General features: G+C 69.7%; 55 protein-coding genes and 2 tRNA genes (1 of these 57 running past the window's edge). 38 read left to right on the forward strand and 19 right to left on the reverse strand.

Annotated features, from left to right (window positions below):
* Positions 1–40: 40 nt before the first annotated feature.
* From hemW to NS283_RS03980, 13 genes are all read left to right on the forward strand, one after another.
* On the forward strand, positions 41–1,258 hold the full coding sequence (hemW, locus tag NS283_RS03920; protein WP_058595583.1) for a radical SAM family heme chaperone HemW: 1,218 nt from the start codon (positions 41–43) through the stop codon (positions 1,256–1,258).
* Positions 1,259–1,373: 115 nt separating this feature from the next.
* On the forward strand, positions 1,374–2,414 hold the full coding sequence (hrcA, locus tag NS283_RS03925; RefSeq protein WP_058595584.1) for a heat-inducible transcriptional repressor HrcA: 1,041 nt from the start codon (positions 1,374–1,376) through the stop codon (positions 2,412–2,414).
* A 75-nt stretch (positions 2,415–2,489) separates the two neighbouring features.
* On the forward strand, positions 2,490–3,611 hold the full coding sequence (gene dnaJ, locus NS283_RS03930; protein WP_058595585.1) for a molecular chaperone DnaJ: 1,122 nt from the start codon (positions 2,490–2,492) through the stop codon (positions 3,609–3,611).
* A 2-nt stretch (positions 3,612–3,613) separates the two neighbouring features.
* Complete coding sequence (locus tag NS283_RS03935; RefSeq protein ID WP_058595586.1) at positions 3,614–4,348, forward strand: 16S rRNA (uracil(1498)-N(3))-methyltransferase; 735 nt, start codon at positions 3,614–3,616, stop codon at positions 4,346–4,348.
* Between the two features lie 57 nt (positions 4,349–4,405).
* Positions 4,406–4,753, forward strand: coding sequence for an HIT domain-containing protein (locus NS283_RS03940; protein ID WP_058595587.1), 348 nt, complete (start codon positions 4,406–4,408; stop codon positions 4,751–4,753).
* A gap of 49 nt (positions 4,754–4,802) precedes the next feature.
* Positions 4,803–5,828 carry a PhoH family protein gene (locus tag NS283_RS03945; protein WP_241492185.1) on the forward strand — a complete coding sequence of 342 codons (1,026 nt, stop codon included), beginning with the start codon at positions 4,803–4,805 and terminating at the stop codon, positions 5,826–5,828.
* Complete coding sequence (ybeY, locus tag NS283_RS03950; protein WP_058595589.1) at positions 5,825–6,292, forward strand: rRNA maturation RNase YbeY; 468 nt, start codon at positions 5,825–5,827, stop codon at positions 6,290–6,292. Before NS283_RS03945 ends, ybeY begins: the two co-directional genes overlap by 4 nt.
* Entirely contained in the window at positions 6,289–7,593 is a 1,305-nt protein-coding gene (locus NS283_RS03955) for a hemolysin family protein (RefSeq protein WP_058595590.1), read from the forward strand. Before ybeY ends, NS283_RS03955 begins: the two co-directional genes overlap by 4 nt.
* On the forward strand, positions 7,590–8,483 hold the full coding sequence (gene era / locus NS283_RS03960; protein WP_058595591.1) for a GTPase Era: 894 nt from the start codon (positions 7,590–7,592) through the stop codon (positions 8,481–8,483). The genes NS283_RS03955 and era overlap by 4 nt, the downstream gene beginning before the upstream one ends.
* 32 nt (positions 8,484–8,515) lie before the next feature.
* Positions 8,516–9,463, forward strand: a complete 948-nt coding sequence (locus NS283_RS03965) for a quinone oxidoreductase family protein (protein WP_058595715.1) — start codon at positions 8,516–8,518, stop codon at positions 9,461–9,463.
* Positions 9,460–10,047 carry a GNAT family N-acetyltransferase gene (locus NS283_RS03970; protein ID WP_206542537.1) on the forward strand — a complete coding sequence of 196 codons (588 nt, stop codon included), beginning with the start codon at positions 9,460–9,462 and terminating at the stop codon, positions 10,045–10,047. The genes NS283_RS03965 and NS283_RS03970 overlap by 4 nt, the downstream gene beginning before the upstream one ends.
* A 170-nt stretch (positions 10,048–10,217) precedes the next feature.
* Complete coding sequence (gene leuA, locus NS283_RS03975; RefSeq protein WP_058595592.1) at positions 10,218–11,978, forward strand: 2-isopropylmalate synthase; 1,761 nt, start codon at positions 10,218–10,220, stop codon at positions 11,976–11,978.
* Positions 11,979–12,001: 23 nt separating this feature from the next.
* Entirely contained in the window at positions 12,002–12,790 is a 789-nt protein-coding gene (locus tag NS283_RS03980; protein ID WP_058595593.1) for a methyltransferase domain-containing protein, read from the forward strand.
* Positions 12,791–12,807: 17 nt separating this feature from the next.
* Here NS283_RS03980 and NS283_RS03985 read toward each other — a convergent pair whose 3' ends face one another.
* Positions 12,808–13,521, reverse strand: coding sequence for an SDR family NAD(P)-dependent oxidoreductase (locus tag NS283_RS03985; protein ID WP_058595594.1), 714 nt, complete (start codon positions 13,519–13,521; stop codon positions 12,808–12,810).
* Positions 13,522–13,589: 68 nt separating this feature from the next.
* On the opposite strand from NS283_RS03985, the gene NS283_RS03990 reads away from it, so the two are divergent.
* A complete protein-coding gene (locus NS283_RS03990) occupies positions 13,590–14,126 on the forward strand; it encodes a TetR/AcrR family transcriptional regulator (RefSeq protein ID WP_058595595.1) in 537 nt (178 codons plus the stop codon).
* Positions 14,127–14,141: 15 nt separating this feature from the next.
* Entirely contained in the window at positions 14,142–14,927 is a 786-nt protein-coding gene (locus NS283_RS03995) for an MOSC domain-containing protein (RefSeq protein ID WP_058595596.1), read from the forward strand.
* 13 nt (positions 14,928–14,940) lie between these two features.
* On the opposite strand, the gene NS283_RS04000 is transcribed toward NS283_RS03995, so the two are convergent.
* Both NS283_RS04000 and NS283_RS04005 read right to left on the reverse strand, forming a co-directional pair.
* On the reverse strand, positions 14,941–15,645 hold the full coding sequence (locus NS283_RS04000) for a trimeric intracellular cation channel family protein (RefSeq protein WP_153003276.1): 705 nt from the start codon (positions 15,643–15,645) through the stop codon (positions 14,941–14,943).
* Positions 15,646–15,754: 109 nt separating this feature from the next.
* Complete coding sequence (locus NS283_RS04005) at positions 15,755–16,036, reverse strand: pyrophosphorylase (protein WP_081317249.1); 282 nt, start codon at positions 16,034–16,036, stop codon at positions 15,755–15,757.
* A gap of 269 nt (positions 16,037–16,305) precedes the next feature.
* On the opposite strand from NS283_RS04005, the gene NS283_RS19320 reads away from it, so the two are divergent.
* The 15 genes from NS283_RS19320 (at position 16,306) to NS283_RS04080 (ending at position 34,065) form a co-directional block, all read left to right on the forward strand.
* Positions 16,306–21,720: a DUF6531 domain-containing protein gene (locus NS283_RS19320; protein WP_058595599.1), complete on the forward strand. Its 5,415-nt coding sequence runs from the start codon at positions 16,306–16,308 to the stop codon at positions 21,718–21,720.
* Positions 21,705–22,004, forward strand: a complete 300-nt coding sequence (locus NS283_RS04015) for a DUF6966 domain-containing protein (protein ID WP_058595600.1) — start codon at positions 21,705–21,707, stop codon at positions 22,002–22,004. Before NS283_RS19320 ends, NS283_RS04015 begins: the two co-directional genes overlap by 16 nt.
* A 275-nt stretch (positions 22,005–22,279) precedes the next feature.
* Complete coding sequence (locus NS283_RS18600) at positions 22,280–23,146, forward strand: hypothetical protein (protein ID WP_058595601.1); 867 nt, start codon at positions 22,280–22,282, stop codon at positions 23,144–23,146.
* 5 nt (positions 23,147–23,151) lie between these two features.
* Positions 23,152–23,532, forward strand: a complete 381-nt coding sequence (locus NS283_RS04025) for a hypothetical protein (RefSeq protein WP_153003277.1) — start codon at positions 23,152–23,154, stop codon at positions 23,530–23,532.
* Between the two features lie 47 nt (positions 23,533–23,579).
* Positions 23,580–24,308 (forward strand): DNA repair protein RecO, encoded by a 729-nt coding sequence (gene recO / locus NS283_RS04030; RefSeq protein WP_058595603.1) that lies wholly within the window; start codon positions 23,580–23,582, stop codon positions 24,306–24,308.
* Positions 24,305–25,111 carry an isoprenyl transferase gene (locus NS283_RS04035; RefSeq protein ID WP_058595604.1) on the forward strand — a complete coding sequence of 269 codons (807 nt, stop codon included), beginning with the start codon at positions 24,305–24,307 and terminating at the stop codon, positions 25,109–25,111. Before recO ends, NS283_RS04035 begins: the two co-directional genes overlap by 4 nt.
* A 46-nt stretch (positions 25,112–25,157) precedes the next feature.
* Complete coding sequence (locus NS283_RS04040; RefSeq protein ID WP_058595605.1) at positions 25,158–25,841, forward strand: DsbA family oxidoreductase; 684 nt, start codon at positions 25,158–25,160, stop codon at positions 25,839–25,841.
* Positions 25,842–25,922: 81 nt separating this feature from the next.
* Positions 25,923–27,089, forward strand: a complete 1,167-nt coding sequence (dusB, locus tag NS283_RS04045) for a tRNA dihydrouridine synthase DusB (RefSeq protein WP_058595606.1) — start codon at positions 25,923–25,925, stop codon at positions 27,087–27,089.
* Position 27,090: 1 nt separating this feature from the next.
* Positions 27,091–28,413, forward strand: a complete 1,323-nt coding sequence (locus NS283_RS04050; RefSeq protein ID WP_241492182.1) for a deoxyguanosinetriphosphate triphosphohydrolase — start codon at positions 27,091–27,093, stop codon at positions 28,411–28,413.
* Complete coding sequence (gene dnaG, locus NS283_RS04055) at positions 28,413–30,251, forward strand: DNA primase (RefSeq protein WP_058595608.1); 1,839 nt, start codon at positions 28,413–28,415, stop codon at positions 30,249–30,251. Before NS283_RS04050 ends, dnaG begins: the two co-directional genes overlap by 1 nt.
* 89 nt (positions 30,252–30,340) lie before the next feature.
* Positions 30,341–31,114 (forward strand): ATP-binding cassette domain-containing protein, encoded by a 774-nt coding sequence (locus NS283_RS04060; protein ID WP_058595609.1) that lies wholly within the window; start codon positions 30,341–30,343, stop codon positions 31,112–31,114.
* A gap of 62 nt (positions 31,115–31,176) precedes the next feature.
* A tRNA-Asn gene (locus tag NS283_RS04065) sits at positions 31,177–31,249 on the forward strand.
* 128 nt (positions 31,250–31,377) lie between these two features.
* Complete coding sequence (gene glsA / locus NS283_RS04070) at positions 31,378–32,316, forward strand: glutaminase A (RefSeq protein WP_058595610.1); 939 nt, start codon at positions 31,378–31,380, stop codon at positions 32,314–32,316.
* Between the two features lie 70 nt (positions 32,317–32,386).
* Positions 32,387–32,761, forward strand: a complete 375-nt coding sequence (locus NS283_RS04075) for a hypothetical protein (RefSeq protein ID WP_058595611.1) — start codon at positions 32,387–32,389, stop codon at positions 32,759–32,761.
* Complete coding sequence (locus NS283_RS04080; RefSeq protein WP_058595612.1) at positions 32,761–34,065, forward strand: glutathionylspermidine synthase family protein; 1,305 nt, start codon at positions 32,761–32,763, stop codon at positions 34,063–34,065. The genes NS283_RS04075 and NS283_RS04080 overlap by 1 nt, the downstream gene beginning before the upstream one ends.
* A 36-nt stretch (positions 34,066–34,101) precedes the next feature.
* Here NS283_RS04080 and def read toward each other — a convergent pair whose 3' ends face one another.
* Positions 34,102–34,668, reverse strand: coding sequence for a peptide deformylase (gene def / locus NS283_RS04085; RefSeq protein ID WP_081317250.1), 567 nt, complete (start codon positions 34,666–34,668; stop codon positions 34,102–34,104).
* 41 nt (positions 34,669–34,709) lie between these two features.
* Here def and NS283_RS04090 point away from each other — a divergent pair, with 41 nt between their 5' ends.
* Positions 34,710–35,672 carry a DMT family transporter gene (locus NS283_RS04090; RefSeq protein WP_241492183.1) on the forward strand — a complete coding sequence of 321 codons (963 nt, stop codon included), beginning with the start codon at positions 34,710–34,712 and terminating at the stop codon, positions 35,670–35,672.
* Between the two features lie 96 nt (positions 35,673–35,768).
* A tRNA-Ile gene (locus tag NS283_RS04095) sits at positions 35,769–35,845 on the forward strand.
* Between the two features lie 122 nt (positions 35,846–35,967).
* On the opposite strand, the gene NS283_RS04100 is transcribed toward NS283_RS04095, so the two are convergent.
* Both NS283_RS04100 and NS283_RS04105 read right to left on the reverse strand, forming a co-directional pair.
* Entirely contained in the window at positions 35,968–37,011 is a 1,044-nt protein-coding gene (locus tag NS283_RS04100) for a methionine synthase (protein WP_058595613.1), read from the reverse strand.
* Positions 37,008–37,988 (reverse strand): putative oxygenase MesX, encoded by a 981-nt coding sequence (locus NS283_RS04105; protein ID WP_058595614.1) that lies wholly within the window; start codon positions 37,986–37,988, stop codon positions 37,008–37,010. The genes NS283_RS04100 and NS283_RS04105 overlap by 4 nt, the downstream gene beginning before the upstream one ends.
* Before the next feature lie 103 nt (positions 37,989–38,091).
* Between NS283_RS04105 and NS283_RS04110 the strand changes: the two genes are divergently transcribed.
* Positions 38,092–39,042: a LysR family transcriptional regulator gene (locus NS283_RS04110; protein WP_058595615.1), complete on the forward strand. Its 951-nt coding sequence runs from the start codon at positions 38,092–38,094 to the stop codon at positions 39,040–39,042.
* A gap of 30 nt (positions 39,043–39,072) precedes the next feature.
* Complete coding sequence (locus NS283_RS04115) at positions 39,073–40,029, forward strand: methyltransferase family protein (protein WP_058595616.1); 957 nt, start codon at positions 39,073–39,075, stop codon at positions 40,027–40,029.
* Positions 40,030–40,050: 21 nt separating this feature from the next.
* Here the strand turns inward: NS283_RS04115 and NS283_RS04120 are convergent, their stop codons facing one another.
* From NS283_RS04120 to NS283_RS04140, 5 genes are all read right to left on the reverse strand, one after another.
* Positions 40,051–41,073, reverse strand: a complete 1,023-nt coding sequence (locus tag NS283_RS04120; protein WP_058595617.1) for a CNNM domain-containing protein — start codon at positions 41,071–41,073, stop codon at positions 40,051–40,053.
* Complete coding sequence (locus NS283_RS04125; protein ID WP_058595618.1) at positions 41,070–42,473, reverse strand: hemolysin family protein; 1,404 nt, start codon at positions 42,471–42,473, stop codon at positions 41,070–41,072. The genes NS283_RS04120 and NS283_RS04125 overlap by 4 nt, the downstream gene beginning before the upstream one ends.
* Before the next feature lie 210 nt (positions 42,474–42,683).
* Entirely contained in the window at positions 42,684–43,379 is a 696-nt protein-coding gene (locus NS283_RS04130; RefSeq protein WP_058595619.1) for a hypothetical protein, read from the reverse strand.
* A complete protein-coding gene (locus NS283_RS04135; RefSeq protein WP_058595620.1) occupies positions 43,376–44,299 on the reverse strand; it encodes an ABC transporter ATP-binding protein in 924 nt (307 codons plus the stop codon). Before NS283_RS04135 ends, NS283_RS04130 begins: the two co-directional genes overlap by 4 nt.
* On the reverse strand, positions 44,296–44,697 hold the full coding sequence (locus NS283_RS04140) for a GntR family transcriptional regulator (protein ID WP_058595719.1): 402 nt from the start codon (positions 44,695–44,697) through the stop codon (positions 44,296–44,298). The genes NS283_RS04135 and NS283_RS04140 overlap by 4 nt, the downstream gene beginning before the upstream one ends.
* A gap of 183 nt (positions 44,698–44,880) precedes the next feature.
* Between NS283_RS04140 and NS283_RS04145 the strand changes: the two genes are divergently transcribed.
* Positions 44,881–45,207 carry a DUF7882 family protein gene (locus NS283_RS04145; RefSeq protein ID WP_058595621.1) on the forward strand — a complete coding sequence of 109 codons (327 nt, stop codon included), beginning with the start codon at positions 44,881–44,883 and terminating at the stop codon, positions 45,205–45,207.
* Positions 45,208–45,270: 63 nt separating this feature from the next.
* Here the strand turns inward: NS283_RS04145 and NS283_RS04150 are convergent, their stop codons facing one another.
* Both NS283_RS04150 and NS283_RS04155 read right to left on the reverse strand, forming a co-directional pair.
* Entirely contained in the window at positions 45,271–46,698 is a 1,428-nt protein-coding gene (locus NS283_RS04150; RefSeq protein WP_241492184.1) for a sensor histidine kinase, read from the reverse strand.
* Positions 46,695–47,369 (reverse strand): response regulator transcription factor, encoded by a 675-nt coding sequence (locus NS283_RS04155; protein ID WP_058595623.1) that lies wholly within the window; start codon positions 47,367–47,369, stop codon positions 46,695–46,697. The genes NS283_RS04150 and NS283_RS04155 overlap by 4 nt, the downstream gene beginning before the upstream one ends.
* A gap of 144 nt (positions 47,370–47,513) precedes the next feature.
* On the opposite strand from NS283_RS04155, the gene NS283_RS04160 reads away from it, so the two are divergent.
* The 3 genes from NS283_RS04160 to NS283_RS04170 all read left to right on the forward strand — a co-directional run bounded on the left by NS283_RS04160 (position 47,514) and on the right by NS283_RS04170 (position 49,682).
* Positions 47,514–48,008, forward strand: coding sequence for a hypothetical protein (locus tag NS283_RS04160; RefSeq protein WP_058595624.1), 495 nt, complete (start codon positions 47,514–47,516; stop codon positions 48,006–48,008).
* Positions 48,009–48,085: 77 nt separating this feature from the next.
* Positions 48,086–49,036: a hypothetical protein gene (locus NS283_RS04165; RefSeq protein ID WP_058595625.1), complete on the forward strand. Its 951-nt coding sequence runs from the start codon at positions 48,086–48,088 to the stop codon at positions 49,034–49,036.
* Positions 49,037–49,178: 142 nt separating this feature from the next.
* Positions 49,179–49,682 (forward strand): DUF3145 domain-containing protein, encoded by a 504-nt coding sequence (locus NS283_RS04170; protein WP_058595626.1) that lies wholly within the window; start codon positions 49,179–49,181, stop codon positions 49,680–49,682.
* Positions 49,683–49,823: 141 nt separating this feature from the next.
* Here NS283_RS04170 and NS283_RS04175 read toward each other — a convergent pair whose 3' ends face one another.
* The 6 genes from NS283_RS04175 to aceE all read right to left on the reverse strand — a co-directional run.
* Entirely contained in the window at positions 49,824–51,062 is a 1,239-nt protein-coding gene (locus tag NS283_RS04175; protein ID WP_058595627.1) for a beta-ketoacyl-[acyl-carrier-protein] synthase family protein, read from the reverse strand.
* A 68-nt stretch (positions 51,063–51,130) separates the two neighbouring features.
* Positions 51,131–51,379, reverse strand: coding sequence for an acyl carrier protein (locus NS283_RS04180; RefSeq protein ID WP_013586517.1), 249 nt, complete (start codon positions 51,377–51,379; stop codon positions 51,131–51,133).
* A 69-nt stretch (positions 51,380–51,448) separates the two neighbouring features.
* Positions 51,449–52,453 carry a beta-ketoacyl-ACP synthase III gene (locus NS283_RS04185; RefSeq protein WP_058595628.1) on the reverse strand — a complete coding sequence of 335 codons (1,005 nt, stop codon included), beginning with the start codon at positions 52,451–52,453 and terminating at the stop codon, positions 51,449–51,451.
* On the reverse strand, positions 52,450–53,373 hold the full coding sequence (locus NS283_RS04190; RefSeq protein ID WP_058595629.1) for an ACP S-malonyltransferase: 924 nt from the start codon (positions 53,371–53,373) through the stop codon (positions 52,450–52,452). Before NS283_RS04190 ends, NS283_RS04185 begins: the two co-directional genes overlap by 4 nt.
* 82 nt (positions 53,374–53,455) lie before the next feature.
* The gene (locus tag NS283_RS04195; protein ID WP_058595720.1) at positions 53,456–54,691 is read right to left on the reverse strand and encodes a PucR family transcriptional regulator; all 1,236 of its coding nucleotides are present in this window, start codon (positions 54,689–54,691) and stop codon (positions 53,456–53,458) included.
* 64 nt (positions 54,692–54,755) lie between these two features.
* Positions 54,756–57,206, reverse strand: partial view of a pyruvate dehydrogenase (acetyl-transferring), homodimeric type gene (aceE, locus tag NS283_RS04200; protein ID WP_058595630.1) — the 3' portion only. The gene runs 276 nt beyond the window's last position; 2,451 of the gene's 2,727 nt are visible here — the last part of the coding sequence; its start codon lies beyond the right edge, outside the window — the gene reads right to left on this strand; its stop codon occupies positions 54,756–54,758.

Genomic DNA, 57,206 nt, shown 5'->3' on the forward strand with positions numbered 1-57,206 from the left:
CGCAGTACCTGCGCGCGATCTCTCCCCTGCACACGTCCTGATGGGCGGGCCCCTTCCCCTCCGAGACCCCGCCCCCGCCGACGGGCGATTGCCCGATGACCTGACGATCGACCCCGCGACGGACTTCGGCGTGTACCTGCACGTGCCGTTCTGCCGCGTGCGCTGCGGATACTGCGACTTCAACACCTACACCGCGAGCGAGCTCCGCGGAGCGCGGCAAGACGACTTCGCCGACACGCTCGCGTCCGAAGTGCGCCTCGCGGGCAGGGTGATGGATGCCGCAGGCCCGCGCCGCATGGCATCCACGGTGTTCTTCGGCGGAGGCACGCCGACGCTGCTCCCGCCCGGCGACCTCGCGCGGATGCTCGACGCGGTACGCACGGAGTTCGGCATCGCCGACAGCGCCGAGATCACCGTGGAGGCCAACCCCGACACAGTCGACGATGCCGTGATGGAGACGCTGGCGGCCGCCGGGGTGACCCGCGTCTCGGTCGGGATGCAGTCCGCTCGTCCGCACGTCCTGGCCGCCCTCGACCGGACGCACGACCCGGCGAACGTGGCGACCGCGGTGGCCGCCGCGCGCCGAGCCGGCCTCGACGTCTCGCTCGACCTCATCTACGGCGCACCGGGCGAGTCGCTCGACGATTGGCGTGCGTCGCTCGAGGCGGCCTCGGCCCTCGACCCCGACCACATCTCGGCGTACGCCCTCATCGTCGAAGACGGCACGAAGCTCGCGCGACAGATCCGCTCCGGCGCGGTCGCCATGCCGGATGACGACTTGCAGGCCGACATGTACGAGCTCGCCGACGAGTCGCTCTCCGACGCCGGGTACGACTGGTACGAGGTGTCGAACTGGTCGCGGGGCGTGGCCCACCGTTCGCGGCACAACCTCGCCTACTGGCGGGGCACCGACTGGTGGGGCTTCGGCCCCGGCGCCCACAGCCACGTGGCGGGACTCCGCTGGTGGAACGTCAAGCATCCTGCCGCGTACGCGCAGCGTCTGGCCGCCGACGAGTCGCCTGCCGCTGCGCGAGAGCGGCCCGATGAAACGGCTCGACGTCTCGAGTCGGTGCTGCTGCGCAGCCGCATCCGCGAGGGTCTGGCGGTGTCGGAGCTGCACGGCGAGGGCCGTAAGGCCGTGGCCTCCCTCATCGCCGACGGGCTCGTCGAGGGTCCGGATGCCGTGCGCGGGCGCATCGTCCTGACCCGGCGCGGGCGCCTCCTCGCGGATGCCGTCGTGCGGGCCCTGACCGTCTGACTCCACCCGCAGCCGGGCCGAGTCCACGGCATCCGCGAGCCCCCGGCGACGACGCGCGCCGATCCCGTAGAATTGGCACTCACGACTTCGGAGTGCCAAACGGGAGGAGCAGCTCATGGTGTCGGAACGCGGCCTTCAGGTGCTCCGTGCGATCGTGCAGGACTACGTCGACACGCGCGAGCCGGTGGGCAGCAAGGCCATCGTCGATCGTCACGCGTTCGGGGTGTCGGCCGCGACCATCCGCAACGACATGGCGCTGCTCGAAGACGAAGAGCTCATCGTCGCGCCGCACACCTCCTCGGGCCGCGTCCCCACGGACAAGGGGTATCGGGTCTTCGTCGATCACCTCGCCGAGCTGCGTCCCCTCTCGAGCGCGCAGCGCAGCGCCATCACCTCGTTCCTCGACCAGGCGGGCGACCTCGACGACCTGCTCGCACGGACGGTGCGCGCACTGACGCAGTTGACCGGTCAGGTCGCGATCGTGCAGTACCCGTCGTTCGCGCGGGCGAACGTCACTCATGTCGAGCTCGTCGCGCTCGGCGGGCCGCGCGTGCTCGTCATCCTCGTCACCGACACCGGGCGCGTCTCGCAGCGGATCGCGCTCGTCCCGGCCGAACCCGGCGAGCCCGAGATCGTGCAGTTGCGCGCGCGGGTGGGTGCCGTGCTGGTCGGGCGGAGCGTCGCCGACAGCGTCCAGCGAGTGGCCGACGCCCTCGCCGACGGACCGCGCCCGGGCGTCGCCATCGACGCGATCGCCGACGCGGTGCTGCGCGTGGTGGGCGAAGAGCTCGAGGAGTTCCGTCAGGATCGTCTCGTGATGGCGGGAGCGGCGACCCTCGCCAAGCGCGAGCAGGACTTCCGCGGCAGCATCTACCCGCTGCTCGAGGCCATCGAGGAGCAGGTGACGCTCCTGCGCCTCATGAGCGAGATGGTCGCGGACGACAAGGGCCTCTCGGCCAGCATCGGCCGCGAGAACGAGCCGTTCGGTCTCATCGAGGCGTCCGTCCTCGCGAGCCGGTACGACGGCTCCGCCGGCGGCGCGCGGGTGGGTCTGCTCGGCCCCACCCGCATGGACTACTCCTCCAACCTCGCGGCGGTCCGCGCCGTCGCGCACTATCTGACCCGGATGCTCGAAGACGACGACAGTTCCCGCTGACGACGAGCGCGACGAACACCCCGCGACGAGCACCCCACCGAGAACGATCCCGCGCAAGCGGGCAGGAAGGCGACTGTGGCTGACCACTACGAGGTCCTGGGCGTCGAGCGCGACGCCAGCCCCGAAGACATCAAGAAGGCGTACCGACGCCTGGCGCGCCAACTGCACCCCGACGTGAACCCCGGAGAAGACGCGTCCGAGCGCTTCAAGCTCGTCACCCACGCGTACGACGTGCTCAGCGACCCCGAGCAGCGCCGTCGCTACGACATGGGCGGCGACCAGAACCCCTTCGGCGGCGGGGGAGCGGGCGGCTTCGGCGGTTTCAGCGACATCTTCGAGACCTTCTTCGGCGGAGCGCAGGGCGGCGGAGGTCGCGGACCGCGCCCCCGGTCGCGTCGCGAACGCGGCCAGGACGCCCTCGTGCGCGTGACCCTGAGCCTGGGCGACGTCGTGTTCGGTGTGCACCGCGACCTCGAGGTCGACACCGCCGTACTGTGCGAGACGTGCCAGGGCGCCTGCACGGCACCGGGCACGAGCGAGGTCACGTGCGACATCTGCCACGGGTCCGGACACGTGCAGCGCACCGTCCGGAGCCTCCTCGGCAACGTCGTCACCAGCCAGCCCTGCAACGTCTGCCAGGGTCACGGCACGACGATCCCGTACCCGTGCAACACCTGCCAGGGCCAGGGACGCGTGCGCGCGCGGCGCACCGTGTCGGTCGACATCCCGGCCGGCGTCGAGTCGGGGCTGCGCCTGCAGCTCCCGGGCTCGGGCGAGGTCGGCCCCGCGGGCGGCCCCAACGGCGACCTGTACATCGAGGTCACCGTCGAGGCGCACGAGTCGTTCAGCCGTGAGGGCGACGACCTTCTGGCGACGCTCGAGGTCTCGATGCCGGACGCCATCCTCGGCACGACCACGACGATCGAGTCGCTCGACGGGACCGTCGACCTCGAGGTGCGGCCCGGCGTCCAGTCCGGCGACGTGCTGACGATCAAGAACCGCGGCATCACGCCGCTCCGGGGAAGCCAGCGCGGCGACCTCAAGGTCGGTGTGCAGGTGGTCACCCCGACGCGCCTCGATCACAAGGAGCGCGCCCTCATCGAGGAGTTCGCGAAGCGGACGAGGGCTCCGAAGCCCCGCCTCGCCGAGCACCAGCAGGGTATGTTCGCGAAGTTCCGCGACCGTTTCCGGCACTGACCGTGGCTCTGCATTTCGTCACCGACGAAGCGGCATCCGCTCAGCCCGGTGACATCGTCGAACTCACCGGCTCTGAGGCACACCACGCGGCCTCGGTGCGTCGGGTGCGCGTCGATGAGGCCGTGACACTCGGCGACGGGCGGGGCGCGTGGCTTGAGGGCCTGGTGATCGCCGCGTCGCCGAAGCAGGTCGACGTCCGGGTCACCGGCCGCGACGACGTGCCCGCCGCGACGCCGCGCTTCGTCCTCGTCCAGGCCCTCGCCAAGGGCGACCGCGACGAGCTCGCCGTCCAGGCGGCCACCGAGCTCGGCGTCGATGCCATCGTGCCGTGGCAGGCGACACGGAGCGTGTCACGCTGGGATGCCAAGGCCGACAAGGGTCTCGCGCGATGGCGCACGATCGTGCGCGAGGCGGCGAAGCAGGCGCACCGCGCGTGGATCCCCGAGGTCGAGGGGGTCGCGCGCACGGCCGATCTGGTGGAACGCGCCGCGACGGCGCGAGTGCTGGTGCTCGAGCCGTCGGCATCCGATCGCCTCACTGCCGTCGCCACGGAGGCGTCCGACGGTCGCGACGTCGTGCTCGTGGTCGGCCCCGAGGGTGGGATCGCCCCCGATGAGCTCTCCGCGCTCGCGGACGCCGGCGCACGGCTCGTCCGCCTCGGCGACACGGTGCTGCGTACGTCGACGGCCGGCGCCGCGGCGATCTCGGTGCTGTCCGCGGCGCACGGCCGCTGGTGAGCAGCCGTCTCGCGCAACCCGCCTCGCGTGTCGGAGGCCGTCGATAGACTGGATGCCATGAGCGAACCCTCCGTTTTCACGCGCATCCTGCAGGGCGAGATCCCGGCCGAGATCGTGGCCGAGACGGAGAACGTCTTCGCGATCCGCGACATCGCCCCGCAGGCACCGGTGCATCTGCTCGTCATTCCGAAGACCGCGGAATACCGCAACGTGGTCGAGCTGGCGGCGGGCGACCCCGACCTGTTGACCGAAGTCATCGGGCTGGCCAACACGGTGGCCGCCGAGCACGCCGACGGCGATTTCCGTCTCATCTTCAACACCGGCGAGGGCGCCGGTCAGACCGTCTTCCATGTGCACGCCCACGTCCTCGCGGGCGGCCTGAACGAAAAGAGCCTGGGTGGCTGATTCCCCCGAAGAAAACGTCGTCGACCGCATCGAGGTCGATGGCGTCGCCATGGTGCAACTCCTCGGCCCGCAGGATCGTCTCCTGCGCGTGGTTGAGAAAGAGCACCCCGACGTCGACGTGCACGTGCGCGGCAACGAGGTCACGCTGTCCGGAGCGGCGGATGCCGTGCGCGCGGCCCGCGGCCTCGTCGATGAGCTGCTCGCGATGACGCGGTCCGGTCAGGGGCTCGACCCGGCCGACGTGTCGAGTTCGAACCGCATGCTGCGCTCGGACGGGGGCCTGCGTCCGTCCGAGGTGATGGGCGAGGCGATCCTGTCGTCGCGCGGCAAGGTCATCCGCCCGAAGACCGCCGGGCAGAAGGCCTACGTCGACGCGATCGAAGAGAACACCATCGTGTTCGGCATCGGTCCCGCCGGGACGGGCAAGACCTACCTCGCGATGGCGAAGGCCGTGCAGGCGCTGCAGCGCAAAGAGGTCAGCCGCATCATCCTCACCCGCCCGGCCGTCGAAGCGGGCGAGCGTCTGGGCTTCCTGCCCGGCACGCTGACCGACAAGATCGATCCGTACCTCCGGCCGCTCTACGACGCACTCAACGAGATGATGGACCCCGACATCGTCCCCAAGCTCATGGCGACGGGAACCATCGAGGTCGCACCCCTGGCGTACATGCGCGGGCGGACGCTGAACGATTCGTTCGTCGTGCTCGACGAGGCGCAGAACACCACGCCCGAGCAGATGAAGATGTTCCTCACGCGTCTCGGGTTCGGCACGCGCATGGTCGTGACGGGCGACATCACGCAGATCGACCTCCCGCAGGGCGCGTCGGGTCTCCGCCTGGTCACGCGGGTGCTGAGCAACATCGACGACATCCACTTCGCGTACCTGACGAGCGACGACGTCGTTCGTCACACGCTCGTCGGTCGCATCGTCGACGCGTACAGCGAGTACGACGAGAAGCGCCTCGTCGCTCGACGCGAGCGCGACGAAGCCACCGAGTTCGCCAACCGTGCGGAGCGACGCGGCCCCCGTGCCGCGGGTCCCCGCGATCACCTCCCGAGACGAAACCGTTCATGACGATCGAGATCAACAACGAATCCGGCTACGAGATCGATGAGCAGGTCCTGCTGCGTCTGATGGAGTACAACCTCGCCGAGCTCCACGTGAGCGCCGACGCCGACGTCGCCATCGTGCTCGTCGACGAGGGCGCGATGGAGTCGCTCCACGTGCAGTGGATGGACGAGCCCGGGCCCACCGACGTCCTGAGCTTCCCGATGGACGAGCTCCGCCCGGGGTCGGAAGACGCACCGACGCCCGCGGGCCTGCTCGGTGACATCGTGCTGTGCCCCTCCGTGGCCGAAGCGCAGGCCGTGACGGCCAAGCACTCCACCCAGGACGAGCTGATCCTGCTCACCACCCACGGCCTGCTCCACCTCCTCGGCTTCGACCACGCCGAGCCCGACGAGGAGCGCGAGATGTTCGGCCTGCAGCGGGAGCTCATCAGCGGTTTCCAGGCCGTCGAGCGCCGCCGCCGCGCATGACCGAGGCCCTCCTTCTCGTCGCCGCGCTGCTGCTCGTCGCGTTCGGCGGCTTGATGGCGGCATCCGAGGCCGCGCTCGGCGTGACCTCGCGCACCGATCTGCTGGAACTCGGCGCGTCGGGCCGGAACGCCCGGGCTCTGCAGCGCATCGCCGACGACCCGAGCGCCCACATCACGGCCGTCGGCTTCATCCGCGTCCTGGCCGAGACCACCGCGGCGGTGCTGGTGACCGCGGCCTTCGTGCTGCTGTTCGACAACATCTGGCTGGCGGTCGCCGCGGCCGCGGTCCTGATGACGGGGATCTCGTTCGTGGCGGTCGGCGCGAGCCCCCGCTCGGTCGGCCGTCAGCACGCCCGCGGCCTCCTGACCGGGGGAGCACCGCTCATCCGGGGGATGCGCATCATCCTGGGCCCGCTCGCGCACGGCCTGGTGTCGGTCGGCAACCGCGTCACGCCGGGCCTGTCGCAGTCGACGTCGTTCGCGTCCGAGGAGCAGCTGCTCAGCATCATCGACGAGGCCGCCGAGAACGAGCTCATCGAAGAGGACGACCGCGAGCTGATCCACTCGGTGTTCGACTTCACCGACCGCTACGTGCGCGAGGTCATGGTCCCGCGTACCGACATGGTGACCGTGGATGCCGCGGCGACCTCGCGCGAAGCCCTCGCCCTGTTCCTCGAGAAAGGCGTGTCGCGCGTTCCCCTCGCCGACGACGAGGCCGACGACGTCGTGGGCATGCTCTATCTCAAAGACCTGGTCCAGTTCGGCTTCCGCGACGAGGCCGGCTGGCGTGACGCTCCGATCCGGCGCATCGCTCGACCGGCCGTGTTCGTACCCGAGTCCATGAAGGCCGAGACGCTGCTGCAGCAGATGAAGCGCGACGCCGTCCACGTGTGTCTCGCGGTCGACGAATACGGCGGGATCTCCGGCCTGGTCACCCTCGAAGACCTCATCGAAGAGCTCGTGGGTGAGATCGCAGACGAGTACGACGCTCCGTCGACCGAGGTCGTCCCCCTCGACGACGGCCGCTACCGGGTCAACGCGCGACTCGGACTCGACGAGGTCGGCGACCTGTTCGGCCTCGAGCTCGACGACGAAGACGTCGACTCGATCGGTGGCCTTCTGGGCAAGGCTCTCGGCCGTATCCCGCAACCCGGGGCCACGGCCGAGCATTCTGGCCTCGTGATGACCGGGGGAGCCTCGCGGGGCCGCAACCGCGGCATCGCGACGGTCATCGTGGAACGCGCCGAGCCGGAGGACGACGAAAACGACGCGGAGACCGCGCGCGAGAGGAACGACAGATGAGCGACACCCGATCCGGCTTCGTGACCTTCGTGGGGCGACCCAACGTCGGCAAGTCGACGCTGACCAACGCCCTCGTCGGCGAGAAGGTCGCCATCACCAGCGACAAGCCGCAGACCACCCGCCGGGCGATCCGCGGGATCGTCAACCGACCGGGCGGCCAGCTCGTGGTCGTCGACACCCCTGGCATCCATCGTCCGCGGACGCTCCTCGGTCAGCGTCTGAACGACCTCGTCGAGCAGGTGCTGGGTGACGTCGACGTCATCGCGTTCTGCGCACCCGCGACCGAGAAGGTCGGCCCGGGCGATCGACGCATCGCGGAGTCGCTGTCGGGCTACCCGCGCGCGAAGAAGGTCGCGCTGGTGACCAAGACGGACGCCGCGACGCGCGACCAGATCACGGAGCGTCTCGTCGAGGTGGATTCCCTCCGCGAGGACTGGGCCGCGGTGATCCCCCTCTCGGCCGTGACGAACGACCAGCTCGACGTGCTGAGCGACGAGCTGCTGGCCCTCATGCCCGAGGGACCCGCCCTGTACGACGCTGACATCACGACGGACGAGACCCTCGAGGACCGCATCGCCGAGATCATCCGCGAAGCGGCTCTGCACGGTGTGCGCGACGAGCTGCCCCACTCCATCGCCGTCACCATCGACGACGTCGCCCCGCGCGAGGGCAGCGATCTCACCGACGTCTGGGCCAACATCATCGTCGAACGCGACAGCCAGAAGGCGATCATCATCGGCCGCAAGGGCTCGCGTCTCGCCGAGGTCGGCGCGCGAGCACGCGTCGGCATCGAGCCGCTCGTCGGCAGCCGCGTGTACCTCTCGCTGCACGTGCGGGTGGCGAAGGAATGGCAGCGCGACGCGAAGCAGCTCGGCCGCCTCGGTTTCTGAGTCGGCCGACACCCACGACGAGAGGCGTGATCATGGCGCGAAGGTGGACGGCTCCGGCCCCGGGACCTGTCGACACATGGACCTTCGACGAGGTCGACGTGTCCCCGCCCGGCCCGGGCGAGGTGACCGTTCGGGTGCACGCTGCCGGCGTCAATCCCGCGGATGCCAAGCACGTCGCTCGCGCGCGTCCCGGAGCGACATTCCCGGTTCCGATCGGATACGAGCTCTCGGGTGAGGTCCTCGCGATCGGTCCCGACGCGATCGGCGGCTCCGGTGAGCTCGCCGTCGGCGACGAGGTCGTCGCGTTCCGCGTCCAGGGCGCCTATGCGACCGAGATCACCGTGCCGGCGCGCGACGTGTTCGCGAAGCCGTCGACCCTCTCGCACCCCGAGGCCGCCAATCTGCTCCTCGCCGGAACCACCGCCGCCGAGATGATCCAGGTGACCCGGGTCGCGGCCGGTGACACCGTCCTGTTGCACGCCGCCTCGGGCGCCGTGGGCGTGAGTCTGCTCCAGCAGGCGCGCGATCTCGGCGTGCGCGTGATCGGGACGGTGGGTCCGGATGCCGCCGACTCGGCCGCGCGGGTCCGTCGCTACGGCGGCATCCCCGTCGCCTACGGTGACGGGTTGCGCGAGCGCGTGGAAGAGGCCGCCGACGGAGCGCCCATCGCGGCCGCGTGGGACGCGGTCGGCACCGACGAGGCGATCGACGTCTCCCTCGCCCTCGTCTCGGACCGCGATCGGATCGTCACGATCGTCGATCCCGAGCGCGCGAAGAGCGACGGTTTCCTCTGGATCGCCGGAGCGCGACCCGAGAGCGCCCGGTTCCGTGACATCGCGCGGGCGCGGGTGCTCGAGTTGGCGGCATCCGGTGCCCTGGAGGTGCCCGTCGCCCGCACGTATCCGCTCGCCGACGCCGTCGAGGCCGTCCGATTCGTCATGACGGGGCACCCGGGCGGCAAGGTGGCGCTGGTCCCGTGATCGGCTCGCCGTTCGTCCTGCCCCCGGCACCGGAGCGCCTCGAGGTCGTGCGTGAGCGGGTGCGGTTGCGACCGGTCGTCGACGCCGATCTCGAGGCGATGGTGCGCTACCGCGGTGACGCGGATGTGTGCCGCTTCCTGCCCTTCGAGCCGCAGACGGCGGAAGACATCCGCGGACGCATAGGTCATCTCTTCGGGGGCACGAGCCTCGAGGGCGAACGCGGCGGGGTCGTCCTCGCCATCGAACACCTCGCCGACGGCACGGTCATCGGCGACCTCGTGATCTTCCACCTCGATCTACGCGCCGGGTCGGCCGAGATCGGCTGGGTCGTGAGCCCGGCGGCATCCGGTCAGGGCCTTGCGACCGAGGCCGTGCGCGCTCTGATCGACACGGCATTCGCGGTGTACGGGCTGCGTCGTCTGGTCGCCCGCATCGACGCCGACAACGCCCGCTCTCTCGCCCTCGCGGAGCGGGTCGGGATGCGGCGCGAGGCACACCTCGTCGAGAACGAGTGGTTCAAGGGGCGGTGGAGCGACGAGGTCGACTTCGGCATCCTGTCACGCGAATGGGTGACGGGGGAGTGAACGGCCTCGCGCCGGGCTGGTAGGATCGCAGAATGCGCTTCGGTGGTCTGCTTCTTCTTAGCTGCCGCGACGAGTCCTCGATCTAGGGCCATCCTCGTCGCGGAGCTCGTCGTCGGCCCCTCCTGATGCCCTTTCCGGGCGGGAACCACGAACAAGAGAAGCGACACATCATGAAGAACACCCAGAAGCCCACGTCCGCTCCGGTGCACAAGTACCGTCCGTTCCACGAGCAGATCGCGGTCGACCTGCCCGACCGCACGTGGCCGAGCAAGCGCATCGAGGTGGCGCCGCGCTGGTGCGCGGTCGACCTGCGCGACGGCAACCAGGCCCTCATCGACCCGATGAGCCCCGAGCGCAAGCGCGTCATGTTCGACCTGCTCGTGAAGATGGGGTACAAGGAGATCGAGGTCGGTTTCCCGAGCGCGAGCCAGACGGACTTCGACTTCGTCCGTCAGCTGATCGAAGAGAACCTCATCCCCGATGACGTCACGATCCAGGTGCTGACACAGGCGCGCGAGCACCTGATCGCCCGCACGTACGAAGCGATCGCGGGCGCGAAGCAGGCCATCGTCCACCTGTACAACTCCACGTCCGTGCTCCAGCGCGAGGTCGTCTTCCGCACCGACCAGCAGGGCATCGTCGACATCGCCCTCGAGGGTGCGCGCCTGTGCAAGAAGTACGAGGCGACGATCCCCGAGACCGAGGTGTACTACGAGTACTCGCCCGAGAGCTACACGGGCACCGAACTCGAGTTCGCGCTGCGCATCTGCAACGAGGTGCTCGAGGTCTTCCAGCCCACTCCCGAGCGCAAGGTCATCCTGAACCTGCCCGCGACGGTCGAGATGGCGACCCCCAACGTCTACGCCGACTCGATCGAGTGGATGTCGCGGAACCTGAACCACCGCGAGAACGTCATCCTGTCGCTGCACCCGCACAACGATCGCGGCACCGCCGTGGCCGCCGCGGAGCTGGGCTACATGGCCGGCGCCGACCGCATCGAGGGCTGCCTGTTCGGCAACGGTGAGCGCACCGGCAATGTCGACCTGGTCGCCCTGGGCGTCAACCTGCTGACGCAGGGCATCGACCCCCAGATCGACTTCAGCGACATCGACCAGGTCAAGCGCACGGTCGAGTACTGCAACCAACTGCCCGTGCCCGAGCGCAGCCCGTGGGCCGGCGACCTGGTCTTCACCGCGTTCAGCGGTTCGCATCAGGATGCCATCAAGAAGGGCTTCGAGGCGATGGAGGCCCGGGCGGCCGCCGAAGGCAAGCACATCGACGAGATCGAGTGGGCGGTGCCGTACCTGCCCATCGATCCGAAGGACCTGGGCCGCTCGTACGAGGCCGTCATCCGCGTGAACTCGCAGTCCGGTAAGGGTGGCGTCGCGTACCTGCTGAAGGCCGACCACGCGATCGACCTGCCGCGCAAGCTGCAGATCGAGTTCTCGGGCGTCGTCCAGGCCCGCACCGACGCCGAGGGCGGCGAGGTGTCGAGCGACCAGATCTGGGACATCTTCACCGATGAGTACCTGCCCTCGAAGGATGACGACCAGCGCTGGGGCCGCTTCGAACTGCTGTCAACGCGCTCGTCGAGCGACATGTCCGGCGACGTGCACCTCGACGTCACGCTGCGCGACGGCGATTCGGCTCAGCCGGCGTCCGCCGTGGGCAACGGTCCCGTGGCGGCGTTCCTCGAGATCGTCCGCGCCCAGGGGTTCGACGTCACGCTCTACGACTACGTCGAGCACGCGCTGAGCTCGGGCGGAGACGCTCAGGCCGCGGCGTACATCGAGCTGCAGGTCGACGACCAGCGCCTGTGGGGCGTCGGCATCGACAACGACATCTCGACGGCGTCGCTCAAGGCGATCGTTTCGGGCGTGAACCGAGCGATCCGGACGCGTCAGACCAGCGGCGAGCTGGCCGGCGTCTGACGCCGAGCACGAGAGACACGGCCGTGGCCTACGCCCACGGACACCACGAGAGCGTGCTGCGTTCCCACGCGGTACGGACCGTCGCCGATTCGGCGGCCTACCTGGTGTCCTCGCTGTTCGCCGGCGCTCGCATCCTGGATGTGGGCGCCGGCCCCGGCACCATCACCGTCGACCTCGCCGACCGGGTCTTCCCGGGGCAGGTGGTCGGAGTGGATGCCGCCCCCGACGTCGTCGAGATCGCGCGCGCCGCGATCGCAGAGTGCACGAACGTCGAGTTCCGCGTCGACGACGCGTACGCGCTCGACGCCCCCGATGCCTCCTTCGACATCGTCCACGCGCACCAGACGCTCCAGCACCTGGCGCGCCCGGTGGACGCTCTACGGGAGTTCCGTCGTGTCGCCGGCCCCGAGGGCCTCGTGGCCGTGCGTGACGTGGATTACGGCGGGGTGATCTGGCATCCGGTGATCCCCGCTCTGGATGAGTGGCTCGAGATCTATCACGGCGTGCACCGAGGGGTGTCGGGGGAGCCCGACGCCGGTCGGCGCCTCAAAGCGTGGGCTCGCGAAGCCGGGTTCACCCGCATCGAGGCGAGCGCGAGCGTCTGGGTCTTCGACACCGCCGAGAAGCGCGCGTGGTGGGGCGGGATGTGGGCCGACCGCGTGCTCGCGTCGGCGTTCGCCGGGCACGCGCGCCGACTCGGCCTCGCCGACGACGCCCAGCTCCAGCGCATCTCCGACGCGTGGCGCGAGTGGGCCGCCCACCCCGACGGATGGATCCTCCTCCCGCACGGCGAGGTGCTCGCCCGGGCGTGAGCGGGCGGGCGCCCTTGTCACCAGGCGACGGTCGCCCCGTGTCGGTCGAGATAGCGAAGTCCCGGCGTGCCGCGCTGCGCTTCGACCGTGTCGACGAGCGGCGGGACGGCTTCGTCGATTTCGAGACCGGCCCCCTCGCCGCCCATGTCGGTGCGAATCCACCCCGGGGCGAGGAGCAGCAGCGTCCGCCCCTCGGAAGCGCGACGTGCCGCGTAGCTGCGCATGAGCTGGTTCAGTGCCGCTTTCGAAGCGCGGTAGACCTCGAATCCACCCGTCGTGTTGTTGGTCACGCTTCCCTGTCCCGACGACATGACGGCGATCGTGCCGCCCGGCGACACGCGGTCCGCCAGACGCTCGACGGTGCGCATGACACCGAGAGCGTTCGTCGTCATCGTGCGGACGAAGTCTTCGGTCGAGATGTCGGCCGCGGCCTCGTCGACCGGCGCGAGGGAGACACCGGCGACGACGAACAGGAGGTCGACGGTGCGCTCACCGAGCCGCGTCGCGAGCGCGTCGATCTGCGCCGGATCGTCGACGTCCACGCGTTCGATCTCGACCGTGTCCGGGTGATCGTGCCGCAGCGCCGAGAGGGCTGGAGCGCTCTCGCCGCGTGCTGTCGCGATGACTCGGGCTCCCCGCGCCGCGTACTGCCTCGCGATTGCGAGACCGAGGCCCCGCGACGCGCCGATGATCAGCACCGACGAGTGCCTCGACGTTTCCTTCGGATCCATGGCAACCTCCACTCAACATGTGTTGAGAGAAACGATACGCCTTCGCTCATCGCTTGTAGAGTGAAAGCATGAAGTCCCCTGTTTCCCGGGCCGAACGTCGGGCGGCCACCGTCGACCGCATCCTGGACGCCGCGCGTCGTGAGTTCGGCGACCGGGGGAAGGACGGTGCGACGATACGAGCGATCGCCGGACGAGCGGGAGTCGACCCCTCTCTCGTGATGCAGCACTTCGGCAGCAAGCAGGAACTCTTCGAACTCGCCGTCACCCCGGTCGCCGAACTCGACGGCGACGACGTCCCGGGGCACCTCGCCGACGTGCTCGACGTCCGTCTCCGCGAGCTTCCGCCCGCGACGCGAGCGCTGCTGCGATCGATGCTCACCTCGCCCGATGCCGCGCGCGCGATGAGCGCCCACCTCCAGGGTCGGGCCGAACGACTCACCGCCGTCGCGGCCACGGATGACGCTCCGCTGCGCGCTGCGGTCCTGGTCGCGAGCATCCTCGGGGTCACGATCGCGCGGCACTTCCTCGACCTGCCGGAGATCCGTCTCGCCGATCCCGAGGACGTGGCTCGGATCCTGAGCACCATCCTCCCCACCGACGAGTAATGCGAGGATGAGGCCGTGCCCCACGTCGCCGCCCTCTACCGCTACCCCGTCAAAGGCTTCACCCCTGAGCGCCGTCCCCACCTGGTGATCCAGGACGACGGACGCGTCCAGGGCGACCGTGCTCTCGTGTTCCGCTTCGCCGATGCCACCGAGCCGGAGGACGCGACATTCCCGAAGAGCCGCGGGCTCGCGCTCATGACTTTCCCCACCCTCGCGCGGATCGCGCTCACCTACAACGACGAGAAACAGACGCTGCGCCTACGAGTCGACGACGTCGACATCGAGACCGACCTCGGTGAGCAGGGGCGTGCTCGGCTCGCGGATGCCGTCACGACCTACCTCCGCTCGACCTCCGACGCACGGCTCCTCGACGCCGAGGGCGTCCTGCCGCTCGGGCTCATCGGCGACGGTCGGACCGCGCGTTTCCAGGACCGCCCGCAGGGTTACATCTCCCTCCACGGGGAAGCATCTGTCGCAGAACTGGATGCCGCGGTGTCGGCGCCCGTCGACGATCGCCGCTTCCGATCCAACATCGTCGTGTCGGGCTCGCCGGCCTGGGCGGAATTGGGGTGGCAGGGACGGATCAGCATCGGCGAGGTCGTCTTCGACGTCCAGAAGCCGATCGAGCGCTGCGCCGCGATCACCGCCAACCCCGACTCCGGCGTACGGGACGCGCGGCTCCTCCGCGTGTTGACGACCGAGTTCGGGCAAGACGCCCCGACGCTCGGCATCCTGCTCCTCCCCGCGGAGGGCGGCGGAATCATCCGAGAAGGCGACGAGGTGCGCGTGGAGGCGCGCTGACGAGGGTCGTGTTCTATCGAGGCGCGTCGTCGTCGGTCCGGATGATCGGGATGCCGGTCGTCTCGACCGCGACCTTGCGGCGGTAGAGCTTTCGCTGCTCGGGGAGCGAGAGATCGAAGATCACGGCCAGGACGCGGACGATCGTGGTGACCATCAGGCCGACCACCGCCGCGACGGGGAGGGGCACGCCGAACGCGGCCGCCGTCGCCACCACCGCGCATCCGCCACCCGCCGCGACCGCGTAGAGCGAGCCGACGTGCATGATGGCGACGGGCAGGCCCATGAGCACGTCGCGCAGGACGCTTCCGCCCACGGCCGCGAGCACGCCGACGAACACCGCCGGAACGGCCGGCAGCCCCAGGGCGAGCGCTTTACTCGTGCCGAACACGCCGAACAGACCGATGACGACCGCGTCGAGCATGACGATCGCGCGGTTCAGTCTCTGGAACAGCCCCGACAGGAGCATCCCGACGAGGGCCGCAACGGTCGCGGTGATCAGGTACCAGTTGTTCTGCAGAGTGGCCGGGGTGAGGCCGAGCAGTAAGTCGCGGATGAGACCGCCGCCCATTCCGAGCAGGATGCCGATGATCGCGACGCCGAGGAGGTCGAGCCGTCGCTGGCCCTGGAATCCCGAGGCGAACAGAGCACCCTGCACTCCACCCAACGCGACCGCGGTGAGGTCGGCCCACAGCGGGATGATGAAGACGGGCGGGTTCACGGCATCCATTCTCCGCGACCCGACGAAAAGAACCGGCTCGCGGCCACCCGTGTCGTGGGGGCGCGAGCCGGTTCTTACGCGAGGCGTCTCGCGTCGCCGTGGGGGAGGCTCAGGAGCCGCCACCCGCCGAGAAGATGTTCTGCGAGATGGAGTTGAGCTGCGTGCGCAGCTCTTCGAGCTCCTGCTTGGCCTTGTCGAGCGCAGCCTTGGTCTCGGGCCAGGTGGAGCCGCGGAACTGGGCGGCGAGGGGGCCGTCCCAGACGTTCGGGTCCGACAGGATGCGGCCCTGGGCGTCGAGCTGCGAGATCTGGTCGGTGAAGCCCCCGTTCACGATCGACTGGATCTGCTGGATGGCCGACTTGGCCTGCTCGGTAGAAAGAACGCGCGACATCATTTCCCCTTTTGCTTCGCGCGGCGCACCCACTGCACGCCGTTCATGACGACACGACGATAAACAACCTCGCGGGAGGTGTCCAGGTGTTGACGAGCGGCGGCGGAGGCGGTTATTGGGACGGAACGGCGCCTCGATCTGGGTTTATGAGGGACGCATGAGAACCTGCCACAAGACCCTGATGCTTCGACGAACCCGGGGCTAAGCTCTTGCGGTCGTGAGCGGTCGCCGCGTTCTCTAGGCGACCGCCGAACCAGTGGGGGGTTTCGATGAGCGATGTCGATCTCGAGGTGTACGGGGCACCGGATCTGACCTACGACTTCGGTCTGGCGGACGCGGTGGGCTCCGCCGCGAACGCGGCGGCGGCCGCCGTGGAAGGCCAGACGGCGTCACGCGCGTCGTACGTCGCCACCGCGAAGGAGGACTTTCAGGGCGCCTTCAGCGAGCTCTTCGCGACCAACGCGACGACCGCCGCGAGCGATGCCCGCGAGCTCGCGTCGCGGCTGCGGGACGTGTCGTCGTTCATCGGACGGTTGAGCGATGCGGCGCGCGAGGAGAACGCTCGCCGCAGGCGCGCACGCGAGTGGAAGGCCCGGGTCGAGGCGCGGCGGTCGAACTGGCTGGACGCGACGTGGGACGACATCTTCGGTGAAGAGCCGCCACCACAGGGCGGCGAGATCGAACCGCCGGTCTTCAACGCTTCCGCGGTGCCGACCTCACCGCGGCAGACGCCGGCCTCCGGTGGGGGCGGCGGCGGCGGAACGTCCTCTGCCCGACCCGAGAACCTCCGGACCTTCGCCACGGGAAACTCCAACCTGGATGCGGAGCTCTCCGCTCACCCCGGACGAGTGTCGTCGGCTGCGAGCCAGTTCATGGCGACGTGCGATTTCGGGGGGATCGACGTCAGCCCGGTCGTCGCGGGGTTCCGCGCCTGGCTCGACGCGAATGCGAATGACACGGCGTGGGCGAACACGATCGCGCAGGCGTTCGAGGACGCCGGGACGAACGGGGGGATCGGGACGGTGTCGGATGCCGCGTTGGCGGCGTCGCTGGCGGCGGCGGGGGTGTCCGCGACCCGGCAGGACCTGGTCATCGACCCCCCGACGGCGTGGGGTGGGGCCCCGACGACGGGGTTCGTGAACGACCCGGTGAACTCCGCCACGGGCAATTTCCTCGAGCCGGAGAACGATCTGCCGTTCCCCGCGGCGACGGCACTGCTGTCGCTGACCCGCATGTACAACTCCCTCAACGACGGGGCCGGGGTGTTCGGCGTCGGGTGGTCCTCGATCCTCGACACCACCCTGCTGCTCGGTGAGGACGACGCCCGGTTCGTGATGGCGGACGGGCGGCAGATCGTCTTCGGCCGGGACGGGCGCGACTGGGCCCGGGGGACCGGGGAGAACTACTGGCTCAACCGCGCCAGCGCGGAAGACCTCGCCGCGCGCGGGTTGGCCCTGTCCGAGGGCCTGCTCGTGACGGACAACGCCGGGGCGTGGTGGGCGTTCACCACCGGCGGCGACTGGGTCGGCGCCGGCGCCGGGGCAGGGAACGTCGTCACCGTCCACCGGGATGCCGCCGGCGCGATCGTCGCCCTGGAGCACTCCCGCAACCGCCGCATCGACGTCGACTACGTCGACGGGCTGGTGGCATCCGTCACCTCCTCCGACGGGCGCCGCGTCGAATACCTCTACGACGACGACCACCGCCTCACCGCGGTCACCGGCCCCGCCGGGACGCGCACGTACCGGTGGAACGACGACGACCTCATCGACCAGGTGGTCTCGGCTGCCGGGGTGATCGAGTGCACGAACGTGTACGACACGCAGCGGCGCGTGCGGGAGCAGACCACGGAGTTCGGGCGTCACACCCGCTTCACCTACCTCTCCGGCCGGGTCACCGAAGTCGCCGACGCCGACGGGTCGAACGCGAACACGTGGATCGCCGACCGCAAGGGCCGCCTCGTCGGCATCATCGACACCGACGGCAACCGCCAGTCGATGGCCTACGACCCCACCGGCAACCTCGTCTCCGTCACCGACCGCGAAGGCCGCATCACCGTCCACGCCTACGACACCCGCGGACGCAAGACCCGCACCGTCACCCCCGACGGCGCCGACATCACCTACGGCTACGACGACCACGACCGCGTCACCACCGTCGTCACCGCCGACGGCGGCATCGTCACCTACGACTACCCCACCGACCACGAACGAAACCCCTCCCGCATCACCGACCCCGCCGGCGGCGTCACCGAACTCGACTGGGCCGACGGGCTTCTCCGTCGGGTGCAGGACCCCGAGGGTGTCGTCGTCCGCTTCGACTACGACGCGCACGGGGAACTGGTCGCGACGCGCAACGCTGACGGCGCGGTGGCGCGTCTGGTGCGCGACGCGACCGGTCGGGTCACCCAGGCGATCACCCCGCTCGGGGCTGCGACCCGGTACGTGTACGACGGCGCCGGCGCCCTGACATCCCGCGAAGATCCCGACGGTGCGATCTGGCGATACGAACACGGCCCCGGCGGCGTCGTCACCGCGATCATCGACCCGCTCGGCGCCCGCACCGAGCTGGAGTACGGTCCGCACGGACAACTCACCCGCACCACCGACCCCCTCGGCCGGGTGATCGACCGGGCCTTCGACTCCTTCGGCAACGTCACCGCGGTCACCCTTCCCGACGGGGCCGCGTGGGGCTTCACCCACGACGCCCTCTCGCGCCTGCGGGAGATCACCGACCCCGCAGGCGGGGTCTGGACCCGCGAGTACGACGCCGTCGGGGAGCTGGCGCGGACGACGGATCCGACCGGTGTGTCGGCCGAGGCGTCCCGGACCGACACCACCCGCACGATCCACACCGCGTTCGAAGAGACCTCGGTCCGCTACGACTCGTTCGGTCGTCCGGAGAAGATCCAGGATGCCGCCGGTGATGCGTCGCTCATCACCTACGACCCGTGTGGTCGTCCCGTGGAGGTGCTGAACGCGGATGGCGGGCTGACCCGCCTCGAACGCGACCGAGCGGGCCGTGTCACCGCCATCACCACCCCTGCCGGGCGAACGACCCGCTACGAGTATGACGCGTGCGGTCGTCCCGTCGCGGCGATCGATGCCCTGGGTGCGCGGACCACGTTGGAGTATGACGCGGACTCTCGCGTGATCGCCCGGGTGCTTCCCACGGGGGAGCGTGCTGAGATCGAATTCGACGTAGCCGGTCGGGTGGTGCGCGAGCGAGTTCCGGGGGCCGGGTTTGCGCGTTTCGGTTACGACAAGGTGGGGCGCCCGATCTTCGCGCAGGATGCGCGGTTCGGCATCCGTCGCTTCTCGTACGACGCCGCCGGCCAGCTCGTCGCCGCGACCAACGGGATCGGCGGGGTCACCCGGTACGGCTACGACGAGCGGGGGCGGGTGGTGTCGATCACCGACCCCGCCGGCGGGGTCACCACCCGCACGTACACGCAGCTGGACAAGGTCGCCTCGCAGACCGACCCGCTCGGTCGCGTCACCACCGCGGAGTACGACGCGGCGGGGCGGCAGATCCGGCAGATCAGCCCCGACGGGACCGTGACGGAGTGGTCGTACGACGACGCCGGCCTTGAGTCCGGGCTCACCGTCAACGGCAAGCGGGTCACCGAGATCCGTCGCGACGCGCGGGCGCGCACGGCGACGATCATCGACCACACCACAGACGAACCCACCACGCACACCCTCCGGTTCACTCGCCTGGATCGTCTCGCCGAGCGCACCACCAACGGTCGCTCAACCCGCTGGGAGTACGACGCCGACGGCGCCCGCATCCGCCTCATCACCCCCGACGGGGTGACGGTCGATTACGCGCGCGATGCCGCCGGGCACCTCAGCCGCATCGACCACTCCCGCCTCGGCGCGGTGCACTACACGCGCGACGTATTCGGTCGGATCCTCGAAGCCCGCGCCGGCGACAGTCTCCAGACGTGGGAATACGAAGACGGGTACCCGGTCGCGCACACCCGCACCGACGCGGATGGCGCCGCCATCACCCGCATCACCCGTGACGACGACGGCCGCATCACCGCCATCGACGGGCGCGACGGCACCACCCGTTACACGCACGACGACGCCGGGCAACTCCTCTCCGCCGTCACCGACGGGCACGTGAATGCGTGGGAGTACGACACCGCGGGACGCCTGGTCCGCGAAACCCTCGACGACACCGAACGCTCCTTCGCGTACGACCTCGCCGGGCAGCTCCTCACCCTCACCGCACCCGAGGGTGACACGACCTACCGCTACGACGGGCAGGGGCGCCGGACCCGCGAAACCACCCCCACCGGGGCGACGGAGTACGCGTGGGATGACCGCGGGTGGATACGCGCGATCACCGCACACACCCCCGACGAAGAGCGCCGCACCGACCTGCGCGTGAACGCGCTCGGCGAACTCGACCGGATCGACGGAACCCCCCTCACCTGGGACGCCGACGCCTACGCCGCCACCCTCATCTCGGTCGGCGACACCGACGTGTTCCATGCCCCCGGCGCGATCACCGGCATCGGTGACACCTGGACCACCGGCGGATGGCGCGGCACCCGCACCACCACCACCGACGACCCCTGGGACGCCCTCACCACCGCCAACACCCTCGGCGGGGGAACCGTCGCGATCAGCCCCGCCGGTGGCCTCGACGTCGCTGGACTCGAATGGATGGGCGCCCGCGCCTACGACCCCACCACCCGCGGATTCCTCAGCACCGACCCCCTCACCGCACCCGCCGGCGCCGCCTGGTCAGCAAACCCCTACTCATTCGCCGGGAACGACCCCCTCCACGCCGTCGACCCCCTCGGCCTCCAACCCGTCACCGACGAACAACTCACCGCCTACGCCAACGCCCACCAAGGCGCCCTCGCCACCGCCGGCAACGCCATCGGCGAATGGTGGAACGAGAACTGGGAGTACGTCGCCGGCGGCGCCATGGTCATCGCCGGCGGCGTCATGATCGCCACCGGCGTCGGCGGCCCCATCGGCGCCGCTCTCATCGGCGCCGGCGCCGACACCATCATTCAGAAGGCCACCACCGGCGAAGTCAACTGGGGACAGGTCGCCCTCACCGGTGCGTTCGGGCTCATCCCCGGAGCCGGAGCCGCCGGCGGCCTCCTCGCCCGCACCGGCGCCAACGCCGCCCAAGGCGCGGTCGAGAACACCGCCCAATACCTCATCAGCGGCCAACCCATCACCCCCGGCGGCCTCCTCGCCAACGCCGCCACCGGCGCCACCATGTCCGCCGTCACCGCCGGCGCCCTCAACCGCGTCCCCGCCGGCAACGCGATCACGAAACTCGACACTCTCCCGCCGAACCTCGCCGAGACGTTCTCCGGTGGCGTGTATCGGACGTCCGTGCTCGACGCGGACACCGTCCTGTATCGCGCCGGCTCGACCCAAGGCAGCCCGCTGGGCCAGTTCTTCTCGACGGATCCCCCCGTGGGCGTCATCCAAACCCGGATCGACAAGGCGATCCCGCCGGTGTGGCCGGACGGTACGCCGGCTCCTCTCGACACCGGGTTCGCGGTTCACATCCCCGCGGGGACACAGATCCATACGGGGACCGTGGCGAATCAAGGTGGGCTCTACATGGGCGGCACCGAACAGATCGTCGTTCAAAAGCCCTGGGAGATCCCGGGAGTACAGGTGGTGGACCAATGGCCTCTCAACTAGTCGACGACGCGATCGCGCAGGTCTCCGCGCTGGCGGAGGTCTTGGAGTCCGTCGGGGCGGCACGATACGCGGAGTTCTTCGCGCGCCTCGAGGGCGATCTGCGTCACGCGAGCGATGCCGGCGACATCCGGGATGCCGTCCACCGCGGCCTCGCGATGTACGGCGGCATGAACACGTTCAACGACTTCGTCCTGATGGACGGCAACACACCGGACATCGCGAACAACCGCAGGATCGATGCGCTGCGCACCGCCGTTTACGACAGCCTGCTTCGTCTCGCGTGATTCGACCCCGCTCGCGGTCCCTGATCTCCGACACCCCGCCACAGGATGACCGATCGACTTTTCCCCCACCCTCGTGAGCGTCGGGATCGCCTTCATCGCCATGATCGTCGTCACGATTGCGGTGTCCGCGGGCGTTCGCCGGTCGCCATCGACCGAGAAGGAGCGGTCCCAGCGCACTCCGTCACGTACGGCCGTATCTCGTTCGCGAACGCGTTGACCGGCGGCCGGACAGACCGACCTGCGCTCGGCCTCGTCTCGGCTCGGGAGCTGCCCGGATGACCGTCTCTTCCGCGCACCTGTGCCGCGTCTGCGGGTACTTCTCCGACGATCCCCCGTGGGGGCTCGATGGGTGCTGCCCGACCTATGAGTACTGTCCCTGCTGCGGCGTCGAGTGGGGCTACCAGGACTCCCTGCCGACCTCCGTCGACCGATTCCGATCGGAATGGGTGCAGCGCGGCGGGACGTGGACGGACCGCGCCGTACCATCCGACGGCCTCACGACGAACGAGCGTCTCCGCCGCCTCAGCACCCACCGAGAAGAAGCGCCGATGACAGACCTCGCCGGCGAGATCATCTTCCATCCGCCGACCGCGGGCGGCCGGCGGTCGGGTCCCCCGACAGGAGAGGACTACTTCCCGACGGCCACCGTTCTCGCGGCCGGCGCGTCGGAACGCGACGCATTCAGCATCCGCGTCCACCTTGCCCACGTGCCCTCGGCAATGCGGTGGACACCCTCCACGGTCGGCGTGCTCGTCCCCGTCTCACCGGGCTCCGAAGCGGTGGTCGCCGGCGCTCACCTGCGCGTCTACGAATGCCCGCAAGTGGTGGGACAGCTCCGCCTCCTCGGGTCTGCGGACGAGACGAACGCCCACGCGCCGGGAATCGCGCGATGGGCGAGCGCGGAGATCACGTCCCTCCGCGTGGACCTCGGCGGCATCCTGGATCCGGCGGTGCTGCGCGACGTCACCGACCTGGTCGACCACGCGGAGCCCGGAATCGCGCTCGACCTGCTCTGCGACAGACTCCTCGACGCGAACGCACCTCTCGACGTCGTGCAGCGCGGCCGGCTCCTCACCGTCGGGCGAGCGATGGGCCTCGACGAGACCGTCGCCTTCCTCGGTGACGCGCCTGCGGAAAGATGACCGACATGGACCGACAGCTCCGCGTCACCCCGCTCAACGCGCAAGTCGCGATCTTCTCCCCGGGCGCGGCCGAGTTCCCGGAGTGGGAGACCGGCGACGAACCGGCCGTGGCGACGACGACGGCAATCCTGATCGCCACCCGAGACGACCTGGCGGGAGAGGTCACGCTCCGCGTCCGCATCGACGCAGCGCCCGTCGACGGTTTCGCCGAGGTCCTCACCGCAACGCTTCTCCTCTCCGACGGCGTCGTCGCGTTCGGGTCCTTCCTGTCCGGAGAGATCGAACGGATGCCACTGCCCACCGCCGGCGCCCACCTCGCGACCGTGTCCGTCGACGTCCCCGGCGAGGCGAGCAGCGTCCTCGTCACCCTGACGCCCGCGACCTGAGGCGCGGCGCACCGCCGCCTCTCGGCATCCGGGTCCGATAATGGACTGTGCCCACCTACCGCGACGAAGTCGTGGTCCTGCGTACCCACAAGCTCGGGGAGGCGGACCGCATCCTCACCCTCCTCAGCCGCCGCAACGGCAAGATCCGCGCGGTCGCGAAGGGCGTGCGCCGCACCTCGTCGAAGTTCGGGTCGCGCCTCGAGCCCTTCATGGTCGCCGACGTGCAGCTGTTCAAGGGGCGCAACTTCGACATCGTGCAGCAGGCCGAGTCGCTCGGCTCGTACGGAGCCGACATCGTCGTCAACTACGACCGGTACACCACCGCCAGCGCGATGGTCGAGACCGCCGACCGACTGAACGAGGCCGAAGCCACCCCTCAGCAGTACCTGCTGCTCGTGGGTGGTCTGCGTTCGCTCGCGCGGGGGGATCACTCGGAGCGCAGCGTCCTCGACTCCTACCTTCTGCGCGCGATGGCCCTCTCGGGCTGGGCGCCGGGGCTGACCGAGTGCGCGCGCTGCGGCACGGTCGGCGATCACCCGTACTTCCTCGCCCAGCTCGGCGGCGTGGTCTGTTCGACGTGCGCTCCCGCGGGCTCGCCCCGGGTCGCGCGTGAGACGGTCGACATGCTCCGCGCCCTCATGGCGGGGGAGTGGGAGACCATCGACGCCGCCCCGGGCCGCACGATCTCGGCGGCCTCGGGTCTCGTGGCCGCGTACGCGCAGTTCCATCTGGAGCGTGGCATCCGTTCCCTCTCGCACCTGGAGACGCACCGATGACGCCCAAGCCGTTCACGCACCGCGATGCCGTGCCGTACCGCCCCCTCGACTGGACGGGGGAGTACCCGCCCGCGTACCCGAAGGGGTCGGTTCCCGAACACGTCGCGATCGTCATGGACGGGAACGGCCGCTGGGCCAACCGTCAGGGGCTCACGCGCGTCGAAGGGCACCGCGCCGGCGAGGCCGCTCTGCTCGATGTGGTCGCGGGCGCCATCCAGGCCGGGGTCAAGCACCTGTCGGTCTACGCGTTCTCAACCGAGAACTGGTCGCGCTCGCCCGACGAGGTGCGCTTCCTCATGGGGTTCAACCGCGAGGTGCTGCACCGTCGCCGCGATCAGCTCAACGAGTGGGGCGTGCGCATCCGCTGGTCGGGGCGCAAGCCGCGCCTGTGGGGCTCGGTCATCAAGGAGCTGCAACACGCCGAACGGCTCACCGAGGGCAACGACGTGCTGACCCTGACGATGTGCGTCAACTACGGCGGACGCGTGGAGATCGTGGATGCCATGCGCCGCATCGGCGACGACATCGCCGCAGGCAGGCTCAAGCCGTCGGCGGTGACCGAGAAGCTGATCCGCAAGAACCTCTACCAACCCGACATGCCCGACGTCGACCTCTTCGTCCGCTCCAGCGGCGAGCAGCGCACCTCGAACTTCCTGCTCTGGGAGTCGGCGTACGCCGAGATGGTCTTCCTCGACACGCTGTGGCCCGACTTCCGTCGCACGCACCTGTGGGAAGCCATCGGGCTCTACCTCTCGCGCGACCGACGGTTCGGCGGCGCGATCGACACCCCCACCGGGAAATGAATACCGCGATCGGAATAGATCGCTCACCAGAAGGGTTCTCCCCGATATGACGGATGCCATCAAGATCGACGTGTGGAGCGACATCGCCTGCCCCTGGTGCTACATCGGCAAGCGGAACCTCGAGAACGGCCTGGCCGCCACGGCCGACGATGACGACGCCCCGGTCGTCGAGATCGAGTACCACTCATTCGAGCTCTCGCCCGACACGCCCGAGGACTTCCACGGCGGCGAGGTCGACTACCTCTCGCAGCACAAGGGCATCTCTCCCGACCAGGCACGCGAGATGCTCGATCGCGTCACCGGCGTCGCCGCCGAGGCGGGACTGGCATACCGCTTCGACATCCTCCAGCACACCAACACCGTCAAGGCGCACGAGCTGCTGCACTTCGCGAAGGAGAACGGCAAGCAGCTGGAGCTGGCCGAGGTCCTCATGTCGGCGTACTTCCTCGAGGGCAAGCACGTGGGTCGCGACGACGACCTCGTCGCTCTGGCGGTGGAGGTCGGTCTCGACGAGGATGCCGCCCGCGAGGCGCTCGCATCGCAGCGCTACCGTGCCGCGGTCCGTGCCGACCAGGAGCAGGCGCAGCAGTTCGGGATCACGGGCGTGCCGTTCTTCGTGATCGACGGCAAATACGGGGTGAGTGGAGCGCAGCCGGTCGAGGCGTTCAGCCAGATCGCCCGTCAGGTGTGGGGCGAGCGCCGCGAGGCATCCGCGACCGCCGACGCCTGACTTTTCCTCCACAGCGGTGTCCGCACCCGGCTCCGGCCGGAGCGGGCACCGCTGTCGCACGACGTCTGGGAGAATGAGACAGTGAACACGGCATTGGCTCCGGCGCGGACGCTCCGCATCGGCAACATCGAGCTCGACGCCCCCGTCGTCCTCGCTCCGATGGCCGGCATCACGAACACGGCGTTCCGTCGCCTGTGTCGCGAGTACGGTGCCGGGCTGTACGTGAGCGAGATGATCACGACGCGCGCCCTCGTCGAGCGCAACGACACGACCATGCGGCTGATCCGCCATCACGAGTCCGAGACTCCGCGCTCGATCCAGCTGTACGGCGTCGATCCGGCTACCGTCGAGGCGGCCGTGCGCATGATCGTCGACGAAGACCACGCCGATCACATCGACCTGAACTTCGGCTGCCCCGTCCCGAAGGTCACCCGTCGCGGCGGCGGCGCCGCTCTGCCGTGGAAGACCTCGCTGTTCCGCGAGATCGTCGAGCGCGCGGTCCGTGCGGCGGGCGACAAGCCCCTCACGGTCAAGATGCGCAAGGGCATCGACGCCGATCACCTGACCTACCTCGAGGCCGGGCGCATCGCCGAGGGAGCGGGCGTGGCATCCATCGCCCTGCACGCGCGCACCGCGAGCGAGTTCTACTCGGGCCACGCCGACTGGTCGGCGATCACGAAGCTGAAAGAGACCGTCACGAGTGTGCCGGTCCTCGGCAACGGAGACATCTGGTCGGCCGACGACGCCGCGCGCATGATGGCCGAGACCGGCTGCGACGGCGTCGTGGTCGGTCGCGGATGCCTCGGACGCCCGTGGCTCTTCGGCGACCTCGCCCGAGCGCTGGGCCAGCCGGGCGCCGCCCACGGCGAACCGGTCGACGCCACGCTCGGCTTCGTCGCGAAAGCCTTCCGCCGTCACGCCGAACTGCTCGTCGAGTTCTTCGACGACGAGGGCCGCGGATGCCGAGACATCCGCAAGCACGTCGCCTGGTACTTCAAGGGATACCCGGTCGGCGGTGAGCTGCGCGCGAGCCTTGCGACCGCGTCGACCCTCGACGAGATCGACGAGCTGCTCGCGACCATGGAGCTCGACGCCCCCTACCCGGGAGCAGCGGCCGAGGGTCAGCGCGGTCGTGCGGGCACGCCGAAGCGTCCCGCGCTGCCCGACGGCTGGCTGGACTCGCGCGAGATCGGCGACGCCGCCGGCCGCGAACTCGCCGAAGCGGAGCTGCACCACAGTGGCGGCTGAGGTGACGGTGTCCTCCGCCCGCCCCCTCGGGTACGCGGATGCCGATGCCGCCCGGTTCCACGAAGAGAAGCACCGCTCGCAGCGCGACGACTTCGCGCGCGATCGCGCCCGCGTGCTGCACTCCGCCGCGCTCCGGCGTCTCGCGGCGAAGACGCAGGTGCTGAGCCCCGCAAGCCCGGCCGACTTCGCCCGTAATCGCCTCACGCACTCGCTCGAGGTCGCGCAAGTGGGCCGCGAACTCGCCACCGCGCTGCAGCTCTCACCCGACGTCGTCGACACGGCCTGCCTCAGCCACGACCTCGGTCACCCCCCGTTCGGCCACAACGGCGAGCGGGCGCTGAACGACTGGGCGTCCGACATCGGCGGCTTCGAGGGCAATGCGCAGACGCTGCGCATCCTCACGCGTCTCGAGCCGAAGGTGTTCGGCACCGACGGTGAGCCGTTCGGACTCAACCTGACGCGCGCCAGCCTCGACGCCACCTGCAAATACCCGTGGACGGTCGACGAGCCCGTCCCCGACCCGGGCGGGCGTCTCAAGTTCGGCGTCTACCCCGACGATGAGCCGGTCTTCCACTGGATGCGCGGGGGAGCCCCCGCCCGACAGCGCTGCATCGAGGCAGAGGTCATGGATCTCTCCGACGACATCGCGTACTCGGTGCACGATTTCGAAGACGCCGTCGTCAACCGGTACGTCGACCCCGCCCGCCTGGCATCCCGGGTCGGTCGCGAGGGGCTGCTCGACGCGATCCAGCGCTGGGTCGGGTACGACTTCGTGCGCGACGACCTCGCGCAGGGGCTCGATCGGCTCATGGCCATGCCCGAGTGGATCCACTCCTTCGACGGCACGCGCCCCGCGCTCGCGCGGCTGAAGAACCTCACCTCCGACCTCATCGGACGCTTCGCGCGCGCCGCGACGTCGGCCACACGCGAGGCCTACCCGGCCGACGAGCTGACGCGCTACCGCGCGCGCGTCATCGTGCCCGCCGAGGTCGAGACGGAGATGGCCGTGCTCAAGGGCATCATCGGCGCGACGGTCGTCTCGATCGACGGCCGCAAGGTTCTCTACCGCGAGCAGCGGAACGTGCTCAAGCGCTTGGCATCCGCCCTCTGGGAGAACCCGGGAGCGCTCGACGCCCTCCACGCACCCGACTTCGCCGCGGCGCCGGACGACACCGCCCGCCGCCGGGTCGTCGTCGATCAGGTCGCGAGCCTGACCGACCAGCTCGCGATCGCCTGGCACAACCGTCTGGTGGGAGAAGTGGATGCCGCCGAGCTCGGCGTCTGGGCCCCCGGATCCCGTGCACCCCGCGGGGCGGATGCCTGATGGCCCGTATCCGCCAGTCCGACATCGACGAGGTCAAGGCGCGGGTCAACATCGCCGACGTCGTCGGTGAGCGCGTCGCGCTGAAGTCGGCGGGCGTTGGCTCGATGAAAGGGCTGTGTCCCTTCCACGACGAGCGCAGTCCGAGTTTCCACGTGCGGCCGCAGGTCGGCTACTACCACTGCTTCGGGTGCGGCGAGTCAGGAGACGTCTACTCGTTCCTGCGCGCCATGGACCACGTCTCGTTCACCGAGGCCGTCGAGCGGATGGCCGCGCGCGTGGGCTACACACTGCACTACGAAGACGGCGGGCCCGCCCCCGAGACGACCGGGCGCTCGCGCCTCTACGCCGCCAACGCTGCGGCTGCCGAGTTCTTCCGCGCGCAGCTCATGACACCCGAGGCCGAGACGGGCCGACGCTTTCTCGGCGACCGCGGGTTCGATGCCGGCGCCGCCGCGCACTTCGGCGTCGGTTACGCGCCCAAGGGCTGGTCGCACCTCATGGACCACCTCCTCGCACAGAAGTTCACGCGCGACGAGCTGCTCCAGGCGGGGCTCGTGTCGCAGGGACAGCGCGGGGTCTACGACCGGTTCCGCGGTCGGCTCGTGTGGCCCATCCGCGATGTGACCGGTCAGGTCATCGGCTTCGGCGCGCGCAAGCTCTACGACGACGACCAGGGACCGAAGTACCTCAACACCCCCGAGACGCCGATCTACAAGAAGGCGCAGGTGTTGTACGGTCTCGACCTCGCGAAGCGCGACATCTCGCGCTCGCACAGGGTCGTCGTGGTCGAGGGGTACACCGACGTCATGGCGTGCCACCTCGCGGGCGTCACGACCGCCATCGCGTCGTGCGGCACCGCCTTCGGCAGCGACCACATCACCGTGCTCCGCCGCGTGATGGGCGACGACAGCTCGTCGGGCGAGGTGGTCTTCACCTTCGATCCGGATGCCGCCGGCCAGAAGGCGGCGCTCCGCGCCTTCGCCGACGAGAAGCGCTTCGCGGCCCAGACGTACGTCGCCGTGGCTCCCGAGGGTCTCGACCCGTGCGATCTGCGCCTCCAGCGCGGGGACGGCGCCGTGCGAGCCCTCATGGATACCAAAGCACCGATGTTCGAGTTCGTCATCGACCAGCGACTGAAGGACTTCGACCTCGGGAGCGTCGAAGGGCGCGCGGGAGCGCTTCGCGCCGCCGCCCCGATCGTCGCCGACATCCGCGATCCCGCGCTGCGCCCCGGGTACGTCCGGGTGCTCGCCCGCCGCCTCGGTCTCGACATGCCCGAGGTCCAGGCAGCGGTCGAGCGAGCGGCGCGCGGCGCCGATCGGGCTGAGAAGCGCGAGGCGCCGAGGGGGCAGGAACCGGCGCCCGTGGCGATCTCGGTCACCCTCGCCTCGCTCCCCAACACCCGTGACGTCGCCCTGGAGCGCGGCGCGATGATGGCATTCCTGCAGTACGGGCACCGGATCGAGCCCGAGCTGTTCCTCCGTGCCCTGCAGACGCCGTTCGGCCACCCCGCCCTCGAGGCCGTGCGCAGCGCCCTGGCATCCACCGATCTGTCGCAACCCGGCTGGGCCGTGACGGCGGTCGAGTCGGTTCGCGAGCCGTTCCGCTCGCTCGCCGCCGAACTGCTGACGGCCGAGTTCCCCGCTCGCACCGAGGAAGGCGCGGTCGTCGCGGCCAACGACCTCTCGCGTCGACTTCTCGTCCGCGAGATCGAGCGCGAGAAAGCCGAACTCGTCCGCGAGGTGCAGCGCGTGCCCGCCGACACCGACGAAGGTCGGCGCCTCGGGATGAGGCTGCGCGATCTGGAAGCGGACCGCCAGCGGCTCATCGCGTCCTGACCGTCCCCTCCGACGGCACGCGCTACCGCACCGGCGTGTCGGGAGGGAAGCCCGCTGCGCCCGCGCGTCTCTTCAGGGAGGATGAGGGAATGCCCCGGACTCTCGACACCGACGTCGCCATCCGCGCCGACGATCTCTCGCTCGCCCGTGGGGGCACCCGGGTGATCGACGGCATCACTCTGAAGCTGCCCTTCGCGCAGACGCTCGTCGTGCGAGGCGCGACGGGATCCGGCAAGACCTCTCTCGTGTCGATGCTCGCGGGCCGCCCCGACGAAGGGCTCAGCGTCGTCGGGGGAGAGGCGTTCGTCCACGGCATCTCGGCCCGGCGTCCGGGTCGCGCGCACCGCGAGTGGACCTTCCACACCGGCTACCTGCCGCAGGGTGCCGGCGCGTCGTTGCCCTCGCGCTTGACCGTGCAAGATGTCATCGCCGAGCCGATCACGAGCCGCGACCGGCGCGTCAACAGCCGCGCGCTCGCTGTGCGCGTCGCCACGCTCCTCGACGAGATGGAGCTCCCGCTCGGCACGGCACCGAAGTATCCCTACGAGCTCAGCGCGGGCATGCGTCAGCGCGTGGCCCTGGCCCGGGCGTTCGTCCTCGAGCCACGCCTCTTCGTGGCCGACGACCTCTACGCCAACCTCGACGTCGAGGTGCGCGCGGCCGCTCGCGCGTCGATCGTGCGCCGACGCGACGAGCGCGGCATGGCGTCGCTCGTCGTGACGAACGATGCCGATGCGCCCACCGACCTCGATGCCGACGTCCTGGTTCTGCACGGCGGGCACGCCGTCGCTTTCGGTCATGGCTCGGACGAGCTGCAGTGGACCCCGGGCGGCGCGCCCGACCGACGCGTTTCGACGGCCTGATTTTTCGACTACCCCGCGGTGCTGTTAGTATCGTGTGGTTGCCCGCCGCAAGGCGCGCATATTCCTCGGTAGCTCAATTGGCAGAGCAATCGGCTGTTAACCGATAGGTTCTTGGTTCGAGTCCAAGCCGGGGAGCGAGAGACCCACGCCCATCTAGCGTGGCTCTCACCCTAGGCCCGGGCTTCCACCCCGGGCCTTACCTTTTGTCCGCCCCGCGGCTCACACGCGACCCGCGGGGCGGGGATGCCTGCGAGGCTGGGGGAGTGACCCCCGCACCCGACCCCGCCCGCTACGACCTCGACGCACTGCGAACACGGCTTCTCCCCGAGCGCGGGGGAGACGTGGACGACAGCATCCCCCAACTCGCGGCCGCCGATCCCGACCTCTGCGCGCTCGCCATCGCCCTTCCGGACGGCACCGTGCGACGCAGTCGCGACGCTGACGTGCCGTTCAGCATCCAATCCGCGGTGAAGCCGTTCCTCTTCGCTCTGGCCCTGGCAGACACCGACGGCGACGCCCTCGACCGGGTCGGCATCGAACCGACGGGGGAGTCCTTCGACGCGATCAAACTCGAGAGCGGAACCGGTCGACCCCCGAACCCGATGGTGAACGCGGGCGCGCTGCTGACCGCGTCCCTCGTCGAGGGCGGCGATCCCGACGAGCGCGCCGGCCGCATCGCGCGCGGACTCGCCGCCTTCGCGGGCCGTGAGCTCGACGTCGACGAGGACGTCGCGCACAACGAGCACCTGCTCGGCGATCGCAACCACGCCCTCGCGCACCTCATGCGTGCGGAGGGCACGCTCGCGGTGTCCGCCGACGACGCCGTCGCGGTCTACGCTCGCGCGTGCGCGACCCTCGTGGATGCCGCGACCCTGGCGGTCATGGGCGCCACGCTCGCGCTCGGCGGCGTCAATCCGTGCACCGGCGACCGCGTCATCCCCGAGCGGGTCGCACGCGACGTCGTCTCGGTGATGGCGACGTGCGGTGTCTACGACGGTTCCGGTCGATGGATGCGAGCCGTCGGCATCCCGGCGAAGTCCAGCGTGTCGGGGGCGATCGTCCTGTCGGCACCCGGCCGCCTCGGTGCGGCCACCGTCAGCCCGCCCCTCGACGCTCAAGGCACGAGCGTGCGCGGACACCGCGCGAGCGAGGTGCTCAGCGAAGAACTCGATCTGCACTCCTTCGCAACCCGCCACGGCTGACCCTCGGGTCGTCGCGGGTGTGAGAGCATCGGCGAGGACGCGGCTCCGTGGCGTCCACGAAGGAGTTCCGATGCCGCCCACCGCACGCCGCCGCGCGTCCCGCAGCGTGACGATCGGGGTCGTCGCGGCCCTCGCCGCATCTCTGACCGGGTGCGGTCAGGGCACCAACGTCTCGGAGGACTACGCCCAGATCTGCCGCGACAACGCGACAGAGAAGCGCCTCCCCGACGACGACTGCAACAACCACGGCGGAACGGCCCACTGGTACTACCTGCCACTGGGCTCCAGCGGACGGAACGTGCCCGCCGTCGGGCAACCCGCGACCGGGGGCACCGACGCGCTGCCGTCCGGGAAAACCGCGGCGAAGGGCATCTCCGGCGACGGCGCCAGCGTCTCGCGCGGCGGGTTCGGCGGATCGGGATCCGACGGAAGCCACGGCGGCTGATGCGCCGTATCGAACTGGCGCCGCGGCCCGACTGGGAGCGCACCATCAAGCAGTCCGGCCTGATCTACTCGAGATCGCTGCGCGATGACGGGTCCGCCGTCGAGTACTGGAACGACGGCGCGGCGTACGTGTTCACCCTCCCCGAGGTCGAAGCGCTCGAGAAGCAGACCGAAGAGCTGCACCGCATGAGCCGCGAGGCCGCCCGGTACATGGCATCCGGAGAGATGGGGCACCTGGGGCTCACCCCGGAAGCCTTCGAGTTCGCGCAGTGGTCGCTCGAGCAGGACGAGCCCGACGTGTACGCGCGATTCGACCTCGCGTACGCGGGAGACGGCTCTCCGGCGAAGATGCTCGAGTACAACGCCGACACCCCCACCGGGCTGATCGAAGCGTCGCTGACGCAGTGGTTCTGGCTGCAGGATCGCATCAAGAGCGGTGCCCTGCCCGCCGACACCGACCAGTGGAACGGGCTTCACGAGGCACTCGTCGAGCGTTGGCGCGTTCTGCTGCACCGATCGCTCAGCGAGGGAGAGGGCGGGCGCCTGTTCGTCGCGCACTCGGATGCCGACATCTACGGCGAGGACTGGGACACCGTCGCCTACATGCGCGACCTCGCGGGTGAGGCCGGCTGGGAGCACACCGGTATCGAGATGAAAGACATCGGATGGCACCACGGCGCGCGCCAGTTCGTGGGCGTGCCGGAACCGTGGGGCTCGTCGCGCAGCGTCAACGCGCTGCCCGGCGACGCTCCGGGCACGCAGTACCCGGTGATCCGCAACCTCTTCAAGCTCTACCCGTGGGAGGACGTGGTCTCGGGCGACGACCGCGTCGTCGGCGACCAGGAGTTCGGAGCGCTGCTCATCGCCGGACGAGGGCTGTTCGGACGCTGGTTCGAGCCCGCGTGGAAGATGTTCCTCTCGAACAAGCTGCTGCTCGTCGCTCTGTGGCGCCTCTACCCCGATCACCCGAACCTGCTGCCGGCGTACGCCGACGGCCCGAACGGCATGACCGACTACGTCGTCAAACCCGTCTTCGGCCGCGAGGGCGATGGCATCCGGGTCCACCGCGCCGACGGCAGCGTGGTCACGAACGGGCAGGAGTACCGCCGCGAAGGGACCGGGCGCGAGCGCGTGTGGCAGCAGTACCACGAGCTGCCCGACTTCCCCGGGTCGAACGGGAGTAACCACCCCGTGCTCGGGTCGTGGGTCGTGAGCGACGAGGCGTTCGGGGTCGGCATCCGCGAATCCGACGGGCCGATCACCGACTACTACTGCCGGTTCGCACCGAACATCATCGAGGCCTGACAGCCCTCACAGGCCGACGCCTCACGCGCCGACGCCTTACGCGTCGATGTCGTCGACCCCGGGCATCCACGACGCGCCGGGCTTGCCCCACTTGCGCTTTTTGGCGATCTTGGCGACGACCCGGCTGTCCTCGTCGTCGAGGCGATCGACGTACAGGATGCCGTCGAGGTGATCGAACTCGTGCTGGAGGATGCGCGCACGCCAACCGGTGACCTCGATGCGCACGGGCTGCCCGTCGAGGTCGACGCCCGTGAGCAGCGCGGCGTCGGAGCGGCGGAGGGGGAAGCGCTCACCGGGGAACGACAGGCACCCCTCAGATTCGTCGTCGGGATCGGGATACCCCGGCTCGAGCGGACGGATCCACAGCTCCGGGTTGATCACGACGCCCCGCCACGGCAGGCCCTCGTCGTCTTCGTAGGTGTACGTGAAGATGCGCAGGCCCACTCCCACCTGGGGTGCGGCGAGACCGACGCCGGGGGCGGCATCCATCGTCTCGAACATGTCGGCGACGAGGGTGCGCACCTCTTCGGTGATCTCGTCGACGCGGGCGGCGGGAGCGTGCAGCACGGGATCACCCATGATGCGAATCGGGAGAACGGCCACGTCACCAGCCTAATCGCGGAGGCGGCGGCTATCGTCGGAGGGTGATCCCGCTCGATGTCTCCCTCAGCGACGGAATCGACCAACTCGTCGGTGTCTTCCGCGACCCCCGCATCCTCCTCGGCATCCCCCTGGCCCTTCTCGGGGCGGTGTTCATGTCGTTCGGGGCGCAGTACCAGCACCGCGGAGTGCAGAAGGTCGAGCGCCTCTCGGGAAAGACCACCGGGGGACTCTCGCGCAAGCAGCTGACCTCGCTCCTCACGCGTCCGTCCTGGGTGGCGGGCACGGTCATGCTCGGTCTGGCGATCGTGTGCCAGCTCGCGGCCCTCTCGGTCGCGCCCCTGATCCTGGTTCAACCGCTCGGGGCGATCGCGCTCGTCATCACGACGGTGCTGAATGCGCGTGTCACCCGCCACAAGCCGACCCGTCAATCGCTCATCGCGATCGCCGCGTGCGTCGGCGGCATCTTCATCTTCGTGACGATCGCCGCGTTCTTCGCGACCGAGCACGTGGTCACCGAGCGCGAACTGCTCATCATCCTCGGCATCCTGGCCGTGGTCGTGATCGTCTTCGGCGTCTTCTGGATCCTCGTCCGCCGCAAGGCGCAGGCGCTGTTCTACATCATGGCCGCGGGCGTGATCTACGGCTTCGTCGCCACCCTCGCGAAAGTCGTCATCAGCCGCGCGCAGGCCGGCGACTTCGAGTGGCTGACCCTCCTGTGCCTGGTCGCTCTGCTCGCCGCGGTCGCGGTCGGCGCGTACTTCGTGCAGACGGCGTACTCGGTCGGGCCGCCCGACCTCGTGATCGCGGGCCTCACCGTGATCGACCCGATCGTGGCCGTGCTCATCGGCCTGCTCGTGCTCGGCGAGGCCTCGACGGCCCCCGCGTGGGCCCTCATCGGCTTCGTCATCGCCGGTGCGATCGCCACGTGGGGCGTGATCCAGCTGACCAAGCATCACCCGCAGGTGACCGCCGACGGCAAGCCGAAGCAGCCGCGCGTCCACTGACCCCGGCACCTGTCTCCGGTGGGTGCAGGTTTCGAGGATCGACCGCACCGACTCGTCGGCGAGAAGCAACGGATGCCGGTAGGCTCGTCGTCGCTGGGGGCGGTGGCCAAGCTGGTCAAGGCAGCGGGCTCATAACCCGACGATCGTGGGTTCAAGTCCCACCCGCCCTACCATTCCCCTCACGCAGGGGTCGCCGACGTGACGAGCGGAGGGCCCGGGAAGACCGGAGGGCCGGGGACCCGGCATCCCTCCGCCTCTCGTCCCCGGCCCTCCCGCCGTCACCTGCCGTCGCGCGTCAGACCAGCGCCGGCGCCGACACCTCGTCGCGCACGAGCGCGGCACCCGCCGACAGTGCGCTCATCTTCTCGAGCGCCACGCGACGCGGGAGCGGAGCCATACCGCAGTTGGTCGAGGGGATGAGCTTGTCGGCGTCGACGAACTGCAAGGCTCGACGCAGCGTCTCGGCGACCTCTTCGGGCGTCTCGATCGTCTCGGTGGAGACGTCGATGGCGCCGAGCATGACCTTCTTGCCGCGGATCAACTCGATGAGGTCGATCGGCACGTGGGAGTGGTGGCTCTCGAGCGAGACAGCGTCGATCGTGGATCGCTGCAGGAGGGGGAACGACTCCTCGTACTGGCGCCATTCGGAGCCGAGCGTCGCCTTCCAGTCGTTGTTCGCCTTGATGCCGTAGCCGTAGCAGATGTGCACGACGGTCTCGGCGCGCAGCCCTTCGGCGGCGCGTTCGAGGGCCGCGACGCCCCAGTCCTTCATCTCGTCGAAGAACACGTTGAAGGCCGGCTCGTCGAACTGGATGATGTCGACCCCCGCTGCTTCGAGCTCACGCGCCTCCTGGTTGAGGATCGCCGCAAACTCCCACGCGAGCTTCTCGCGGCTGCGGTAGTGACGGTCGGAGAGCGTGTCGATCATCGTCATGGGTCCGGGAAGGGCCCATTTGATCGGTCGGTCGGTCTGGGCGCGGAGGAAAGCGGCATCCTGAACGAACACCGGCTGACGCCGGCTGACCGCTCCGACGACCGTCGGAACGCTCGCGTCGTAACGATTCCGGATGCGGACGGTCTCGCGGTTCTCGAAGTCGACGCCGTCGAGGTGCTCGATGAACGTCGTCACGAAGTGCTGGCGCGTCTGCTCGCCGTCGCTGACGATGTCGATGCCGCGGCGCTCCTGTTCGTGGACGGCGGCGCGGAGGGCGTCGTGCTTCCCCTCGACGAGCTCGGCGCCGTCGAGCTCCCACGGCGCCCAGAGGACCTCGGGCCGCGCGAGCCACGCGGGCTTGGGGAGGCTGCCGACGAGAGCGGTGGGCAGAAGAGCCGAGGTCATCGCAGCACCGCCCCGAAGTTCGCAGCCCATGCGTCGAGAGCGGCGCGGTGCGGCTTCACGAAGTGCTCCTCGGCGTAGCGTCCCTGCACCACGGCGAGCTGGCTGCGCTCCTCGCGGTCGTAGTCGATGCCGGTGCGCACGAAGTCGGGCTGGTCGAGGGTCGGGCGGTACACCTCACCGGCGGGGATGACGGCGTTGTAGATCTCGGGACGGTAGATCTTCTGGAAGGTCTCCATCGTGGCGATCGTGCCCGCCAACTGCAGGTCGGTGTAGTCGGCGAGCAGGTCACCACGGAAATAGAACGCGAGGGGAGCGACGCTGCCGCGCGGCATGAAGTACCGCACCTGAAGGCCCATCTTCGCGAAGTACTCGTCGGTGAGCGAGAACGCGTCCTGTTCGTACTCGACGCCGAGCACGGGGTGCACGACGCCGGTGCGGTGGTACGTGCGGCTGGTCGAGACGCTGATGCAGATCACCGGCGAGGACGGGAACCGCTCGCGGTACGCCGAGGAGTCGAGGAAGTGCTGGAAGAGCTTGCCGTGCAGGTCGCCGAAGTCGTCGGGCACCGTGAACGCGCCCGCAGCCGCCTTGGCGGCCGGGAGGACCACGCTGAAGTCGTAGTCGCGCAGGTACGACGAGAAGTTGTTGCCGACGATGCCCTGGTGGCGCTCGCCGGTCTCGGTGTCGACGATATGGACGTCGAGGACTTCGATGACGGGGAACTCCTCGTCGTCGGCGCCGTCGGCGAACGCGAGTTGCACCGACACGATGTCGAGCTCGACGCGATACCGGGCGTCGGCGGACAGCAGCTCGTTGAGTCGGCGATCCATCATCGACAGGGCGTTTCGCAGGTTCTGTCGGCGACCCTCGCCGCGAGCGAGGTTCGCGAAGTTGGTCGTGACGCGCGAGTTCTCCGCCGGGGCATAGTCCTCGTCGAAACGGGTGGTGGTGATGCTGAACGTGATGTCGTTCGTCATGACGTGCCAATCAGAAGGGGTCGGATGCCGCTCCCTCATGGTGCTCGCACGGATCAGGCATCGGGTAATTCCACGCAACTATGCGTTGGTATAGCCTCAAGCTATGGCCCGTCGTCCGAGCGGCATCACGCTGCAGCAGCTCCAGTACTTCATCGAGGTCACCGCCGAAGGGTCGATCAGTGCGGCGGCCGACCTGCTCTACGTTGCGCAGCCGACGATGTCGGCCGCGATGCGCGACCTCGAGAGTCGCGTCGGGCGGGACCTCCTCGCGCGCTCGGCCCGCGGAGTCACGCTCACCAATGACGGCGTGGAGTTCCTGGGGTACGCCCGTCAGGTCGTCGAGCAGGCGGAGCTGCTCGAACAGCGCTATCTGGGCCGGCCTCCGTCGCGCCGTCTCCTGGGCGTGTCGGCGCAGCACTACTCGTTCGTCGTCGACGCCTTCGTGCGGATGGTGCGAGCGACGGATGCCGCCGAGTACGAGTTCTCGCTCCGAGAGACGCGGACCTGGGACATCATCGAAGACGTCCGGACGCTGCGCAGCGAGCTCGGCATCCTGTTCCGCAACGACTTCAACCGCAACGTCATCGACAAGCTGCTGCGCGACTCGGGACTGGCGTTCCACCCGCTCTTCGTCGCCGACCCACACATCTTCGTGTCGCGGCGGAACCCGCTCGCGTCGCGTGAGCGGGCGACCCTCGACGACCTCGTGGCCCTGCCCCGTCTGACGTTCGACCAGGGCGCCAACAACTCGTTCTACTTCGCCGAGGAGATCCTCTCGACGCTCTCGAGCGCCCAGGAGATCCGCGTCTCGGATCGCGCCACGATCTTCAACCTCATGATCGGCCTCGACGGCTACACGATCTCAACGGGCATCATCAGCGACGACCTCGACCCCGAGATCGTCGCGGTGCCCCTCGACGTCGACGAGAAGATCGAGATCGGCTGGATCGGTCGCACGGCCATTCCCCTCACCGAGCAGGCCCAGCGCTACCTCGCCGAGGTGCGGACGGTCGTCGTCGAGGCGGGTGTCGCCCTGAGCGACCCCGCCGCGTAGGGCGGAGCGCGCGAGATACTCTCGGTCGAGATGGACACCACCGCTTCTCGCCCCATCGCCCTCGGCCGGCTGTACTTCGCCGCGCAGGCGCTCGCCGGCGCGGCATGGTGGGTCTTCGTCTTCGCCGCTCCGTTCGTCCGCACCGCGACCCTCGGCGACCTCGACCCCGCGCTCGTCGCGATGCTCGACGTCCCCCTGTTCGTCGTGGCATCCGCGCTCGCGGTCCTCCCGGGTCGCGCGGGCCGCATCGCCGCTCTCGTCGCGACCGCGTGGACACTGCTCGTGACCTCGGCCCTCGCCGTGTACGCCACCGTCACGGGTCTGGCCGGGTGGGGAGTGGTCGCGATGTTCGCCGCCACCACGTGCTCGGTCCTCGCACTGTTCCTGCTCTGGCTCGGCCGCGTTCCCACGAACTGGCTGCTCGTCGGACCGTTCGCCTTTCGCCGAGCACGCCCGCGCCGGACGCCGATCGCCCACGTCGTCGCCACGACCGCTCAGATCGTCGTGTTCTGGGGGCTGTTCCTCGTCGTATTCCCCCTCGTGATCTGGGTCCTCGAGAAGCGGTGGGGTCTCGCGGCCCCCGTGCCCGCGTGGGTGACCCTGGTCGGTGCCGCAGTGGTGCTCGCCGCCAGCGCCCTCGGCCTCGCGTCGGCCGCCGCGATCACGGTGAAGGGCGACGGAACGCCGCTGCCGTCCGCGATGCCGAATCGTCTCGTGATCGCCGGTCCCTACCGGTGGGTGCGCAATCCGATGGCTCTCGCGGGAATCGCTCAGGGCGTCGGTGTCGGGCTCATCCTGCAGTCGTGGCTCGTCGTGGTCTACGCGCTGGCGGGGTCCCTGGTCTGGAACTACGCGATCCGTCCGCACGAGGAGGCCGACCTCGAGGCGAGCTTCGGAGACGACTACCGCCGATATCGCGACGAGGTGCGCTGCTGGATTCCCGGTCGCCGCCGACACACGGCGAAGGCCCCGCTCGCACGCATGTGAGAACGGGGCCTTCGCGAACGATCACCGCGTGACGTCGACGAGTTCGCCGGGCCCCGGCAGGATCTCGCGCAAAAGGTCGTCGAGCGTGACGACCCCCACGAGCCGGTCGCCGTCCACGACGGTGGCCAGCTGCACCCGGCCGCGACGCATCCGCGCCAGGGCGTCGTACGCCGAGGCCTCCGGCTCCAGCACGAGCGGCTCTCGCGCGATGTCGAGCGCCGGGGTCGCGGGATCGACGGTCAGCGTGTCTCGCACGTGGGCGACCCGCGAAGACGCTCCCGCACCGACGAGGATCCGCAGGTGCGTCGACGCGGCCGCGACCGCCTGGATGTCGGCGACCGTGGCATCCGTCGGCACACTCGTGGGGGAGCGGTCCGTCCGGACGATGTCGCCCACCGTCAGGGTGCCGAGCGCGATCGCCTGCGCGATCGGCTCCGAGTACTGCTCTTCGAGCGTGCCGGCCTGGCGCGAATGCGCGACGAGCTCGCGGATCGTGTCGGCGTCCTGACCGCCCGCGGCCGCCTTGTCGACCGGCTCGACACCCGACGCCTTCACCAGGCGGTTCGCGATGTGGTTGATCCACAGGAGGAACGGTCGCAGTGGCCAGGTGAGGGCACGGGCCAGGATGCCGGTGGCCTTCGCCGCGGTCTCGGGATGCGCGATCGCCCACGACTTCGGGGCCATCTCGCCGATCACGAGGTGAAGGAACGTGACGACGATCAGCGCGAGCATGAACGCGATGATGTCGGCGAGGACGTAGGGGAGACCCCAGGCCTCGAACACCGGGGCGAGGGCGTAGTCGATCGCCGGCTTCGTGATCGCCCCGAGCAGGAAGGTGCAGGCCGTGATGCCGAGCTGCGCGAACGCGAGCATGACGGTGAGCTCGTTGACGCCGCGCAGGGCCGCGCGGGCGGAGGCGCTCGTGGCGGCCTCCTCTTCGAGGCGATGTCGGCGGGCGGCGAGGAGGGCGAACTCCACGATCACGAAGAACGCACTCGCGATGATCAGCAGTGCCGTGATGAGGGCAACGATCCAGCCGTTCATCGGGCCACCTCCTCATCGACGCTCGGCGCTTCGTCGGCGGGCTCGGCATCCCGATCCACCTCATGCAGGCGGACCGCGAGCTGCGAGGGCACGTGCCGGTCGACCTCGACGACCTCCACGGTCAGCCAGCGCTCGATCTCGAGGCCCTGAACTGTTTCGGACGGTTTCTCGGGCAGGTCGACGCGCACCACCGCGCCGATCGCGGGGAGGTCGCCGTGGGTCTCGATGACCAGACCCGCAGCCGTCTCGGCGTCCGTCTCGGCCAGGTCGTGGCCGATCACGCGCTCGAGTTCGTCGAGGTGCAGATCTCCGGGCACGTTCCACGCGTCGTCGCCCACGACGGCGACCTCGGACGTCTCGATATCGTGCTCGTCGGAGAGCTCGCCGATCACCTCTTCGGTGAGGTCTTCGATCGTCAGGATGCCGTCGAAGTTGCCGTACTCGTCGACCACGCACGCGAGCTCGTTGCGGGTCTTGCGCATGCGGTCGAGGGCGACCGGCAGCATCATCGAGGTCGGGAGGACGACGGCGGGCCGCATGACCGTCGACACGAGGGCGTCGTCCGCCGGCTGCTCGCGCAGCAGGTCGATCAACTCGACGACGCCGACGGGGGAGTCCTCGTCGCCGATGACGGGGTAGCGCGTGTGTCCGGATGCCATGAGGGCACGCACCTCACCGACCGTCGTCTCGGGGGTCACCGAGTCGATCTGCGAGCGCGGGATCATGGCGTGCTCGACGTCGCGCTGGGGGAAGTCGAGGATGCGGTCGATGATGATCGACAGATCGTCGGGGAGGTCACCGCTCTGGCGGGACTCCTCGATGATCGCCTCAAGGTCGCGTGCCGTCGCGCTCTCGTCGACGTCCTCGAGAGGTTCGATGCGCAGCAGACGCAGGAGCGCGTTGGCCGCGACATCGAAGACGGTGATGAGCCACCCGAAGAGCAGGAGGTAGATGCGCGTCGGGACGGCGAGGGCGCGCGCCAACGGCTCGGGGCTCGCGATCGCGAGGTTCTTCGGATAGAGCTCACCGAAGATCATCGTCACGACGGTGGCGAGCAGTAGGGCACCGACGGTGCCGATGAGGATCGAGACGCCCGGGTCGATACCCACGCCGCCGAGCAGCGTGCCCAGTGATGCACCGATCAGCGGTTCGGCGACGTAACCGATCAACAGACCGGTCACCGTGATGCCCAACTGCGCGCCGGAGAGCATGAACGACGTGCGCTTCGTGATGGCGAGCACGCGCTTGGCCTGCGCGTCGCCCTTCTCCGCCAGCGCCGCCATGCGCGAACGGTCGACCGACATGTACGCGAACTCCTGCGCGACGAAGAAGCCGCAGGCGACGATGATCGCCAGAGTCACGATGACGCCCAACAGAAGAGTCAGGACCGCAGCCAGCATCAGATTTCACCCCCTCTCGAAACGAGGGGGCTCGAAGATCGGCCCTCCTGGTCGGGGGAGGTTCGGTGATGGCTCACGGGGTTTCTCTCTCGTGGGTCGGTTGATCGAAGATCGTCCTCAACTGTATCGAGGCGACGACACGCCCGGCTGGGGATTGACCGCGTAAAAGGGGGCCGGACCGCGGCGCGGTCCGGCCCCTTTCCCGCCCGATTACGGAGTCGCGCGACGCAGGGTGAGGAACGACGAGGACGCGAGGGCGGCGATCAGCACCAGCCCCCAGAGCGCCATCCCGAAGGCCCCGAGCGCAGCCCCGCCCTCGAGAACGGCGGGCCACGACCGGGTGAGTGTGACGAGCGCGATGATCGCGACCAGAAGGAGCCCCACACCGACCAGGGTGACGGTGAGGACGAGCGTGCCGAAGCGCTTGAAGATCGTCGCCGCCCAGAATCCGATGACGAAGAAGAACATCGCGACGGCGAAGGAGGTCACTCCGGCCGCGACGGGACCAGCCTCCCAGAGCCAGGGCATGTAGAAGAAGTACCCGTTCATGCCGTACCCACCCGTCGCCTGCTCGACAAGGCCGCCGATGACGGAGATCGTCGAGAGCACGACAGCCGTGATCCCCGCTGTCAGCAGGGTCCCCGTGAAGAACTCACGACGCGTGACGCTCATCGCCTGGGAGAAGGGGAACGTGCGGGTCAGCGCCTGGGCGCCGACCACGCCGAAGTACCACAGCGGGGCCTGGGCGCCGCCGCTGATCTTGACGCCGTCGACGCCCGCCGCGGCGATGATCCCGTACACCAGGAGGCTCAGCCCCAAGGCTCCGAACAGGATGATCAACGGCAGCCAGAGGAACGTCTGACGGTTGATCAGCTGCAGACGGACCACGTTCAGCGTGCGGTTCATCGCAGCGCTCCTTCCGGGAGGGAGGCGCCGACCGTGGCGGCGGCGCGTGGGCTGGTGTTCTGCGTACGACGCACGATGAGTTGCTGCAGCGATACCGGGGCGACCTCGAGTCGCGCCTCGACGAGCGCCCGGCGGTCCGCCGGGGTGAGCTCGCCGACGACGGTGACGGATGCCACGCCGCCGAGGCTCTCGCGATGGATGACCTCGCGCCCCAGGCAGAAGGCGTCCACCGCGATCGAGTCACCGACGATCGTCACGGCACTGTGGCGCACGGCATCCGTGTCCTCGTCCATGACGATGCGTCCACCGTCGAGCACGATGACCTTCTCGAGGAGGTTGGCGACCTCGTCGATCAGGTGGCTCGACAGGATGATCGTGCGCGGATGCTCGGCGTAGTCCTCGAGCAAGCGGTCGTAGAAGATCTGTCGGGCGACCGCGTCGAGGCCAAGGTACGGCTCGTCGAAGAAGGTGATCTCGGAGTGGGAGGCGAGGCCGATGATGACGCCGACCGCCGAGAGCTGTCCGCGCGAGAGCTTCTTGATCGTCCGCTTCAGCGGAAGCTGGAACTCCTCGACGAGACGGTCGGCGAATGCCTGATCCCAGTCCGGGAAGAACAGACGGGCGGCCCGGAAGGCGTGGGCGGGCTGAGCGTCATCGGGATACTTCTGGCTCTCACGGACGAAGCACATGCGCGAGAGGACGCGCGGGTTCTCGTACGGGTCCTCACCGAAGACGCGGGCCTGCCCGCTCGACGCGAAGTTCTGCGCGGTGAGGATGGACATGAGGGTGGTCTTGCCGGCACCGTTGCGGCCGAGCAGACCGTAGATGGAGTCCTTCTCGATCCGGAACGACACGTCGTCGAGGGCGAGTCCGCCCCGGTAGCGCTTGGTGAGGCCCCTGGCCTCGATCACGGCGGTCATCGTGCGACTCCTTCGGTGCGGGGGGAGGGGATGGCGGAGGCGAGCTGCGCGCGCTCGCGGATGAGATCGGCGAGGTCGTCCGGACCGAGACCGAGAGTGCGGGCTTCGGCGAGGAGGGGTTCGACGAAGCGGTCGGCGAAGGCCGTGCGGCGCTCGCGAAGCAGGGTGTCACGCGCGCCCGAGGCGACGAACATGCCGATGCCTCGCCGTTTGTAGAGGACGCCCTTGTCGACGAGCATGGTGATTCCTTTCGCGGCGGTGGCGGGGTTGATGCGGTGGAACGCGGCGAGTTCGTTCGTGGAGGGCGCACGTGTCTCCTCGGCGAGCGAGCCATCGACGATGGCGTCTTCGACGCTCTCGGCGATCTGGAGGAACAGCGCCCTGCCGTCGTCGATCATGCGATCTCCGTCCATTGGTTCATTACTTGACTAAGTAACCATGCAACGCGTGGCCGAGCCGTGTCAAGACCGGAGATACTTCGCGGCGTGAGATACTAAGTGCACCCCGCATTGCTGCGCTTCCCGGCGCGGTCCCGCCCCTTGCATCACAGGACTCTTCATCGCGCCAGAAAAGGACCAGCCGTGGGACGCCTCATCTACCGTGATCGCGCATCGTTCGACATCGACGACCGCATCCTCGCCCACCTTCGCATCGTCATCATGAACAAGTTGCGCCGCAACGAGGGGTTCATGCTGCAGCTTCCCGTCAACGAGGGAGTCCGCCAGGCCAGCATCTGGGTGCACGCCTCGAACGCCCTCGTGCTGCAGTTCTACGGCGGCCGCGAGCCGTCGATCGACCGCGAACTCGTGGATCAGATGATGCACGACGCCAGCAGCGCCGATGGGCTCACGCTCCTCTCGACGGGCCCGGTCATCGCGGCCGCCCCGCCGTCGCGCGTCGCACGCTGACGCGCGCACTGCACGACGCGCTGCGTCGAACGCGCCCCGCATGGGCGAGCGCGCCGCGCCGACTCAACCCCGGCGCTCGCCGCGGGGGAGGGTGACGACGAAGAGCGCCCCTCCCTCGTTCGGCAGGCAGCGGACGTCGCCGCCGTGTGCACGCGCGATCCCTCGCGCAATGGGCAGGCCGAGACCCACACCCGTCGAGGAACGCGCGGGATCCAGGCGCACGAGTCGATCGAAGATGCGCTCGCGGTCGCCCTCGGCGACGCCAGGTCCGTCGTCGGCCACCGTCACGACGACCTCCGTCGGGCCCTCGTTCACGCCGACACGCACCGATCCGCGACCGCCCGTCGCGCGGGCGGCGTTCTCGATGAGGTTCGACAGCACCTGGCCGATGCGGTCCACGTCGACGGATGCCACGACAGGGGCGTCCGGAACCGTCGCCCGCAGGTCGAGATGGGGGTAGAGCAGCGGTGCCCGCTCCGCCTCCGCCCGCACGAGACCCCGAAGGTCGACGTCGGCTCGAGTGAGTTCTAGGCCCCGGTCGACCCGCGCCATCATCAACAGGTCGTCGACGAGGCGCGAGGCGCGAGCGGCTTCTCGAGCCACCTGTGCGGCGAGCATCTCGCGGTCAGGCCCCTCGAGGTCGGCTCGAACAAGGGTGTCGGCGGCGGCGCGAATACCCGCGACCGGCGTCCGCAACTCGTGTGCCGCGTCCGAGAGGAAGGCGCGCAATCGCCGCTCTGCGCCGCGCGCGGCCTCCTCGGCACCGACGACATCGTCGAGCATGTCGTCGAGCGCGGTCGCGACGCGGCCGATCTCGGTGTCCGGCCGCGTCGGCCTCAGCCGGCGGCCGCGCTCGCCCGCACCGATCGAGCGCGCGACCTCCGATACCTGGTCCAGCGGCCGGAGCGTCGCGCGCACGATGACGATCACGGCTCCCGCGGCGAGAGCGAGAACGACGGCGGAGGCGATCGCCATGATCCACCGCACCTGGACGAGCGTGTCCTGAACACCCACCGCGGATGCCGTGAGCGTGAGAGTGGATCCGTCGCTCAGGGTCGAACTCAGCGTCACGAGATCGTCGTCACCGCCGACCGACGAGGCGACGACCGTGACAGCGGAACCCGTCGCAGTCGGCTGTGGCGCCGCGGGCTCCCCAGGTCCCGGGCCCCCGGGCCCCCGAGGGCCGTCGCGGAGTTGTTCGGGGCTCGGACCGGCGACGATCGAACCGCCGCCCGCGCTGTCGATGCGCACGGCGAGGCCCTGATCCGACAGGCGCTCGGCCAGATCGGTGTCGTCCACGGTGCCGACGAGCGACGCGGCGGCCGCGGCGCGATCGCGCAGTCGCTCCTCGATCTGGCCCCGCAAACGGGCGCCCAGGGCGACGTCGACGACGACCGACAGAACGATGAGCAGGACCGCGACGAGCGCGAGCACGGCGACGATCGTCCGACGACGGAGCGAACCCGATCGCAGCGCCGGTGCAGCCATCATGGCGTGACGCTCAGGCGATAGCCGAGGCCGCGCACGGTGTGGATCAGACGCGGTCCGCGCGTCTCCATCTTGCGTCGCAGAGCGCTGAGGTGCACCTCGACGAGGTTCGGGTCGTAGTCGTCGTACCCCCACACCTGGGTGAGGATCTGCCCCTTCGACAGGGTGCGGCCGCGGCTCTCCGCGAACAACTGCAGCAGGCGGAACTCGGTCGCCGTGAGATCGAGCGCCCCACCGGCGCGGTGCGCGATCGCTGCGTCCGGGTCGACGACGAGATCCCCGACCGCGATGGTCTGGGGGAGGCGCCCGCGACGACGCAGCACCGCGCCCACGCGCGCCACGAGCTCGGCCACGGTGAACGGCTTGGTCACGTAGTCGTCCGCGCCCTCGGCGAAGCCCCGCAGGCGATCGTCGACCTCGTCGCGCGCGGTGAGCATGATCACGGCGGTGTCGCCCTCGGCATGGATCACCGGGAGCAGCCGGATGCCGGCAGGCCCCGGCATCATCCAGTCCAGCACCACGAGGTCGGGGCGGAACGCACGCAGACGCGCCGTCAGATCACCGCCGTCGGGTGCCCCCTCCGCGACGAAGCCCTCCGCGCGCAGCGCGGTGACGACGCTGATGCGGATGGTCTCGTCGTCGTCGAGGACGAGGACGCGGGCAGGGGTGGGCACCTCGTCACGGTACGACCGCGCCCTGTGCGCTTCTTATGCGTCGGCTATGGCATCCGATGCCGTGAGCAAGCTTCAGGTTCGCTTCAGTCCTGCCTCCAAGGCTGGGCTTACCGCCGGGAATCCTCCGGCCCAGGAAGGAACATCATGACCGACGACGACAACCCGACACTCCCTCTGCCGCGCACCGAGGAGCAGCCCGAACCGCAGCGGCGCCGTTGGACGCGACCCGCGCTGATCGCCGGTGCCGTGGTCGTGGCGCTCGGCCTCGCCGGAGGCTCCGCCGCGATCGCCGCGCAGTCCGGTGCTCCCCTCGCCCTCGCGGGGGCCTCGACGACGTCCGCCCCGAGCGCTGACGGCGGCAGCGGGCCGGGCACCGCACCGATGCCGGGCGCCACCCCGACCGATGCCCCGACCCCTGGCGCCGGGGCCCCGACCCCCGGCGCCGAGGCCACTCCTCCCGCCACGCCGGGCGACGGTGCAGGACCGGGCGCGTGCGAGCCGGGCGCGAAGGGTCCCGGGGGACCGGGCGCCGGGGGTCCGGGCGGCGCCACGCCTCCCGCGGACGGACAGGCGCCCACTCCTCCCGCCCCGCCCACCGACGGGCAGGCGCCGACCATGCCGCCGACGCCCGGCAGCTGATGACCGACCCGCGCTGACCGCCGCGCCGCACGTTCGACGTGCAGGCCGCGGTCAGCGCGGTGAGGCACGATCGATGCATGACCGCACGGCGACCTCCGGCCCGCCGCGTCGCCTCCTCCCGCCGGACGCCTCCGCGCCGGACGCCTCGGAGCCGCGCGCGGCGCCGCTCCCGCGCGGCGACGCTGCGTCGCCGCCGCCTCGCCGTCGGCATCCTCGTCGCGATCGGCGCGCTCTCCATCGTCGGTCTCCTCGTCGCCGCCTTCGTCCCCCTGCTCAGCCTCGGCGCCGCGTGGAACACCGAGATGAAGGACGAGGTGGAGAAGGAGAGCATGGACCTCTCGACCTTCGACCCCGGCCGCCTGATCGACGATGCGGACTTCTACGACGGCAACGCGATGACCGCCGACGAGATCCAGCGATTCCTCGACGAGAAGGTGGGGGAGTGCCGGACCGACACCTGCCTCAACGTCCTGCGGACGACCCTGCCCGGCCGCGACAGGCTCGTCTCGGATGCCACGGGCGAGACCATCTGCGAAGCGATCGACGGCGGCGACCTCACGGCCGCGGAGATCATCGATCGGGTCCAGCGCGCGTGCGGCATCTCCGCGAAGGTCCTGCTCGTGACGCTCCAGAAGGAGCAGAGCCTCGTGTCGGGCCGTACGGCTCGCGCGCCCGACGAAACAGAACTCGGCGCCGCGATGGGCGCGCGGTGCCCCGACACCGCTCCGTGCGATCCCGGTCTCGCCGGGTTCGCGTCACAGGTCGTCCAGGGCGCCACCGACCTGAAGTCGTACAGCGCCTCGGACTTCATGCGGCAGCCGGGCACGCACTGGATCGCGTTCTCGCCCGATCCCGACTGCGGCGGCTCCGAGGTCGCGATCGAGAACGAGGCCACCGCCGCCCTGTACAACTACACGCCGTACCAACCCAACGCCGCGGCTCTCGCCGCGACGTGGGGGACGGGCGACGCCTGCTCGGCGTACGGCAATCGCAACTTCGCGCTCTACTGGTCGCTCTGGTTCGGCTGACGGCCCGCGCACGGGTCATCCACGGGCGAATCACAGTGTTGTGATTTCGTTATGAACGGGCGATAATGACCGAGACAACCGAACATCGCCGTGAACTCCGTCACAGGTCGTAGGGGAAGACGTACCTGACGAAGGAGAGACCATGGCGACCACGTCTTCGCGCGGAGTGATCCTGATCCACTCCGCGCCCCGCGCGTTGTGCCCCCACCTCGAGTGGGCGGTGGGACGCGCTCTCGGCCGTGCCGTGAACTTCGACTGGACCGACCAGCCGGTCCTCGCGGGTAGTCGACGCGCCGAGTTCTATTGGGAGGGTCCCGTCGGCTCCGGCGCGGCTCTCGCGAGCGCGATCCGCGGGTGGGAGCACCTCCGCTTCGAGGTCAGCGAAGATCCGACCCCGCGCAGCGACGGCGGTCGCTGGATGCACACGCCTGGTCTCGGCATCCACTACGCGCAGACCGACGCCGCCGGGAACGTCGTCATCGGCGAGGACCGCGTGCGCTACGCCATGGAGGTCGCGGCGGGCGACGCGTTCGAACTGCAGCGTGAGCTCGACGTCGCGCTGGGTTCCGCGTGGGACGAAGAACTCGAGCCGTTCCGTCATGCCGGAGACGATCAGCAGATCGTCTGGCTGCACAAGGTCGGCTGAAACCGTCGGGCGGGGAGGCGCCATTACCGGACGTCGGTGATCATTCCCGGCACCGAGACCGCGTATCCCCTCCCGATCGAAAGGCGAACGCCCCCGCCATCCCCGAAGCAGTCGGGGGATGCCGGGGGCGTTCGGCCGTGATCAGACCGACGCGATCGCCACGACGGCGTTGTGACCGCCGAAGCCGAACGAGTTGCTGATCGCGAGCTGGTCGCCCGCCCCCAGCTCGACCGGCGAACCGGACAGGGCGAAGGGGACCTCGGGGTCCTGCTCGGTGAGGTTGATCGTGGGAGGAGCCACGCGGTTCTGCAAGGCGAGAACGGTGAAGATCGCCTCAAGGGCACCCGTTCCGCCGAGCAGGTGGCCCGTGGAGGCTTTGGTGGCCGAGACGGGGATCTCGTCGACGCGATCTCCGAACACCGCGCGCAGCGCCTGGTACTCGTTGGGGTCGCCGACGGGCGTCGAGGTGGCGTGCGCATTGATGTGGGTGACGTCGTCGACGGACGCGCCGGCCATGTCGAGGGCCATGCGCACCGCACGGGCGGCGCCGCGGCCCTCAGGGTCGTTCGCGGTGATGTGGTACGAGTCGGCGGTCACGCCGCCGCCCACGATCGAGGCGTAGATCTTCGCCCCGCGGGCTTTCGCGTGCTCCTCGGTTTCGAGGATCAGCACGCCCGCGCCCTCGCCCATGACGAAGCCGTCGCGGTCGATGCTCGCCGGGCGGGAGGCGGTCTCGGGCGAGTCGTTGCGCTTGGACAGCGCCTGCATCGACGCGAACGAGGCGATCGTGATGGGGTGGATCGCCGACTCGGTACCGCCGGCGATCACGACATCCGCGAGACCGTCGCGGATGTGCTGAACGGCGTTGACGATCGACTCGGTGCTCGAGGCGCAGGCCGAGGCGACGGTGCGCGCGAACGCGCGAGCGTTGAAGTGCAGCGACAGGTTGCCGGCCGCCGCGTTCGGCATGAGCATGGGCACCGTCATCGGCATGACGCGGCGCGGGCCCTTCTCGCGCAGGACGTCCCACGCGTCGAGGAGCGTCCAGACACCACCGATGCCGGTGGCGAAGTCGACGCCGAGACGGTCGGGGTCGATGTCGGGCGCGCCCGCGTCTTCCCACGCTTCCTTCGCCGCGACCATCGCGAGCTGCGACGACGGGTCGAGTCGCTTGGCGATGGGGCGCTCGAGAACGGTCTCGGGGCGGACGAGAGCCTCGGCGGCGAAGGTGACGGGAAGCTGGTACTTCTCGACCCACTCGTGCTCGAGGGTGCGCGCGCCGGAAGTGCCGGCCAGCAGGGCGGACCAGCTCTCGGGGGCCGTCCCGCCGATGGGGGAGGTGGCTCCGATGCCGGTGACGACGATGCGGGGTGTGCTCATGGGGTGCGAATCCTTGCTCGGGACCGATGGGACCTGACCGGTGGGGGCCGAAGCCCCCACCGGGAGAATCAGGCCTGGTTCGAGGTGATGAAGGTGACGGCGTCGCCGACGGTCTTGAGGTTCTTGACCTCGTCGTCGGGGATCGTGACGCCGAACTTCTCCTCGGCGTTGACGACGATCGTCATCATCGAGATGGAGTCGATGTCGAGGTCGTCGGTGAACGACTTCTCGAGGGCGACCTCGTCGGCCGAGATGCCCGTCTCGTCGGTGATGAGCTCGGCAAGGCCGGCGAGAACCTCGTCGTTGGTGAATGCCATGATGTCTCCTGTTTTCTTGGGGGTTGGGCCCGACGGGCCCCGATCAGTCTAGGGTTCGGCGCCGTCGCGTCAGGGGAGCACGACGACCTGCGCGCCGAAGACCAGACCGGCGCCGAAGCCGATCTGCAGCGCGAGTCCGCCGCTCAGCTCGGGGTGCTCCTCGAGCAGCCGGTGAGTGGCGAGCGGGATCGATGCCGCGGACGTGTTGCCCGTGGTCTCGATGTCACGGCCGATGACCACCGTCTCGGGCAGCCCGAGCTGCTTGGCGAACTCGTCGATGATGCGCATGTTCGCCTGGTGCGGAACGAAGGCCGCGAGATCGCCCGGCTCGATGCCGGCGGCCTCGATGGCCTGACGAGCGACCTTCACCATCTCCCACACGGCCCAGCGGAACACCGTCGGTCCCTCTTGGCGAAGGGTCGGCCAGGGCGCCGCCCCGTCGCGGAATTCGGTCAGCGTGGCGTTCATGCCCACAGCATCCGCCTTCGAACCGTCGGATCCCCAGATGGTCGGGCCGATGCCGGGGGTGTCGCTCGGTCCGACGACGACCGCACCTGCTCCGTCGCCGAGCAGGAACGAGATGCTCCGGTCGGTCGGGTCGACGATGTCGCTCAGCTTCTCGGCGCCGACGACGACCACGTGCTTCGCGAGGCCGCCGCGGATCAGCGCGTCCGCCTGGCCCACGCCGTAGGCGAACCCGGCGCATGCCGCGTTGACGTCGTACGCGGCCGCGGGGTTCGCGCCGATCCGGTCGGCGACGATCGCCGAGGCGGACGGGGTCTGCTTCGGGTTGCTGATGGTCGCGACGATCACGGCGTCGATGTCGGAGGGGTTCACGCCCGACTTCTCGACGGCCTCGCGGGCCGCCTCGGAGGCCAGGTCGATGGCATCCGTCTCTTTGTTCGCGCGGACGCGCGTGACGATGCCGGTCCGCTGACGGATCCACTCGTCGCTCGAGTCGATCGGCCCGACGAGGTCGTCGTTGGGCACGAAGTTCTCGCCGCGCGCGGCACCGTACGCGTAGATCCGCGTGTGCGCCGGTCCCTGCAGCTGACGGAGGGTGGGGGTGCTCATGCCTGGATGTCTTCTTTCAGGAGTGAGACGGCCGCGTCGAGGTCGTCGGGGGTCTTGACCGCCACGGTGGGCGTGCCGCGCAGCGCGCGCTTGGCCAGTCCCGTCAGCGCTCCGGCAGGGGAGAGTTCGATGATGCCGGTCACGCCCTGCTCGGCGAACGACGCCATGCAGCGGTCCCAGCGCACGGGCGACGCCACCTGCGCGACGACGAGGTCGAGAGCGCGGCGCCCCTCGGCGACGACGGAGCCGTCAGCGTTGGTCCAGAGCGTGAGACCCGGGTCGGACACCTCGACGTCAGCGGCTGCCGCACGCAGCGTCTCGACGGCGGGCTCCATGAAGCGCGTGTGGAAGGCACCGGCGACCTGCAGCGGGATGACCCGCGCGCCGCGCGGCGCCTCGGCCGCCAGCTCGGCGAGAGCGGGCAGCTCGCCCGCCGCGACGATCTGGCCACCGCCGTTGTAGTTGGCCGGGGTGAGGCCCAGGGCCTCGAGTCGCTCGAGGACGACCGCCTCGTCGCCCCCGACCACCGCGCTCATGCCCGTCTCGGTGACGGCGGCGGCTTCGGCCATGGCGCGTCCGCGCAGACCGACGAGGCGGAGCGCATCGTCCTCGGCCAGGACTCCGGATGCCGCCAGCGCGGCGATCTCGCCGACCGAATGCCCCGCGACCCCGGCGACGGCGCTTCCGGAGCGCTGCGTCAGAGCGGACCACGACAGCAGGCTCGCCGCCACGATCAGCGGCTGGGCGACGCTCGTGTCGCGGATGCGGTCGGCATCCCACTCGGTGCCGGCGGCGACGAGGTCGACACCCGCCTGCTCGGAGTACGCGGCGAGACGCTCGCGCGCCCCGTCGAGTTCGAGCCACGGCGTGAGGAACCCAGGGGTCTGCGACCCCTGCCCGGGGAAGACGGCGATGATCACGGTCCCATCCTGCCAAGGATCGAGCGCCGTCTTATGGAGGTATCGACACAGATATGCGGCGTGTCTTTGTGCGAGCCGTGCATCACCGGGGTGCGACGGGCCGGCGCCCCGCGGCTCCACGTCGCCGTGTGGCGTCGGTTCCGATCGACCCGAGAATGAGCGCGGTCTGCAGGATGAGGGCCTCGCGAGGGCCGGTGGCATCCCATCCGATCACCTCGGAGACGCGCTTGAGGCGGTACCGGACCGTGTTGGGGTGCACGTACAGCTCGCGAGCGGTCGCCTCGAGGGAGCGGCCGTTGTCGAGGTAGCTCCAGAGCGTCGCGACCAGATCGGTGCTGTGCGCTTGGAGGGGCCGGTAGACCCGATCCACCAGTGTCTGCTTCGCCACCGCGTCGCCGGCGAGAGCGCGCTCGGGCAGCAGGTCGTCGGCCTCCACCGGACGCGGCGCGTTGCGCCACGCGCGCGCGACGGCGAAGCCCGCGAGCGCCGCGCGGGCGCTCTGACCGGCGTCGACGAGGGCCGCGACCGGGGGGCCGAGCACCAGGTGCCCCGACCCGAACCCGGGTTCGAGCCGCTTGGCGATCTCGGTGAAGGGGAGCTCGGTCGTGTCGTCGCCACCCCGCGCGGGCAGCTCGGCTCGGCCAAGCACGAGCACGAGACGAGACCCCTGGACACCGATGAGCACGTCGACTCCGAGCTTGCGCGCCGTGCGGCGCACCTGATCGACGTCGAACTGCGGGGGAGTCGTCCCGACCAGGACGGCGACCTCTCCGTGCCCGTGCCACCCGAGGGCGGCGATGCGGCTGGGCAGCTCTTCGTCGGCCTCGCCCGTGAGGATCGAGTCGACCACGAGCGCCTCGAGACGCGCGTCCCAGAGGCCGCGTGCCTCCGCCGCGCGCGCATAGACGTCGGCGGCGGCGAACGCGACCTCGCGCGAGTACAGGAGCATCGCCTCGCGCACACTCTTGCTGCGCCCGGCGACGCGCTCCTCCATCACCTCGACGGTGACGCGGACGAGTTGCAGCGTCTGCGTCAGGCTCACGCTGCGCAGGAGTTCTCGAGGGGCCGCCGCGAAGATGTCCGACGCGATCGCCGGGGTCTGAGCGGGGTCCTCGACCCACTGCGTGAACGACGTGATGCCCGCCTGGGCGACGAGGCCGACGGCGGATCGTCGGGCCGGCGGCATCCCGGCGTACCAGGGGAGGGTCTCTTCGAGCCGCTGGATCGTGGCCGTCGCGAGGTCGCCGGAGATCCGGCGCAACCACACGAGGGTCTCTTCCTTGTCGCGTGCGACGCGATCGAGGCCGTCGCGCGAAATGCGGTCGGGACCGGCCCCGCCCGAGTGGGGGGAGCCGGTCCCGACCGTGGGTTCACTCACGTGATCAGGCCTCGCCGCCCGCGTTGCCGCTGGTGCCGGCGTTGACGTCGTGCAGGCGGTACTTCTCGATCGCCTGCGCGATGACCGCGCGGTCGACCTTGCCCTCGTCGGCGAGCCCCTGGAGCGCGCGGACCGCGAGCGAGGGGCCGTCGATCTTGAAGTAGCGACGAGCCGCGGCGCGCGTGTCCGAGAAGCCGAAGCCGTCGGCCCCGAGCGTCAGGTAGCGCTGCGGAACCCACTGGCGGATCTGGTCCTGGACCGCGTGCATCCAGTCGCTGACCGCGATGACCGGGCCCTCGGCATCCCGAAGCTTCTCGGTCACGTACGCCGTGCGCGGCTCGGCGTCGGGGTGCAGGAAGTTGTGCTCGTCGGCGGCGAGGCCGTCGCGGCGCAGCTCGGTCCACGAGGTGACCGACCACACGTCGGCGACGACGCCCCAGTCGTCCTTCAGCAGGCGCTGGGCCTCGAACGCCCACGGCACACCGACGCCCGAGGCGAGCAGCTGCGTGCGGGGGCCGTCGCCCTCGCCGGTCGAGATGCGGTGCATACCGCGGACGATGCCGTCGACATCCACGTTCTCGGGCTCGGCGGGCTGCACGTACGGCTCGTTGTACACCGTGATGTAGTACATGACGTTCGGGTCCGGGTGCTCGCCGCCGTACATGCGCTCGATACCGGAGCGGACGATGTGCGAGATCTCGTACCCGTAGGCCGGGTCGTACGACACGGTGGCGGGGTTGGTGGACGCCAGGAGCTGCGAGTGCCCGTCGGCGTGCTGCAGACCCTCACCCGTCAGCGTCGTGCGACCGGCGGTCGCGCCGATGATGAAGCCGCGCGCCATCTGGTCGCCCGCCGCCCACTGCGCGTCGCCCGTGCGCTGGAACCCGAACATCGAGTAGAAGACGTAGACCGGGATCAGCGGTTCGCCGTGCGTCGCGTACGACGTGCCGGCCGCGGTGAACGCCGCGAGGGCACCCGCCTCGTTGATGCCGACGTGGATGATCTGGCCCTGCGGGCTCTCCTTGTACGCGAGCAGGAGCTCGCGGTCGACCGAGGTGTAGTGCTGGCCCTTGGGGTTGTAGATCTTCGCCGTGGGGAAGTACGCGTCCATACCGAACGTGCGCGCCTCGTCGGGGATGATCGGGACGATGCGGTGACCGAAGTCCTTGACCCGCAGCAGGTCCTTGAGCAGGCGGACGAACGCCATGGTCGTGGCGATCTCCTGCGTGCCCGAGCCCTTCTTGGGCAGCGCGTACGCCGAGTCTCCCGGGAGTTCCAGGCCCACGTGCGTGCTGCGACGCTCGGGCAGGAAGCCACCGAGCGAACGACGACGCTCGAGCATGTATTTGATGGTCTCGTCGTTCTCGCCGGGGTTGTAGTACGGCGGCTGGTACGGGTTCTCGTCGAGCTGTGCGTCGGTGACCGGGATGTCCATCGCGTCGCGGAAGGCCTTGAGGTCGTCCAGCGTCAGCTTCTTCATCTGGTGGGTCGCGTTGCGGCCCTCGAAGTGCGGGCCGAGGCCGTAGCCCTTGATCGTCTTCGCGAGGATGACGGTCGGCTGGCCCTTGTGCTCCTTGGCCGCCTTGAACGCCGCGAACACCTTGCGGTAGTCGTGGCCACCGCGCTTCAGGCCCCAGATCTGCTCGTCGGTGTAGTCCTTGACGAGCTCGAGGGCCCGGGGGTCGCGACCGAAGAAGTTCTCGCGCACGTAGGCGCCGTTCTCGGCCTTGTAGGTCTGGTAGTCGCCGTCGGGCGTCGTGTTCATGAGGTTGAGCAGCGCGCCCTCGGTGTCGCGGGCGAGCAGGTCGTCCCACTCGCGGCCCCAGACGACCTTGATGACGTTCCAGCCGGCACCACGGAAGAAGCTCTCGAGCTCCTGGATGATCTTGCCGTTACCGCGGACGGGGCCGTCGAGACGCTGCAGGTTGCAGTTGACGATGAACGTGAGGTTGTCGAGACCCTCGTTCGCCGCGACCTGCAGCTGTCCGCGGCTCTCGACCTCGTCCATCTCGCCGTCGCCCAGGTAGGCCCAGACGTGCGAGTCCGAGACATCCTTGATGCCGCGGTTCGAGAGGTACTTGTTCGACATCGCCTGGTAGATGGCGTTGATCGGACCGAGACCCATCGACACGGTCGGGAACTGCCAGAACTCCGGCATGAGACGCGGGTGCGGGTACGAGGGGATGCCGTTCGGTGCCTGCGACTTCTCCTGGCGGAAACCGTCGAGCTGGGCTTCGGTGAGACGGCCCTCGAGGTAGGCGCGGGCGTACGCGCCGGGGGAGGCGTGGCCCTGGATGAAGATCTGGTCGCCGCCGGAGGGGTCGTCGAGACCGCGGAAGAAGTGGTTGAAGCCCACCTCGTACAGAGCGGCCGACGAGGCGTAGGTCGAGATGTGGCCTCCGACGCCGATACCGGGACGCTGCGCGCGGTGCACGGTCACCGCGGCGTTCCAACG

This window comes from Microbacterium testaceum (assembly GCF_001476285.1).
Taxonomy (GTDB): Bacteria; Actinomycetota; Actinomycetes; order Actinomycetales; family Microbacteriaceae; genus Microbacterium; species Microbacterium testaceum_B.

What these genes read in the sequence shown, in the direction of transcription:
- NS283_RS04160 (WP_058595624.1), top strand. Translation starts at nt 47,514, where the DNA reads ATGACCGACGACGACAACCCGACACTCCCTCTGCCGCGCACCGAGGAG.
- NS283_RS04120 (WP_058595617.1), bottom strand. Translation starts at nt 41,073, where the DNA reads ATGAACGGCTGGATCGTTGCCCTCATCACGGCACTGCTGATCATCGCG.
- NS283_RS04165 (WP_058595625.1), top strand. Translation starts at nt 48,086, where the DNA reads ATGACCGCACGGCGACCTCCGGCCCGCCGCGTCGCCTCCTCCCGCCGG.
- NS283_RS04035 (WP_058595604.1), top strand. Translation starts at nt 24,305, where the DNA reads ATGACGCCCAAGCCGTTCACGCACCGCGATGCCGTGCCGTACCGCCCC.
- NS283_RS04130 (WP_058595619.1), bottom strand. Translation starts at nt 43,379, where the DNA reads ATGAACCGCACGCTGAACGTGGTCCGTCTGCAGCTGATCAACCGTCAG.
- NS283_RS04005 (WP_081317249.1), bottom strand. Translation starts at nt 16,036, where the DNA reads ATGTCGCGCGTTCTTTCTACCGAGCAGGCCAAGTCGGCCATCCAGCAG.
- NS283_RS04185 (WP_058595628.1), bottom strand. Translation starts at nt 52,453, where the DNA reads ATGAGCACCCCCACCCTCCGTCAGCTGCAGGGACCGGCGCACACGCGG.
- NS283_RS03940 (WP_058595587.1), top strand. Translation starts at nt 4,406, where the DNA reads ATGAGCGAACCCTCCGTTTTCACGCGCATCCTGCAGGGCGAGATCCCG.
- NS283_RS03965 (WP_058595715.1), top strand. Translation starts at nt 8,516, where the DNA reads ATGGCGCGAAGGTGGACGGCTCCGGCCCCGGGACCTGTCGACACATGG.
- ybeY (WP_058595589.1), top strand. Translation starts at nt 5,825, where the DNA reads ATGACGATCGAGATCAACAACGAATCCGGCTACGAGATCGATGAGCAG.
- dnaG (WP_058595608.1), top strand. Translation starts at nt 28,413, where the DNA reads ATGGCCCGTATCCGCCAGTCCGACATCGACGAGGTCAAGGCGCGGGTC.
- NS283_RS19320 (WP_058595599.1), top strand. Translation starts at nt 16,306, where the DNA reads ATGAGCGATGTCGATCTCGAGGTGTACGGGGCACCGGATCTGACCTAC.
- NS283_RS04080 (WP_058595612.1), top strand. Translation starts at nt 32,761, where the DNA reads ATGCGCCGTATCGAACTGGCGCCGCGGCCCGACTGGGAGCGCACCATC.
- era (WP_058595591.1), top strand. Translation starts at nt 7,590, where the DNA reads ATGAGCGACACCCGATCCGGCTTCGTGACCTTCGTGGGGCGACCCAAC.
- NS283_RS04040 (WP_058595605.1), top strand. Translation starts at nt 25,158, where the DNA reads ATGACGGATGCCATCAAGATCGACGTGTGGAGCGACATCGCCTGCCCC.
- hrcA (WP_058595584.1), top strand. Translation starts at nt 1,374, where the DNA reads ATGGTGTCGGAACGCGGCCTTCAGGTGCTCCGTGCGATCGTGCAGGAC.
- NS283_RS04110 (WP_058595615.1), top strand. Translation starts at nt 38,092, where the DNA reads ATGGCCCGTCGTCCGAGCGGCATCACGCTGCAGCAGCTCCAGTACTTC.
- NS283_RS18600 (WP_058595601.1), top strand. Translation starts at nt 22,280, where the DNA reads ATGACCGTCTCTTCCGCGCACCTGTGCCGCGTCTGCGGGTACTTCTCC.
- hemW (WP_058595583.1), top strand. Translation starts at nt 41, where the DNA reads ATGGGCGGGCCCCTTCCCCTCCGAGACCCCGCCCCCGCCGACGGGCGA.
- NS283_RS04075 (WP_058595611.1), top strand. Translation starts at nt 32,387, where the DNA reads ATGCCGCCCACCGCACGCCGCCGCGCGTCCCGCAGCGTGACGATCGGG.
- NS283_RS04060 (WP_058595609.1), top strand. Translation starts at nt 30,341, where the DNA reads ATGCCCCGGACTCTCGACACCGACGTCGCCATCCGCGCCGACGATCTC.
- NS283_RS04125 (WP_058595618.1), bottom strand. Translation starts at nt 42,473, where the DNA reads ATGCTGGCTGCGGTCCTGACTCTTCTGTTGGGCGTCATCGTGACTCTG.
- NS283_RS03990 (WP_058595595.1), top strand. Translation starts at nt 13,590, where the DNA reads ATGAAGTCCCCTGTTTCCCGGGCCGAACGTCGGGCGGCCACCGTCGAC.
- NS283_RS04025 (WP_153003277.1), top strand. Translation starts at nt 23,152, where the DNA reads ATGGACCGACAGCTCCGCGTCACCCCGCTCAACGCGCAAGTCGCGATC.
- NS283_RS03945 (WP_241492185.1), top strand. Translation starts at nt 4,803, where the DNA reads ATGGTGCAACTCCTCGGCCCGCAGGATCGTCTCCTGCGCGTGGTTGAG.
- NS283_RS04170 (WP_058595626.1), top strand. Translation starts at nt 49,179, where the DNA reads ATGGCGACCACGTCTTCGCGCGGAGTGATCCTGATCCACTCCGCGCCC.
- NS283_RS03955 (WP_058595590.1), top strand. Translation starts at nt 6,289, where the DNA reads ATGACCGAGGCCCTCCTTCTCGTCGCCGCGCTGCTGCTCGTCGCGTTC.
- NS283_RS04150 (WP_241492184.1), bottom strand. Translation starts at nt 46,698, where the DNA reads ATGATGGCTGCACCGGCGCTGCGATCGGGTTCGCTCCGTCGTCGGACG.
- NS283_RS04100 (WP_058595613.1), bottom strand. Translation starts at nt 37,011, where the DNA reads ATGACCTCGGCTCTTCTGCCCACCGCTCTCGTCGGCAGCCTCCCCAAG.
- NS283_RS04135 (WP_058595620.1), bottom strand. Translation starts at nt 44,299, where the DNA reads ATGACCGCCGTGATCGAGGCCAGGGGCCTCACCAAGCGCTACCGGGGC.
- NS283_RS04105 (WP_058595614.1), bottom strand. Translation starts at nt 37,988, where the DNA reads ATGACGAACGACATCACGTTCAGCATCACCACCACCCGTTTCGACGAG.
- leuA (WP_058595592.1), top strand. Translation starts at nt 10,218, where the DNA reads ATGAAGAACACCCAGAAGCCCACGTCCGCTCCGGTGCACAAGTACCGT.
- NS283_RS04175 (WP_058595627.1), bottom strand. Translation starts at nt 51,062, where the DNA reads ATGAGCACACCCCGCATCGTCGTCACCGGCATCGGAGCCACCTCCCCC.
- NS283_RS03985 (WP_058595594.1), bottom strand. Translation starts at nt 13,521, where the DNA reads ATGGATCCGAAGGAAACGTCGAGGCACTCGTCGGTGCTGATCATCGGC.
- NS283_RS04180 (WP_013586517.1), bottom strand. Translation starts at nt 51,379, where the DNA reads ATGGCATTCACCAACGACGAGGTTCTCGCCGGCCTTGCCGAGCTCATC.
- NS283_RS04140 (WP_058595719.1), bottom strand. Translation starts at nt 44,697, where the DNA reads ATGATCGACGACGGCAGGGCGCTGTTCCTCCAGATCGCCGAGAGCGTC.
- NS283_RS04015 (WP_058595600.1), top strand. Translation starts at nt 21,705, where the DNA reads ATGGCCTCTCAACTAGTCGACGACGCGATCGCGCAGGTCTCCGCGCTG.
- NS283_RS04115 (WP_058595616.1), top strand. Translation starts at nt 39,073, where the DNA reads ATGGACACCACCGCTTCTCGCCCCATCGCCCTCGGCCGGCTGTACTTC.